This window comes from Paenibacillus sp. IHB B 3415 (assembly GCF_000802655.2).
GTDB classification, from domain to species: Bacteria; Bacillota; Bacilli; order Paenibacillales; family Paenibacillaceae; genus Paenibacillus_AQ; species Paenibacillus_AQ phytohabitans.
The window spans coordinates 1-44108 of record NZ_JUEI01000028.1; the positions used below are offsets into that span (position 1 = coordinate 1).

The window sequence follows — 44108 nt, forward strand, 5'->3', positions numbered from 1 at the left end:
CTCGCTGGGGACGGCCCGCTGCACGGCGGTGCGGAACTCCGCCGCCGTGCAGAGCGAATTCGTGACGAGCAGCCACAGCTTGCCGGACTGGTCGTAGACCAGCCCGGAGCGCAGGCGCCGCTCGCCCTCAAAGGGAAGATGCTCTGCGGCCGCCGCAGCTGCCCACAGCTCTTCATGCTGCAGGTTCATGCTGATCCCGCCCTGCGCCCAGTAATTGCCGCGGTCACTCACCGCCAGGTCGCCGCCGGAGGCAACGACCTGTACGCTGAACGCTCCCGCGGCTCCATCCCACACCAGAGTTCCACGCTCGTACTTCGCGTTGAACCAGCCGGAGCCGTAGCCCTGCGGTGCGCCGTTCACCGGCACGTCGTTCATGATGGCGATGGACAGCAGGTCATCGCCATAGAAGAAGCCGCCATTGATCCCGTAGGCGGCAATCTGTCGCAGCGGCTGCCCTGCGCGCCGCAGCACAACATCCTCCGGGTTCAGCGACATCATATGCAGCTGAATCTCGCCTGAACTCTCGGCATAGATGTAACTATGAGGGAGGCCGTCAAAGACCTCATGCTCATCATCATCCGTCAGCCTAAGCGCAGCCAGGATGACCGCAAACAACACCAGTAGGACAACTGTGGTAACCACAATCCACCACCTGCGATGCCCCCGCAAACTCTGCAGCCATCCCCCAAACTCAAATCGCGCCGACACAAGCATCCCCCCGCAAACTCCGCAGCATGGCATTAGTCTTCATAGTCTCTATGATTCAGTCCACACAGCCTAAGCTCTCCGCAAACCCCGCAGCATGGCATTAGCCTTCATAGTCTCCATGATTCAGTCCGCACAGCCTAAGCTCTCCGCAAACTCCGCAGCCATTTCTCTAGTTCAGTGCGCCCCAACATAAGCGGCAAGCAGCTTAGCAGTATTCAGCACGGCCTGCTTGTGAGTGCGCTCCATGGAGTGGGAGGCATGCACGCCCGGACCGATCAGCGCGGCCCGGATGTTGTTCCCGCCACGCAGCGCCGCTGAAGCATCGGAGCCATACTGCGGATAGATATCTACCGCAAAAGGAATCGCCAGCCCGTTAGCGAGCTCAATCAGCTTGCTGGTCATGGCATAGTCATAAGGTCCGGAGGAGTCTTTGGCACAGATGGAGACATCGGTCTCCTTGCAGCTCAGATCATCACCCATAGCGCCCATATCCACAGCGATCATCTCGTTAATCCCGCCCGGAATCCAGGCTGCGCCGTGTCCGACCTCTTCGTAATTGGAGATCAATAGGGACAGGTTATGGAGCGGCTTCCAGCCTTCGCGCCGGATGCACTCCAGGAGGCCGAAGATGGCCGCTACGCTGGCTTTGTCGTCGAGATGACGGGACTTAACATAACCGCTCGGCGTCAATACCGCACGGGCGTCAAAAGAAATAAAATCACCAACAGCAATGCCCAGCTTCAGCACATCATCTTTGGTCGAGACCATTTCATCAATACGGATTTCCATGTTCTCTTCCGCACGTTTGAAATCGCGCGCATCCGCATACACATGCACGGAAGGGTGGCTGGTCAGAATGGTGCCGGTATAGGTCAGCCCGCTGCGTGTATGGATCATGCAATATTCGTTCTCGATACTGTTCATGGTGAACCCGCCGACAGAGGTCAGGCGCAGGGTACCGTTTGGTTTAATGGAGCGGACCATGGCGCCCAGCGTATCTACATGGGCACTGATGCCGATGGTACGCGAAGGATCAAGTCCGGGAACAGTCAGGATCGCGCCGCCCTTCTCATTCCAGCTCAGCGGAATATTCAGTGCAGCCGCTTCTTCGGCCACAAGAGTCATCACCTGGGCGGTGAAGCCGCTGGGACTGGGGGTGTCGAGCAGTTTTTTGAGCAGGGTAAGGATATATTCTTCATTAGGCTGAATGTTAAGCAAGGGGTGTTCCTCCTATTCGGTGTATGGTTATACCTGGGCTGATCCTTCTGAAGAGAGGACATCATTAGGGACAGTCAGAGAATCCATGGCATTGCCTGCATCACGGAGCTTGGTCAGCTCTGCGTTCAAGCTTTTAATCTGCTTCTGCAGCTTATATTGGCGGAAAATCCCGTAGGAACCTACAACAACGCCGCCGATCAGCGCGCAGCCAAGAATGACAAGAATAAGCGGGATGCTGACAACGTCGAAGCCGAAATTAACCGGTACCGTATCCACGTTCATGACTGCGAAAACAGCGGTCAGCAGTGCAAAGAATAAACCTAATATAAGTGACCATTGAAATTTCATAGTAGTTCCTCCTCGGGTCTGGATGACAATACAAATCCCCTGCCCGCAGAGGGCAAGGGATTACTGTAATACTAAGCTTTCTGCCTTACTTGGTCAACTGTTCCATCTGTTCAATCACACTTTCAAAGACGCTCATTGCTTCGCGGATCGGTTCAGGTGAAGACATATCGACGCCGGCTTTGGTCAGGATATTAATGGAATAATCACTGCCGCCGCTCTTCAGGAAGCCCAGGTAACGCTCTACCGCCGGTTTGCCTTCCTCCAGAATCTGTTTGGCGAAGCTGGTCGCCGCCGAGAATCCGGTAGCATATTTGTAGACGTAGAAGCTGTTATAGAAATGCGGAATCCGCGCCCATTCCATCTCGATATCCTTATCCACGACCATATCCTTACCGTAATACTTCACATTCAGGTCGTAATAGATAGCAGAGAGGTCCTGAGGAGTAAGCGATTCGCCTTCTTCAGCACGCTGGTGAATAATCTTCTCGAATTCGGCGAACATCGTTTGGCGGAACACGGTAGTGCGGAACTGGTCGGCATAATAGGTGAGCAGGTACATTTTTTCCTTCGGATCGGTCGACTTGTTCAGCAGATAATCCATCAGCAGGGCTTCATTGGTGGTCGAAGCTACCTCTGCCAGGAAAATGGTGTACTGGGCATCCCGGTATTTCAGCGTCGTGTCTGAATAGTAGGAATGCAGGGCGTGGCCCATTTCATGCGCCAGTGTGAACATGCTGTTGAGGTTGTCATTATGATTCAGCAGCACGTAAGGGTGGGTGCCGTAAGCTCCCCAGCTGTATGCGCCCGTGCGTTTGTTCTCATTCTCATAAACGTCAATCCAGCTTTTGTCGTAGCCTTCCTGCAACACGCTTAGGTAATCCTCGCCGAGCGGCTTAAGGCCTTCCTTAGTGATCTTCTTGGCTTCCTCAAAAGTAATATTCAGCTTGTATTCGTCCACGAGCGGAGCGAACAAATCGTACATATGTAACTCATCTACTCCAAGCAGCTTCTGGCGCAGCTTCATATAACGGTGCATCAGCGGCAGGCTTTCATGGATGGTGTCGATCAGATTAGTGTAGACTTCCTTCGGAATATTGTCACCGTAGAGGGACATTTCCAGCACAGAAGGGTATTTGCGCACACGCGAGTAGAATACATTCTTGTTCACATTTGCGCTCAGCGTAGCGGCGATGGTGTTCTTTTGCTTGCCGTAGGTCTCATAGACCGCTTTGAAGGCATTCTTGCGCACTTCACGGTCCGGGCTTTCCAGGAACTGAATGTAGCTTCCGTGGGTGAGCTCAACTTCCTCGCCATCTTCATTCTTGACCTTCGGGAATTTCAGATCCGCATTGTTCAGCATGCCGAACACAGTCTGCGGAGCCTGGGCAAGAGTGCCCACCTGAGCGAGCAATGCTTCTTCCGCTTTGGAGAGGACATGCGCTTTCTCACGCTTCATTTCCGTTAAGGTGAAGGTATAGTCAGAGAGAGAAGGATCGGCAATGAACTGGTCCAGGGTTTCGTTTGGCAGGGCCAGAATTTCCGGTGTGACAAAAGAAAGAGCTTCCCCGGCTTCAACGCCCAGCTTCTTGGCCTTTGAGGAGAGTGCCTGATACTTAGGAGCCGCCGTATCTTCATCCTGGCGCATGTGCGCATAGACATAGAGGCGTTCGGTCAGCAGAGACAGCTTATCGTCCAGTTCGAAGCATTTCTTGAGGGCTTGAGGAGAATCAAGCTTGCCCTGGAAGTCAGAGGCGCTTGTGATTAGCTCCTTCACTTCCTTGTATTCGGCATCCCATTGTTCCTCTGAAGCAAACATATCTTCAAGCTTCCAGCGGTTCTCGGCGGGCACTTCACTTCTCTTGGGTAATTGTTCCATAGAAATAATCCTCCTCGGTTGATGGGATGCAGCAGACATAGTCTCGGCTTGCGGCACTGCTGCGGACACATTCCCCGGCAGCAGGCCGAGAACAAGCAGCAGCGGGAGGGATTTGGAAGTAAACGACATGACAGCAGCCTCCTGAATCTTAAAGTAGGCTTAGTATGTCCTGCCAAATCCTGATTATTAATTCTTAAAGTTACATGCGGTGAAATTATGCGAGCATGCTGTAAATAATGAAGACAAAAGCGAGTGCAATCATGATGACTGCAGTTAAGGCCATGCCGCGTTTCAAACGCGGCGGCATCTTGTCCTTGCTCATAATGAGCACGGCACCGAGACACAGAACGACAATTACATAGATTACAAGGCTCTCATTGTTCATTCCCGCTTATACCTGTTTGAAGGCAGCAATGATATTCTTGTACTCTTCTTCATTGTCTTTGTAGGACTCTTTGTTGAAGCGGTTGTTGACCCACTGCATCATGGCCGGACGGCTCATGAAGGTATGTGTTTCTTCTCCCCATTGATCGGAAATTTCACGGAGGATAATATAACGTCCCTGAACTTCCACTGTCATCATATTCCATTTGTCTGTTTTGTATATTTCATGTTTTTTGATCATTATCATTACCACCCTGGCGATTTTTGGCTTTTGGCTCAATGATAACGCACCGGAGAAGGGAAAAGCAAATTAAATCACGAATACAGGGAAAAGATGGATTGCTTTACAAGTATAGATGGAGTATAATGTAAGCATACGCCATATATGGCGGTATTTTTAGGAGGTTGTTCATTTGAAAGGTACAGTAAAATGGTTTAACGCAGAAAAGGGTTATGGTTTCCTTCAAGTAGAAGGCGGCGAAGATGTATTCGTTCACTTCTCAGCTATTCAAGGCGACGGTTTCAAGACTTTGGATGAAGGCCAAGCGGTTGAATTCGATGTTACTGACGGTAACCGTGGTCCACAAGCAGCGAACGTAGTTAAATTATAAGATACGGTTAGGCAGAGCTTCTGCCAGCCGCAATATATATATTTGATGCAACACGCATTTGCATGAGTAGCAACAAGCAACTTAAGCAGCACACAGTTCTCCCGGGAACTGTGTTTTTTTATTTCTTCTATAGAATGATGAATCTAAACAGTCATGCCGCTCCCGGCTCCGGGATGGCATGGCTGTTTGGATAATTCCTACAATACAATACTCAGAGCGGTGTCCTGGCTTTTCTCCGGAACGGCCGGTCGGGGCCTCCCCCCACATCCATCAAATGCTTGGACAGGAAGCCGATAAAAGCAAGGATCGAGAATCCGGTAGCCACCATATAAAATACAATCCGTCCGGCATCCTGATAGATCAGGCCGCCGAAGGTACCGCTGAGCAGACCGGCACCGCTGGACCATACAACCGTGAACAGTGCCATTCCCGTTGCCCGGAGATGATCCGGGATAATCCGCGTGATATAACGGACGGCGGTTACATAATAGATGCCGAAGGAGACGCTGTGCATAGCCTGAATGGCAACTACAGCTCCCGGCTCCTGAGCCAGTGACATGAACAGGAACCGCAAGGCAAACATCAGGCTTGCGAAAGCAAGCAGCGGCAGTTCCTTGAACTTGTCGCCATATTTGCTCAGCAGGAAGAAGATCGGGATCTCACTAAGAGCAGAAGCCAGCAATGCCCAGCCGACAATCTCATCCCCGGCATTCATTCCCTTGAGGCTGATGGTCAGAAAGGCTTCATTCATGCGGTAACCGATAGCGAGCAGGAAGACACAGCTGAAGAACCACAGCACTTCTTTTTGAAATAGAATTTCTTTGAGTCCGCCGCCTTTAAGCGGTTTGCCTGAAGCTTCCCCGCTTACGGGTGCGGGAACTGGCTCGCTGCGTTTCACATCCTTCAGTCCGAAGGTAATAAGCAGTGCGGTCACGACAATCACGATACAAATGCCAACACTATATTCAGGACCAAGTGCTCTCAGCACATAACCGATCGTTAGGGCGAAGAACGAATACCCGAGCGAGCCGAATACACGGATTGCAATGAAGTTCCGGCCGTGACGCTGGGCAATTTTGATGGCCATGGTGTCCGCAAGCGGAAATACAGGGTAATAGAAGAAATAGAAAACGGACAAAATAAACATAACACTCGAGAAATCTGCGGCTCTGGCCAGAATGATAGCGGTTACCAGCTGGCCTCCGAGCAGGAGGGCCATGATCTTCCGGACAGTGCCCAGACGGTCACTCATCATGCTCCAGAACAGATTGGAGAGGATGGAGATCAGCGGGCCGACAGAGTAGAGCAGACCCATCTGCGGGCTGCTGAAGCCCAAATGTGAATAGAATAAAGGGAAATAGGATACAACCAGCACACTGGTGCCGTATAGGGTGAACATAAAAGATCGCAGCCAGTTTTGATCGCTATACTGGCCGCCGCTCCGTCCTGCATACATGAACCTGCACTCCTCCGGATATGAAATAAGCCTAATCTCATACATTTAATGTCGAACGGGTAATAGTATAGCATAAAGCTGGTGAGGCAGGGGTTACGTGGAAAAACGTTTTTCTGAATCTTTCAAGGTTTTGCGAAAGTGATTTTGTTGTTTGTACAAATACGCTCTGCATATTATAATAATGATGATTTGGATAAGGAGACAACAATGTGGAGGCACTGTCATTGAATGAATTTGAGCAAGGCCGTTACCTTAGTCCGCGCGGTCCCATTGGACTGATGAACAGGGTCTACAAGTACGTGCTGCCGGAAGTGCGGGCATGCCTCGATTTCTGGCGCCAGGATGCAGAAGGGATTCCCGATCCCGAGCTCCGCAAGCAAGCGCTTGCCAGCATTGAAACGAAGCAGTTTCATTGCGAAGGCGGCGGTATTTATGCCGCCGGCAATTTGTCGATGAGACATATACTGATTCCGCTAATTGTTGCTTATCAGACGATCAGTGATTATTTGGACAACCTATGTGATCGCAGTACTTCGCTTGACCCTGCCGATTTCCGGCTGCTGCATCAATCCATGCTTGATGCTATTAACCCAGAGGCAGAGCCGGTGAATTACTACGCGCTGCGCAATGAACAGAATGACGGCGGATATTTGTACAGGCTGGTCCGCAAATGCCAGGAGATGACCTCTCAGCTTCCCGGATATGCCGCCGCCGCCGCTGAGATTCATGATCTGGCCGTATTGTACACCGATCTTCAGGTCTATAAGCACATTCGTCCGGAGCTCAGGGAAGCTGCCCTGAAGGAATGGTGGGAGAGAGAGGGCCATCGTGCACCTCATCTCGGGTGGAATGAGTTTGCAGCCGCAACCGGTTCAACCCTTGGTGTCTTTATGCTTTTTTTGGCCTCATGTGATCCCAAGCTGAGCCTAAACGCATCGGCTTCGATTCGTGCTGCTTACTTTCCGCATGTGTGCGGACTGCACATTATGCTGGATTATCTGATAGACCAGGACGAAGACCGGGCAGGCGGTGACCTCAATTTCTGCAATTATTATGACGACACTGATACCATGCTGAATCGGATCGCTTCCATCGTGGAGTGGGCCCGCAAGGATGTCCGGACTCTTCCCGAGACCTCAATGCATCGTATGGTCATCGAGGGGCTCTTGGCACTTTATTTATCCGATCCGAAAGTCAGCGAACAGCGGGAGGTTCGCTCTGTATCCAAACGGCTGATGAGAAAAAGCCCGCTGACCCGGCTATTCTTTTTCGTTAACAGCCGCTGGATACGCAAACACATGTATTAGTCGCACTAGATGCTGCCGGGGCTCTTTCTGACACGGAGGACATCCGGCGCAATTTTAAGGAGGAACAAACAGAATGGCAAACGTAAAAAAAATCGCAGTACTAACCAGTGGAGGAGATTCACAGGGCATGAACGCCGCTGTACGTGCGGTTGTCCGCAGCGCGATCTACTTCGGAATTGAAGTGTTCGGCATTCAGCGCGGATATCAGGGACTGCTCAACCGTGATATTTTCCCGATGGATCTGCGCAGTGTAGGTGACATTATTCAACGCGGAGGTACCATTCTGCAATCTGCGCGCTGTCTGGAGTTCCTGAAGCCGGAAGGCCAGCAGAGAGGTGCTGACATTCTTAATGAAATGGGCATCGACGGCCTGGTAGTCATTGGCGGCGACGGTTCTTACAAAGGAGCCAACAAACTCAGCAAGCTGGGGATTAACACCATGGCTTTGCCGGGAACAATTGATAATGATATTTCATTCACAGATTACACCATTGGCTTCGATACAGCCGTTGGCGTTGTAGTGGATGCGATCAATAAGCTGCGTGACACTATGTCTTCCCATGAACGTTCTTCGATCGTGGAAGTTATGGGACGCCACTGCGGAGACATCGCGCTGCATGCGGGTCTTGCCTCCGGTGCGGAAACGATTCTTGTACCTGAAATGCCGTATGACCTGAATGAAGTAGCGGACCGGATGAAGGACAATTTTGCCCGCGGCAAACGCCACAGTATTGTAATTGTTGCTGAAGGCGTAGGCAAAGGCGAAGATGTGGCACAGGCGCTCAAGGACCGCCATGCTTCTTTGGATGCCCGTGTAACGGTTCTAGGACATATCCAGCGCGGTGGAACACCTACTCCGGGTGACCGCAACCTGGCCAGCCGTCTGGGTGATTTCGCGGTCCGCAAGCTGATTGAGGGCGAATCGGACAAAGCATGCGGAATTATCAAGGGTGAACTGACTCTTACTGATATCGATAAAGTAGTGAACACTAAGAAAGACTTCGACACGGATCTGTATGAATTGGCTTCCCGTTTGTCCCAATAGGAACAGGGAACTATTAATTAATATGTTTAAACCCGCCTGGAGACAGGCGGGTTTGTTGCGTCTTAGGGACCCAGGACTTTCACCATTTCTGAATTCCTGCACTAAATACAACAATCCCCGCAATAAATCGACTATATCAATGAATTGTTGTATAAAATGCAGCTTTTCTCTTCCTCCAAACAGATTATCGAAACAATTCTTGTATTTCATACAACAATCCTTCCTAAATCCCAGAAATGTATGGACCCAAGTTGTAAAACCTGCAACATTTCACCTATTCAGAATGGCCTTAAGAAAATTACTTTGCTGCTGCGCGGGAGTTCTAAGTATCAACGTGCTGGACTTCTGGGCTAAAAAAGAACATCCCTCCGCCAACTGGCAGCAAGGGATGTTCTTCGTCTGAGCTAACTAAACGCTGTTAAACGGCAACTATTCCAGGCAGGCAGTCACTGGTAACCCTTTCTGTTAGGTTCAAGCCTTCTCAAGAGCGAATCTTCGTTGCACCCGAATGAGCCGCGACAGCAGCAGAATAGCTCCTATAGCCAGACCAGTGATCAGCCCGATCCAGTAGCCGTAAGCGCCCAAATCAGTATAAGTCGCGAGCAGGTATCCGACTGGAAGACCAATCACCCAGTAAGCAATGAAACAAATGATGAAGGCAGGGTTGACATCCTTATACCCCCGCAGAACACCTTGAATTGGAGTTGCGATGGCATCGGAAATTTGGAAAAAGATTGCATAGATCAGGAAATGCTGAATTAGCGATATCACTTCAGGTTCATCCGAATACAGCCCGGCGACATGGCTGCCGGCAAACAGCAGCACCAGCGCGGTAAGCAGGGAGAGGACCGCTGCCGTACCAATGCCCATGATTCCGTACTGGCGGGCATCCTTAAGCCGGCCGGAGCCACTCTCGAAGCCGACAAGTATCGTCAGACTCATACAGATGCTCAGCGGAATCATATACAGGGTAGACGCGAAGTTGATCGCTGCCTGGTGGGCTGCAATAGTAACTGTATCAAAACGGCTCATAAGCAGCGTTACGGCTGAGAAAACCGCAGTTTCAAAAAAAATTGAGAAGCCGATAGGTACACCGATCTTCAGCAGTTCCTTAAAGCTGCTCAGCGACATGGCATGGAATTTGCGGAAAAGCTGCAGGCCTCTAAAAGGCTCGGCTCGATAGATAAAAACCAGAGCAATCAGGAAGATTACCCAGTATGTAATGGCTGAGGCTACACCGGCGCCTACTCCGCCAAGGCGGGGGAAGCCGAAGTTACCGAAGATCAGCAGGTAATTGAGTCCCACGTTAACCGGAAGAGCAATCAGTGTGATGAACATCGAGACGCGGGTCTGACCCAGTGCATCAATGCAGCTGCGGACTACGGTATAACCGAACAACGGAATGATGCCAAAAGAAATCGCCCGCAGGAACCGGAAGGCGATATCGCGTACCTCTGGCTCCAGGTTCATGAAATTGAGTACCGGCGATAAGGCCAATCCGCCAAGAATGAGCACCAGCACCGATACGAGCAAGGAGAGCCACATGCCTTGCATGACCTGATGGGCAACATCTTTATTGCGGCGGCTGCCGATCAGATGGGAGACAATCGGTGTAATTCCCATTAGAATCCCGCTGAGCCCGGTCTGAATCGGAATCCACAAGCTTGTGCCGATAGCAACACCGGCGAGATCGTTCGTGCCGAATTTACCGGACATGTTCGTATCGAAGAAAGTAATGGCTGACAAGGCGATCTGTGTAATAAGGATCGGAAGCAGGATATGCAGAAACTGTCCGGCTTTTTGTTTAATGGAAGATGTCTGTTTCATAATGGTGAGTGCCCCGTTATCTTAATAGTAGTTGTAGGATGTACATGCTTAATTCTCAGTAAAAAACCCGGCAGTTGCCGGGTTCCGGTTCTTCTTATGGTGATTGGATACATCAGATAATTGCTGTAAGCTTATTGTTCGTAATCCACTTCCGAGGTATAACGGTTATTGGCGTTCCAGAGCAGGAATTCATCCACCTTCTCGTCCTTCAAGGCGCGGATCTGGTCTTCAACCTGCTTCTTGCCGTATTTGACATAATGGCCGCTGCCGAGCCAGCTGGCGGTGAAATCCTGAATCCATGGACGAATTACCGGCTTGTAGCTGCCGAGCGGATCAAGCTTCTTGTGCGTATCGACCATAGAGCCTTTGATTGTAGCATAAGGGTCCTTATCCGGATCTTTGACATCAAACCAGCCGGTAGAGTAATGGCTTGGATAGACCATCGGACTGATGACATCCACATTCTTCGATATTTTGACGAAATCCTGACCAATGCCCTCTGCTGCAGGAACTGAGGCTGCATAGCCGAAGATATCAACAGATATACGTACGCCGAGTGGCGCGAGCTCTGCTTTGGCATATTTGACAAAGTCGGCAATGATTTCTACACGCGGTCTGTCACTCTTGGTGTATTTCAGTGTATCTGCACGTTTCTCGAAGCCTTCAGGGAAGCGTACATAGTCAAATTGAATTTCCTTGAATCCAAGCTTCGCGGCTTCTTTGGCAATATCTACATTGTATTTCCACACCGCTTCATTATAAGGATTCACAAAGCTGTCTCCGCCTTTGTTAGCCCAGACTGAGCCGTCGGTATTTACAAAGGATAATTCCTTGTTCTTCTTGGCCAATACAGAGTCCTTGAAAACAACAATCCGGGCAATCGGATATACGTCATGCTCCTTCAGACGTGTCATCAGCTTGTTGATATCTCCAATGAACGGCTGGGGATGTCCCATTTGCTGGAGCTCCGTGTTATCCGTTTTGTATGTGATGTATCCGGCGTCATCCTTGATATCGATGACCATGGAATTCAGTTCCGTCTTGTCGAGCAGGGCGAGCAGGGTTTCCATGCGTTCACCCCCGGCGCTGTAGGCTGTTACATAAATCCCCTTAACCTTAGGTGCATCCGGCTGCGGATCGGTATAAAGTGCTGCGTCTGGTGTTGCACTTGGTGAAGGTTCCGGTGCTGCCGTGCCTCCAGCTCCACCCGGTGTAATCGCTGTTGCCTCTGGATTCGTAGTGTGTTCTGCGACGATGGGGGGATTCATGGCGCTCTGCAGTGCTGCTGCCACATCAGCGTCGTGGCCGTTATTCGGCACACCAACGCCTCCCAGGGCCATCATCAGTAATGCCCAGGTGATGTTCATTCGTTATTCGCTCCCTTTATGTACATTCCCTTAAAGTATAAAGTAACGGATGCACTCAAAAAGAACAGACTTGTAACAATACCCGTAATTTTTGGTGTCATAAAAAACCGCTCTTGTTGTTTATAAACGGGATGTACAGATTTTGAACCGCTGAATTAAAAAGTAAATGCCGCTCGGATCCGGCACGATGGCCGAATCTGAAGCGGCAACTATAAAAACTTGCTCTTAGGGCAGCTTGCTCAATGAAGATACGCAGAATTCTGATGCTCGCAAATGCTGTAATGGATGATATCCATGGCATCTGCCGGTTCCAGAATACTCAGACCGTCACGCAGAACGATTACAGAATTGAGTTCGTCCTGCTTCAGAAACGGTATCATATCGGGATACCACCTCATGACGATTGCTGACAGTTTTACCGTTTCCATTTCCACAAAAATCACCCTTTCCTTTTTCGAATCGAACTGAATTTGAATTCAGGGTCCACCCGGAAAAACGAAGTGCCTGGAAAAAAGAGGGGTAAATCACAATCTTCATGAAATTAGGGTCCTGCGTGGTACTAATATATCACAATTTTAAAATATGCGCATTTTTTTCGGAGCCTATCTTTTGCGGAAAGACCCCATAACCCCGACTGTTTCAACGATGTTCACAAAAGCCTGCGGGTCGCTTGTTTTGATGATCCGTTTGAGCTCAGCGAGTTCGTAACGTGTGGTCACTGTCATTAGCATGTCCCGTTCCACATGAGAATAAGCGCCTTCCGTCTTAATCTTTGTAACACCGCGCTGAAGCCCCAGCAATTGCTGCAGAAGCTCATCCGTCCGGGTTGTTACTATATAGACGGTGACTTTGATGTGGCTGACATGAATCAGATCGACGACCTTACCGCTCACATAAATGGAGACCATGGAAGCAAGGGCCAGGTTCCAGTTGTTATCGAAATAAGCTGCGGCCAGAATAACGAGCCCGTTAAGGCCGACCAGGACATTGCCAATCGGGAAATCGCGGTAACGTGTAATAATCGAGCCCAGAATATCGAAACCGCCGGACGAGCCGCCCACACGGAAAGACACTCCGGCCCCGACACCTACAAGCACCCCTCCGAAGACGGAAGCCAGCAGCATATCCGAGGATACCTGATGCACCGGTACCAGGGTCATCAGCCAGGTTGTGGCTCCGACAGAGAGGATACTGAGGATAATGAACCTCCGTCCGAGCTGGAACCAGCCGGCGGCAAGCAGCGGCACATTGAAGAGTAAATACAGCAGGCTGATATTAAATGGAGTGAAGTAACCGACCAGCATGGCAAGGCCCGATACTCCTCCACTGAGCAGTCTGTGCGGGATCAGGAACAGATTAAAGCCGCAGGCAATCATCGCAGAACCGAAGATTACGGCCAGATAACTCCCGAATAGTCTGAGTTTCAACAAACAAATTCACCTCTATGTTTAATGTAAGTAATGAAAGAAAGGAATGTACTGGTATTCCTGATCCGGTTTGTGATATAATGTATAGGATATTCTTGAGTAGGACGTTACAATGGTATTTTTGCATTGCTTAGAATGCGAAGTTACAGTTGTCAGGTATATGTAGTGGCCTGATCATAGGACATTTTTTTTGTCCCAATACGCGCTAAACCATGCAGGAAATACGGCATGATTGGACAGCCTATAAATGTGTTTACCGCTACTTAAGAATACAGACAAGCATGTGGAATGTCCACTGTATAGAAGGAGCATGAATAATTTGAAAACATTCGCAGAATTCGGCTTGGAGCCAAAAGTGCTACAAGCAATCACTGAACTAGGATTTGAGGAAGCAACACCCATTCAGGAGCAAGCTATTCCGCTTGCAATGGCCGGATCGGATCTGATCGGCCAGGCACAGACGGGTACAGGTAAGACCGCTGCTTTCGGGATTCCCCTCATTTCCAAGATCGTCCGGGAAGAAGAGAAGATCGTTGCACTGATTATGACGCCTACACGCGAGCTTGCTATCCAAGTAGCGGAAGAAATCGGCAAATTGACCCGCTTCAAGGGACTTCGTTCACTGGCTATCTACGGCGGGCAGGATATCGGCCGTCAAATCCGCGGACTCAAGAAGAAACCACAGATCATTATTGGTACACCGGGACGTCTCCTGGATCATATCAACCGCAAAACCATCCGTCTTGATGATGTACAGACCATTGTACTTGATGAAGCTGATGAAATGTTGGATATGGGATTCATGGAGGATATCCAGACGATCCTCAAGCTCGTACCGGAAGAACGTCAGACGATGCTCTTCTCGGCTACTATGCCTCCTAACATTCAACGTCTTGCCCAGCAGTTCCTGAAGAATCCACAGCATGTATCCGTAATTCCTAAGCAAATCAGCGCACCGCTAATCGATCAGGCTTATATTGAAGTTCCTGAACGCCAGAAGTTCGAAGCGCTCAGCCGTTTGATCGATATGGAGTCCCCTGATCTGGCTATCGTCTTCGGCCGTACCAAACGCCGTGTAGACGAGCTTGCTGAAGGATTGCAGAAACGCGGATATTCCGCTGATGGCCTTCATGGTGACTTGTCGCAGAACCAGCGCGATGCTGTAATGCGCAAATTCCGCGACGGCAGTATTGATGTACTGGTTGCTACAGACGTTGCAGCACGCGGTCTGGACGTTTCCGGTGTAACTCATGTAATCAACTTCGACCTTCCGCAGGATCCGGAAAGCTATGTACACCGTATCGGCCGTACCGGCCGTGCCGGTAAAGAAGGTACAGCATGGTCCTTCGTGACTCCGCGCGAAATGGATCACCTGCACCTGATTGAACGTGTTACCCGTCACCGTATTACCCGCAAACCGCTTCCTACAATGGCTGAGGCTATTGAAGGCAAACAGCGCATTACGGCTGAACGTCTGCTGGCAATGGTTGAGGACGGCGGCGAACTGAACGAATACAAAGGTATTGCCATTCAATTGCTGGAGCAATATGATTCTGTACAGCTGCTATCCGCAGCTATGAAGCTTCTTACCGGCGATAACAAGGATGCGCAAATCGAGCTGACTCCTGAAGATCCGATCCGCGCAAAACGCCGCGGAGGCAAGAACGATATCCGCAGCGGACGCAAGCCTAACGGCGGCGGCTATGGCGGCAACCGTACGGGCTCCGGAACTGGAAGCAGCAGCGGCGGCTATCGCGGCAACCGTGATAATGCCAGCGGCGGCGGAAGCACGCGTGGCGGCTACAGCAGCGGCTATGGCAGCAACAGCGGCAGCAGCTACGGCGGCGGCTACAAAGGCACCCGTGATGCGGGAGCAGGACGCGATGGCGGTGCAAGCCGCAGCGCAGACCGTAAACCGTCGGCACGCCCAAGCAGCACAAGCACCCGTCCGGCTAAACAGGATTACGAAGTTTAAGCATTACGTATGACATAAGAAGAAGACGAGCGACCGCGAGCGGTTCTCGTCTTCTTTTTTTGCAGAGATAAGAATGATATGCTTCGAGTAATACCTTATTCCTTATCATGCACATTTAGATGAAAGTGCGGGTAATAATGACGAGCAGAATGAACAGGACGAGAATGGTACCGGTGGAAGTCCAAGGATTGCAGCAACCGGGTGCGGACATGGGGTTAACCTCCTTTAAACAGTGGTTGTTGTGGTTACGATTCTAATATATGGACGGATCACAGAGCTTGCGTAGACACTTACCTATAACTTGTAAACTTGGGCGCTGGAAAAGTCCGGGTCAAATAGGGTATAGTTAAGATACGCAGTATGCGCTAGATAGACAGGAGGAAGGGAATTGGAGTTTAAGGGAGCAATGGGCGGTTTATACCGCATCACAGAATGGATATCACGTATTGCCTTCAGTAATATTTTGTGGGCACTGTGTTCGATTCCATTTCTGTTCGCAGGAGTTATGAAGATGATTATGCTGGGTTCGGAAGCAGGCGGACCGAATGAGCAGATCACGCTCAACTGGGTACTTGGCGTACTCGCGCCATTCACTGTATTTCCCGCTACGGCGGCGTTATTCACAGTGGTACGCAAATGGGTGATGGGCAACACAGATGTAAGCACATTCCGCACTTTTTTTCAGGGGTACAAAGAGAATTATTTCAAAAGCATGCTTGGAGGCATTATCTACACCCTGCTGTTCGTGATTATGTACGTTGATGTTACCGTATACATGACACAAATGGCCAATCTCAAAATCGTCGGTATTCTGATGCTCGTGCTGATGATTATTTTGTTCGTTTCCATGTTCAATTTCTTCTCGATAGTGGTTCATTACCAGATGACCTTCAAGGAAGTGGTGACCAACTCCATTCTGTTGACCATCGCCCGGCCGATCCGTGTATTCTCTACACTAATTGGTTCAGCGGTTCTTCTCTATATAGGTCTGCGGTATCCGGTGCTCTACGCTCTTTGTATTCCTACTTTCATTGCTATGCTTGCTTTCTTTAACTTCTATGCAACGTACAATAAGCTGCAGCTGCAGGTGGAGAAGAAGAAGCTGGCTGAAGAGCAGGCGGCGCTGGAAGCAGCCGAGAATGATGGCATGCCTTCGGACGAGGATGAAGAGGAAGCGGAAGAAGGGGTTAACCTCAAGAAGAGTTAACATTCCGTTAACCGAAAGATCAATAATTTTGACGGAAATTTATTCCAGTGTTAATTAAAGCGCATACAGGTTTACTTTTTCGTTAAAACGCAATATAATATTAATAAATCCTGCGATGTACGTTATGGTTGCTCGTTGTTTTGAACCAATGATAATGTCTTGGGAGATCTACATGAAGCGCGGCTGAACAGCCCTGTCTATACGACTTGGGGAATTCAAAAACGACTTCTGCGGTCACCCACCTGCTATAGCAGGTTCAGAAGACACTGCAGCCGGACGGCATAGGCGGGTTTTCTACTGTTTTTGACAAGGCACCCTGTTACCTGCTCACCTGCAGGAGTAGGGTGCCTTTTATGGTGTGTGTTTCGGGGGTATTTTGTTAGCAGTACTTGTAAGTGCATTGCTGTTCCCGCCAGCTAATGGAAGCGGGATGTTAGGAATGCCCTGCCTGGCTGGGCTATTTACCCGGACAAAGTGCGCTATGCTCTTTTGTTCCGGGGATAAGAGTGTTACACTTAGAGTAATGAACTTGGGATTTGAAGAGGGGGAAGAATTTTGTCGTTGAAAAGAACCTTGGTCGGTTTATTTCGCAGTCATGACGGAACAAGCGACCGTGCAAAAGATCCGACACTCAAAACACGTTATTACACTCTTTCAAGAGACAAGGCGTGGGATGAAGTATCCGCAACGCTGAAGAAGATTCCTGGATTCAAAGTGCTTCACGAAGTACAGTCTGTAGGGGAGATCACCCTGGAGAAGAGAACGGCGTTCGGCCGCACATTGGATATCACCGTATCTGTGCTGAGTACCTCGCCGGTACGCTGTGCCGTAGATATGTATTCCGCATCCAGAGGATCGCTTGGCGATTTGGGTGCCAATTACCGTGTCATTCAGCGTTTGTACCAGTCACTGGATAAGAAGCTGGGCAAATATAAGGCTGATTAAGGGCAAACTGCACTTTTCTGTCCAGAGATTGTATGCGGTTTCTAAGCGCGGTACAGGCCGTGCCGGGCATTAATAAATAGGGCTCATCATACGCAAAAAGCGGGAGAAGGATGACCTTCTGCCGCTTTTTTTCACAAAGTAAGACTGAAAATGTATAAGGATGATGCGCTTGCGGTTACAGCAGTGCCCGAACAGCAGAGATGGCAGCTTCATAGTCCGGATGCTCCGCCATTTCGCCGAGATATTCAACATAAGTCAGCTTGTCATTCTTGTCCACGACGAAGATGGAACGCATATCCAGACGGAATTCCTTGATCAGTACGCCGTAGGCTTGTCCGAAGGATGTTTCCTTGTGGTCAGAGAGTGTAATTACACTGTCAATGCCTGCAGCGCCGCACCAGCGTGCCTGAGCAAAAGGCAGGTCTGTGCTGATAGTGAGGATAACCACGTCATCGCCGAGACCGGCAGCCTCGCTGTTGAAGCGGCGGGTCTGTGCATCGCACACACCGGTGTCGAGGGAAGGCACAACGCTGATCAGCTTTATTTTGCCGGCATAATCACCGAGTGAAGCATCTTCCAGCAGATTTTTGCTTACAACGAATGCTGGTGCGGAATCTCCTGCCTTCAGTTCAGGTCCTACGAGAGTAATGGGATTGCCTTTAAAAGTAGCTACGCCTGTTCTTTCTTGCGTCATGTCCTTGTTTCCTCCTTGGATTGCAATATTGGATTGTTACTGCCACAATAAATTATAATCTTTTTAGAAGCTGAATGTCGAGCCGGACAAACATACATAAAAGGATGGGTGCTATGATTTTCATACGATACGAGAAGTGGAAAAGTTATCTCCGGTATTATCCGGTAACCTGTGTGCTGATTCTGGCCAATGTTCTGATGTTCATTGTACTGTCGCTGAATGGCGGCTCAACGAATCTGCAGACTCTCGTGAAGTTCGGGGCAACGGTAAATGTCGGACCAGAGAAAGAGGAGCTGTGGCGCTACGCTGCGGCCATGTTCCTGCATAACGGGTTTGCCCATCTGTTCTTTAACAGTTTCGCCCTGCTGGTATTTGCGCCTCCCCTGGAGCGGCTGATGGGCTGGTGGCGGTATGCGCTGCTGTATCTGGCCGGCGGGTTCCTTGCGAACCTTCTGGGGGTTGCCGTCAGCGGCCGCGGAGTAGTTGAGATCGGGATTGTCTCTGTAGGCGCCTCCGGTGCCATCTACGCCGTTTATGGCGCATTCCTCTACATTGCGTTGCTGCAAAGAACGATGATGGACGAGGGCTCGCGCAAGACGCTGTACGGCCTCCTGGTGATGGGGATTATTATGTCGTTTGCCACACCGCATGTAGATTATATGGCCCATATCGGCGGTCTGGTAGCCGGATTCTTCATTTACGGACTAATGATCCGCGTGTTCAAACGAAACCGACGATAAGAGAGGGTGTAGACGTGGAGCTTAGACAGCTGCAGTATTTTTTAAAGGTTGCCCAAAAGGAACATGTCACCAGAGCGGCGGAGGAGCTGCATGTCGCACAATCTGCAGTAAGCCGCCAGATCCATCAGCTTGAGCAGGAGCTTGGTGTAGATCTGTTCATGCAGAAAGGGAGGAACCTGCAGCTTACTCCCGTCGGACAGCTCTTTTGCAAAAGAGTAGAGTCTCTCCTTAATGAACTGGACCGTTCGGTGGCGGAGGTTCATGAATTCCTTGATCCGGAGCGCGGGGAGATCCGCATCGGCTTCCCGCATAGCCTCGGGACCCATCTCATTCCTTCCATTGTTGCGGAATTCCGCCGTCATTATCCGCATGTTAAATTCCGCTTTAAGCAGGGGGCATATCCGTCGTTAATTAAGGATGTGATTTCGGGTGAGGTGGACCTGGCCTTCATTTCTCCATTTCCGGAGAATGACGGGCATGTGGCCGGAGATATTGTAATGACTGAAGAGCTGTTCGCCATTCTGCCGCAGAATCATCCGCTGGCCGGAGAGGAAGTGATCCGGCTGGAACAGCTGCGGGAAGAGAAATTCGTCTTGTTCAGCCAAGGCTACTCGCTGCGGCCGATTGTATGGCAGGCTTGTCTGCAGGCGGGCTTCAAGCCGCAGATTGCTTTTGAAGGCGGGGAGACAGATACGATCCGCGGTCTGGTAGCTGCCGGGATGGGAGTAAGTCTGCTGCCGGAGATGGCGTTCTACCAGACCAATCCGATGCAGCCGGCGCAGGTCCGGGTCGTTGAACCCTCGGTTACAAGAACGGTGGGGCTGATTCACAGGGCGGACGGCAAGCTGCCGCTGGTGGCCCGTTCATTTCGTACCTTCCTGCTAACCTATTTCAAAGACAGACAGCAAAACAATACCCCGGTCGGCTCATAGCCTACCGGGGTATTGTTTGTAATTATCTAATGGTTCGCTCTTAGTCGCGGTTGCCCAGGAACATGAGGATCAGTCGGATAAGCTCGAGCAGCGATACCAATGCTGCTGCTACGTACGTGAGTGCTGCGGCATTCAGGACCTTGGCGACACCGCGTTCCTCTTCATTGCGGATGAAGCCTTGCTGGACCATGATCTGGCGTGCCCGGCTGCTGGCATTGAACTCAACGGGCAGCGTGACAAGCTGGAAAGCTACTGCGGCCGAGAAGAAAATGATCCCCAGACCAATAAGATTCAATGAGCTGAAAATAAAACCGGCCAGCAGCATAAAGGGTGCAACACCTGATGCGAAGTTAACGACCGGGAACATCCGGTGGCGGAGCGTCAGCATTGGATAATGTTCCTTATGCTGAATTGCATGGCCAATCTCGTGACAGGCGACGGAAACCGCTGCGATGGAGCTTTCATAATATACGGGCTCAGACAGCCGGACAACACGGTTGATCGGGTCGTAGTGGTCGGAGAGGGTACCCCGTACCGGTTCAATGGGTACATCGTACAGTCCGTTGGCGTCGAGCATACGGCGGGCGGCCTCATATCCGGTCAATCCATTCATGTTGGGCACCTTAGCCCATTTCTTGAAATTACCCTTGACCCTGAACTGCGCCCACACGGAGAAGATAAAAGCGATAATTAATAATAGATACATTAGGGGCATCATATGTCTCATTCCTCCACTTTAAGTTACAAGCTGTTACATTGGCGGCCCCTGCGTCAGCAGAAGCCGGATCGCTTCCATGCAGGCAACGCCTTGCGGAATTAATGCTGCTAATGCCCGGTTGGCCTGTCCGGGCTTCAAACCGCTGATTACCGGTTCAAGAGCCTTGACTTCGCGCTCAAGCTGCTGCATCTGAATCTCAAGCTGAACCAGTTTGCTCGAGACCTCGGCTTCCGGTGTAGCTGCATTCCATTTGCCCATCAGGGATTTGATTTCTTCCAATGTATATTTCTCCTGCTTTAGCTGATTAATACGTTGTAAATTGATCAAGGTTTCATGACTGTACAGCCGGTAGTTCTTCATGCTTCTTGATTCGGGTGTAATAAGTCCGAGCTTCGTATAATAATCAATGGTACGTTCACTCGTGCCGGCCGCCTTGGCCAGCTCACCAATCCGGTAAAGGGTCATATCTCCAAGTCATCTCACCTCGCTCGAAGCGGCAGGCTGTAATACAGCGATGTGCTCTGCTTCATTTATTATTCTTATAATTAATGATACCAAATCGCAAACCATACAGTCAAACGTCACACTTACTTAAAGTATATGCATTTAATTTCTGAAAGATTCGCTGTTTATTTATATGAGGTGATACCTTCTTTGCGGAGCGCGGGAGCAAAGATGTCCATAATGGTGGGGGTTCAGACAGGGCAGTGCGAGTTATATGTAACATGACATGTGATGTATTGACTTAAGAACCCTGAATATCATAGATATTATAATGAACTGCTTAGGAAAAGCGGTTAAACTTATTTTATATTGAAGATAAACAAGGCTGATGTCAGGAAAAATCCGGCGTGAAAAGGTATGTTTACTAACAGACATTAATAAAAATACATAATGAATAGTCTTAAATCTTACACGCAGTGTATACGCTTGCAACCTTGTCTGGTATAGAAGCTGGCGGTTTCTGCGGATTATCTGCGATATGGCGGGAGAATTGTCATACGGTGAATAAATCGTGAGCTTCCAATAATAAATTAAAACATTCAAAAAAATAGTCTTGTCAATTTCCCTGACTTCTGATTATAATGACATTAAGAGTTTCACGCTTTGTTAGAAAATATAACATTGGGGAGTGGGGTAAAGTATGAAAAAAAAGATGTTGATGATGTTCCTGGCCATGGTTACACTGATGATCTATCCGGTCAGCGCATTTGCAGCTGAGGGTCCGGCAACACCGGATCTGCAAATCGGACTTGACACTGCGTTTACGTTCCTGGCATTTATCCTTGTATTCTTTATGCAAGCCGGTTTTGCAATGCTTGAAGCAGGTTCAGTCCGGATGAAGAATGCAGGCCACGTTGCCGGTAAGACGGTATTGACACTGGCCATTGCAAGCTTGTGTTTCTGGGCTCTGGGCTTTGGTCTTGGCTTCGGTAACGGCAATAGCTTCTTCGGTACAACAGGCTTCTTCTACGGTGGAGATACAACGGCTTCCTCGTTCGAATCCCTGGCATTCTCCGATGTCACTCTAAATGTTAAGTTCCTGTTCCAAATGGCTTTCGCAGCGGTTTCTCTGGCGATCGTATCCGGTGGTATGGCGGAACGTGCGAAGCTGAGCGTATACATCATCTTCGGAATTCTCTTCTCAGTAGTGATCTATCCGGTTGTAGCACACTGGGTATGGGGCGGCGGCTGGCTGGCTGAGCTGGGCATGCAGGACTATGCAGGTTCCACGGTTGTCCATCTTACAGGTGCAACTGCAGCTGTTGTGGCAACAATCCTTCTTAAACCCCGTCTGGGCAAGTTCAATAAAGAAGGCAAACCGGTTATCATTCCTGGTCACAACCAGGTATTCACAGTACTCGGTGTTATCATTCTCTGGTTCGGCTGGTTTGGCTTCAACCCGGGTAGTGCATTGTCCCCGATGGGCGGATTCTTCGGCCACGTGGCACTGACAACGAACCTGGCTGCTGCGGCAGGCGGTCTGGCAGCACTGATTGCTTCCTGGCTGTACTTCGGTAAGTCGGATATTCCGGCAATGCTGAATGGTGTTCTGGCTGCACTCGTTGCGATCACTGGTGCCTGTGCATTTGTAGAACCTTGGGCAGCAATTCTTATCGGCTTTATCGCTGGTGCATTCACATTCATGACATCACAGTGGCTGGAACGTGCAGGACTTGACGATCCAATCTACGCTTTCTCTGTTCACGGTATTGCAGGAATGTGGGGAGCGATTTCTACAGGCTTGTTCGCAACACCTGAGCTTGTTGAAACTGTTGGTGTCGGTAAACCCGGTTTGTTCTACGGCGGCGGTGTACATCAGCTCGGAGTACAGGCGCTTGGTGTGATCGGAACCTTTGCTTTCGTAGCGGTGATGTCCTTCATTATCCTCTACGTGATGAAGATGGTTATCGGACTTCGTGTAACGGAAGAGGAAGAATTGATGGGTCTGGATATCAGTGAGCATGGTACTTACGGTTATCCTGAACAAATGAAACTGATTACAGAATCGGAATCCAAACCCTTGAAATAATTATATCTTCTACTCAATAGGGAGGCGGACCGAGTGGCTTCGATGGAGACAGCAGACTGGAACGAAGAAAGATACTTGTCCATCGTAACGGCCGGTTCGCCGCTGGAGCTTAAAACCAGGCGTACCGCTTGTCAAAAAGTACTTCTGGAGCAATTAAACGTTATTCCGGTTGAGGAATGGATGTGCCGGGTGAATGCAATGCATGATCAGATTGCACGAACGGCGGTACACATATGTGAGGCGCAGATGAAGGAGGCGGGCTATGGCCTGCCTCCCTGCGCCTATTCCTTTATTGTATTCGGCAGTGCAGGCAGACAGGAAGCTACACTGTGGAGTGATCAGGATAATGGCTTGATTGTAGAAGGAGAGCTGGATGGGCTCAAGAAAAGCTATTTCGAAGCCTTTGGAGCCATGTTGTCCGATGTGCTTGAAACTACAGGTTATGAGAAATGCGACGGCAAGGTGATGTGCTCCGAGCCTTTGTGGCGTAAAACACTGCCTGAATGGGAGCATCAGCTGGCGGGATGGATGGAGCAGCTGGAATGGGAACCTGTCCGTTACCTGATCATAGCTTCTGATATGCGCCATGTGGCCGGGAGCGTAGAATTGTCCGCGAAGTGGAAGGAAGCTTTTCATGCCGGTTTTGCAGACAATCACAAACTTACTATGGCTGTGCTGCGCAATACCGTGCGCCATAAGGCAACGCTTAATCTGTTAGGACAGGTACTCACGGAGCGGTTTGGCGATTATGCAGGCGGTTTTGATGTCAAATACGGTCTTTATATCCCGCTTGTCAATATTGTCAGGCATTTGTCGCTGCTGCACGGGATAAAGGATTCTTCGACGCTGAAGAGGCTTGAGCATTTGGCTGAACTGGACAAATACCAGCATCTTGAAGAAATCCGGCGGGCATTTCTGACAGCCTTGAAGATGCGTGTGAATACGCCTTATACGGTGGAGGACGGCTTGCTTGCAAGCAGTGATTACTATGCCGAGAATGATTTGAAGAATAAGCAGCTCAGAGCTGAGCTGCGGGAAAGTCTGCTGCTGGTCAGGCGTCTGCACAAGGCCCTGCAGCGTCAGCTCCGGTCCGCGGAAAGGAGACAGCCATGAAGGAGCCGAACAAAGGCGGAGGGTTCTGGAACAACCTGAGACAAGGCGGAATGCCATCCGCCATCGCTTCCATGAGAGGCGGAGAATCGGCGCAGCAAACCGCACAGCAGATGGCTTTTATCCGTTCTCTTATGCGTGAAAAACGGCGTCCGGAAGTGCTGCACACTCCGCTCTCTGAGCTGGAAACCGTTATATTTGATCTTGAGACTACCGGCTTCTCCCATCAGGGAGGGGATGAAATTATGTCCTTCGGGGCGATCCGTGTGGTAGGGGAAGAGATTAAGGAAGACGAATGTTTCTATACGCTGGTGAATTGCGGGACGGCTATTCCTGATAATATTACCAGGCTTACCGGGATTTCAGAGGAAATGACATCCAGTGCCCCGTCTTTGATTGACGGACTGCACAATTTCATGTCCTTTGTCGGCCAGAGAGTACTGGTAGCACATGGAAGTGCACATGATAAATCTTTTCTGAATGCCGCCTTATGGAAAACCTCCAAGGTGCAGCTGACCCACCGGGTACTGGATACGATGATGCTGGCCCGCTGGCTGGAGCCGCACCGCAGTAATTACACGCTGGATGAACTGCTGGCCATCCACGAGATCCCGATTGAAGGCCGTCATCATGCGCTGGAGGATGCCAAAATGACGGCGAAATTATGGGTAGCTTATCTCCGGCAGATTTCCCAGAAGAACCAGGTGGAGACACTGGGCGATCTGTACGCTTATCTAAGCAGGACTTAAGGGCACATGCTGTAAGGTAGGTGTCTGTGCAGTGCCGTTGCTGTCCGTACGCTGTATTAGGAAGCCGTTCAACAGCGGAGTACCGGTATGGGCGGTTCCCGGAGAGCCGATCAGGTATACCTTGAACTCAGGCCCCAGCGAAGTCAGGCCGTTAAGATCGGCAAGAGAAGGCCAAGGCGCAGCATGCGGATGGGAGTGGAAGAATCCGACAGGTGCGGGTTCACGGTATGCGGCTCTGATCCACTCTCCGGGATCAGGTACAAAAGAATGCAGCGGGTCAGGCGCTACGTTGCGTATCGGCACATAGTTGTCGATACACATGCCACCCGCTGCGGCAGCTCCCAGCAGGATTCCGCAGGCTTCCTGCGGATAACAGGACAGCAGATGCTTCCCCAGCATATGCTGTACGGAAGAGCTCAGTCTGATCGACTGGGGGATTCCCTGGCTAGCTGTCATATCTTCACCCCTCTCTCTTCATGGGATTTCGTCTTTGACGGAATCCTCTTTTTTTATTGCAAATAACGTTTGAAACTGCAGCAGGTGGGGGTACAATAGAGGAAAATCCTCTAAGCAAAGGAACTGACTCCTATGAAAGCAGTCCATAAACGGAATTTGACTGTTCTGGCCCTGATTGTTTTTCTGGCCGTTCTTGCCATAGAGCATAGAAGCAAGGCTGAACCGAATGCGGTCGCGGTCCTTCAACAGCAGGCGGAGCCGGAGACTGGTGCTTCCGCAGGCTTGAGAGCCCCTTCATTCATGCTGCAGGAAGGCGACAAACGGTATGAAGTCGGGGGAGCAAGGGAGAAAGCGGTAATGCTGAATTTCTGGGCCTCCTGGTGTGATCCCTGCCAGCAGGAAGCTCCGGAGCTGAACAAGCTGGCAATGAAATACAGCGATGTGCTGGATATTTACGGCATCAATGTTACCAGCCAGGATTATAAACCCAACGCAGAACGGTTCGTCAAAAAGTACATGCTGGCTTTTCCGGTAATGTATGATCTGAAAGGCCAGATTTTCGATAAATATAATGGAGCCGTATTCCCGACCAATGTACTAATTGACAAGAATGGTGTAATTAGCGAGATCATTCTGGGTGTCCTGACCGCTGAGGAATTGGAGCAGAAGATTATTGCCTTAACCGGCTCCTAAGCGGGGCCGGCAGCAAGGTGCTGCAAAGCCCCCCGGTGCGGATGTACTTCCGCACCGGAGGGCTTTTGCTTTTGAACAACCTATGGATAAAGGCAGTTAGTGATTGACTAAGCCTCTCGGTTCACTGCTGGCCTGGGTGCCATGATCCAGCGAAATCTGTCCGAGCAGGGCATAGCGCATAGAATCGACCAGTGCCTCCCAGCTCGCTTCAATCACGTTGCTGGAGACGCCTACTGTGCTCCAGGTGTCTCCGTAGTCTTTGGATTCAATGAGTACGCGAACCTTCGCTGCTGTCTGGTCCTGCTCGTCAAGCACCCGGACCTTATAGTCGGAGAGGTGCATATCCTTAAGCTGCGGGAAATACGTCTGCAGCGCCTTGCGCAGCGCGTTATCCAGCGCATTGACCGGACCATTGCCTTCCGCTGCAGTGTACAGGTTCTCGCCGCCGACCTTCAGTTTGACGAAGGCTTCAGAGACGACGGGGCGGCCGGCAGTTTTCTCTACCAGCATCTTGAACGACTCGAAGGTGAACAGCTCGTTCATCTCCCCGGTAGCTTCCCGGAGCAGCAGTTCAAGCGAGGCATCCGCCCCTTCGAACTGATATCCCTGATGCTCCAGGTCCTTGATCTTATCAATAACCTTGCGGGCCTGTTCGCTGCTTGGATCGAGACTGAGCCCCATCTCCTGGGCTTTGGACAGCACATTGCTCTGTCCTGCGAGTTCAGAGACAAGCACACGCTGTTTGTTGCCGACCAGCTCGGGAGCGATATGCTCATAGGTGCGCGAATCGCGCAGAATGGCCGAGACATGAATGCCGCCCTTATGGGCAAAAGCAGCGGTTCCGACATAAGGCTGGTTTACCGGCATGTTCACGTTGGCGACTTCGCTGATGAACCGGGCGGTGTTGGTTAATTGGGGTAACGAATCTCCCGGGATACAGTGATACCCCATCTTCAACTGCAGGGTTGGAATGATGGAGCACAGATTGGCGTTGCCGCAGCGTTCGCCGTAGCCGTTGATGGTTCCCTGGACCTGACGTACACCCGCACCGATTGCGCTTAAAGTGTTGGCTACCGCAAGCTCGCAATCGTTGTGTGTATGAATGCCCAGAGCAGCACCCGGAAGCTGGATGCCCATGCCGGAGACGATCTCCTGAATTTCATGCGGCAGGGTTCCGCCGTTAGTATCGCACATTACAAGCCAGTCGGCTCCGGCTTCGCGGGCACGGGCGAGTACGGCAGAAGCATATTCGGGGTTGTTCTTATACCCGTCGAAGAAATGCTCCGCATCGAAAATGACCTCCAGTCCCTGACGTTTCAGGTAGGAGATGGAGTCGCCGATCATAGCCAGGTTCTCTTCCAGTGTAGTCTGCAGCGCAGTATGGACATGGAAGTCCCATGACTTTCCGACCAGGGTCGCTGCCGGAACACCGGCATCAATCATTCTTTGCAGCCCGTCGTCGTGCTCCGCTACCGAATTCTTGCGGCGGGTGCTGCCGAAGGCTGTGATTTTGGCATTCAGATGGAGTTCCTGGACTCTTTTGAAAAATTCGATGTCTTTGCTGTTGCTTCCCGGATTGCCGCCTTCAATATAATGGACACCCAGATCGTCGAGTTTCCGGGCAATCTTCAGCTTGTCATCCGCCGACAGACTGATCCCTTCGCCTTGAGTGCCGTCGCGCAGGGTAGTATCGAAGATGGAGATAGACTTAGACATGAGTGTCCTCCTAAAAGTGTTGTTTGGCATAACTTCCTTGAAACCGCTTCGTGCAAAACTGGCCTCGGAAGCATTAGCTTAAGTTGTAGTTGTAGTTAGCATACACATATATGAAATTAATTTTTATATTATAGCATTTTTACGCGGGAAAGTAACAAAGAACTTTTCACTTAAACGCCACAAGAGGCTCTTCTGCAAGTTGACCTTCCGCAAGGTGAAGAGGTATGCTGAAAATAACAATGGAACCCTGAAGATAAGAAGGTAGATACCATGCAGAATGTGGATCAATATTATCCGGCAAGCGGCAGGGTTATTCTACATGTGGATATGAATGCCTTTTACTGCTCGGTGCATGAGGCGGAGGATCCGGAGCAGTATAAAGGTAAAGCGACGGCCGTTGCCGGGAGCGTGGAGTCCAGACGGGGGATCATCGTCACTTGCTCCTACGCCGCACGCAGGCTGGGCATCTCAACCGGCATGCAGGTGCAGAAGGCGCTGCGTATCTGTCCATCCTTAATCCTTATTAAGCCGGACTTTCATTTATACCGCAAGTACTCGAATGCATTTATGCAGATTGCTTACAGCTATACTCCGCTGCTTGAAGCGGTATCGATAGACGAATGTTATCTGGATATTACCGGTTCGCGCCAATTCGGCACCCCTCCGCAGATTGCCGAGACGCTGCAGCGGCGTATTATGGAAGAGCTGGGTCTGCCCTGCTCCATCGGGATTGCCCCCAATAAGCTGCTGGCGAAGATTGCCTCTGATCTCAAAAAGCCGAATGGCATATCCGTGCTGCGGCTGCGCGATGTGCCGTCCATTCTATGGAACAAACCCTGCAACGAGATGTTCGGAATCGGCAGCAAGACGGCCGAGAAGCTGAAGAAGCTGGGTATTTACAGCATTGGACAGCTGGCGGCAGCGGATGAGGCGATGCTGGTCGGACATTTTGGCGTGATGGGCTCATGGCTGAAGCGGGCCGGCAACGGGATCGATCACGGGGTAGTGAACCCTGAGCGGGAACAGAGCAAGTCCATCGGCCACACGACTACACTGCCGCGGGATGTGGTGGGGCTGGCGGAGGCGCGTCCAATCCTGCTGAATCTCAGCGATCAGGTGGCGCGGCGGCTGCGGAAGCAGGGTCTGGTCGCTGCGGGAGTGCAGCTTACGATCCGTACACCGGATATGAAGACGATTACCCGTTCGCGCCAGCTTGAGGCACCTACAGAGAGCGCTGAAGACATCTATAAGGCTGCCCTGGACCAGTTCGCGCGCCACTGGAAGGCCGACAAGCCGGTGAGGCTTCTGGGGGTGACCCTTCAGGGGCTGACGCTCAAGGAGGATTCCGCAATTCAGCTGGATCTGTTCGATTACGAACGGCAGCCGAAGAAGGAATCGCTGAATAAGGCGATGGATATGCTGCGCAACAAGTTCGGTGAGAATGCGGTGCTGACAGCAGGGATGCTCACCGACAGCCACTCGGCGCGGCTGCGCAATCACAAGGAGCGGGGGACTTCACTGCAGAAGGACAATCTTAGCGGCGCGGACCGGGATACCGACTGAAATCTTCGTGATCCGGTGCAGCCCAGCGGCAGCTGGATTATGGGGCAATAATGTAAACACATTGAAAATTCATTGAAATTGTATTCTATTTATATTAATATGAGAAAAATAACAGACTGCTACTGCAGGCTGTATTGTTTAATCGGGAGGCAGAGATAAAATGGCTAAGTACACTTGGGTCGAAAAAGATACATGCATCGCTTGTGGTGCTTGTGGCGCGACGGCCCCTGATATTTTTGATTACGATGACGAAGGTTTGGCAGAAGTGATCTACGAGAATGACGGTAACCACGGGAATGTAGTGATTCCGGACGACTTGTTCGATGACCTGCAGGATTCAGCGGATGGATGCCCTACAGACTCCATCAAGATCGCGGATGCGCCGTTCAACAAAGAAGGCTAAGTCCGGACTTCAATTCATCAGTACCTAATGTAAGGATCGGATATAGGGTGAAACTTATATTTGATCCTTACATTAACATAAAGGCATCTCCTGACCGTGATAAATGCGGCTTGAGATGTCTTTTTTTAATGTCCTGACCGATATAAAATATAAATAAAACTAAGATTGAATCATAGATCCCCGGAGGCCAATGTGAAAAATTCGCAGCATCTTAAAGCATATGTGCAGATGCATCCTGATAACAAGATGGCATGGTACTTGCTCGGTAAGGAATACTATAAGAACGGTCAGCAGGGAAAAGCCAATTACTGCTTCAACCAGGCCGGCGAAGTGTATGAAGCTTTTGAGCACAGCAAGGTGCCGGCCGATATGCTGAAGCAATATGAGGATGGGCTGCTGCAATCAGCCCGGGAACGCCAGGCAGGCAAACTGCGGAAACGCCGTGTGCTACTGGCCTTCATGCTGCTGCTGCTGTTGCTGATTCCGGCTGCAGTGGCACCGGGGGCCAGCCAGGAAAGCTCTGACGCACCGGACGAGGAGAATGCGGCTGTTGCCCTGACTGAGCTGCCGGCGTCAGATGAAGAAGAGACTCCGGCAGTTCAGCCAAGCCTGTCCTTCACCGCTGTCGGGGCAGATGCCGTCTCCGGCGGCCAGGGACTGGCGGGTATCCTGCAGAAGGCACAAACGCCTTCCGCCACGGCGATGCTGAGCATGAAGCAGGCGGGTAAGTGGCTGGTGTGGAACAAGAAGCTTCCGCTGGCGGCTACGCTTGCCAAGAGTGAGGACGGACGCGTAGTGTACCAGTCCTATAACCCGGCTGCATGTGTCTGCCAGCCGCCTGATCCGGCGGATATCAAGAAGCAGGCGGGACTGTGGCAGGAGAAGCAGGAGGAGCTTGCCGTGCTCTGGAGTGCCATGAGGGCCTATAAGACGAGCAAAGGAGCCCTTCCCGGTTCACTGCAGGAGCTGGTGAAGCCTTTTCCGGCCAATTGGCTGGGCGGCACGACACCGCTCATGAAGGAAGAGTTCAGTCCGCTCCGCGGGGCAGCAGCGGGACTTGCTGCAGTGCCAAGCCCTTCTCCGCAGCCTGCCGTAACACCGGCCGCCGGTTCACCGGGGCAAGGTCAGACAAGCGGGGGCGGTCCTGAGGCGGGCAGCGGAGCCGGCGGGGCAGGAAGCCCCTTTTTTACAGAACCGCTCATGATTATTGTTGATAAACAAAAACACCGTCTGGCAGTAACCAGCGGCAGTATTATTCTGCGGAACTATGCAGTCGGATTGGGCGGGGAGAAGACGCCTGAGGGTAGCTTCGTAATCCGGGATAAAGTGGTCAATCCGAATGGACATGATAACGGTGAATTCGGCAGCCGGGGCATGCAGCTCTCGGACAGTAATTATGCGATACACGGTACGAATGAACCGGAAAGCATCGGGAAGGATGAATCACTGGGCTGTATCCGGATGAGCCGGAAGGATGTGGAGGAGCTGTTCGCGATGGTGCCGATGGGCACGAAAGTGCAGATTAGTAAAGGGGTCCTGCCTGAGGAGCTAGTCGTGCCGGAGGACCGGTTCCCTTCGGATGCGCCCCCAAATCAGACCAACCCCCATAAGGTCTACCATTGGTTGAATTAGTTCCCTGCTACGATAAACAAAACAACAATGAGAAGAACCAGCAGTACCAGACTTGCACTGATCCATAGGATTGCCTTGCGGTTAACTTCTTCTTTCTTCTGCTGCAGTGTAGGAGGTTTGCGTTTAGTTGACATATTGTCATCCTTCTTTCTCTCTTTATCTGTGATTACCCTTACATTGTAATGCGTTTACAAGAAAATTACTATACTCTGAGGGACACGCTGGAACAATCGCTGCGGCAAAAAACTTTTCTTTTCACCCGGAAACGGATAAAATTAAGAAGAAACCTATAGATACGGGAGTCGCCCTGCGATTTGTGGTTCCCTTGAAGGAGCGAGAACGGTGCTGTATCGACATTTTGGTAAACCAATTTTCTTTAAAATGGACCCGGAGAAGGCGCACCATCTCGTCATAGGCGGACTAAATAAAGCGAATTTAGTTCCCGGCGGAAGTGCGGCGATGCGCCTCATGTACGGTGTTCCTGAGACTGCTGATCTGGCAGTGGATCTGTTTGGGGTGCATTTCCCGACACCGGTAGGCTTAGCTGCAGGACTGGATAAGAATGCTGAAGCGGTAGGAGGCTTCTCTTCAATCGGCTTCGGATTTATGGAAGTGGGCACAGTGACGCCGCTGGGCCAGCCGGGCAATGACAGCCCGCGGTTATTCCGCCTATTGCCTGACAAGGCGCTGATTAACCGGATGGGCTTCAACAATGAAGGCGCAGCGGCCATGGCTGAGCGCCTGAAGGGGATGAAGAAGCGCAGGATTCCGGTTGCGGTCAATATCGGGCGCAACAAGACCACCCCGAATGAATTGGCGCATGAGGATTACCGCCAGTGTATCCGTACGCTATATCCGTACGGTGATTTTTTTGTGGTCAATATCAGCTCGCCGAATACGCCGGATCTCCGGAGTCTACAGCACGGCAGTGAGCTCTCGAACCTGCTTAGCCAGGTGAAGGAAGAGATGGAGCTGCAGCGGGTGAAGACCGGAGAAGCCAAAGGGCTGCTGGTGAAGATCGCTCCCGATGTCAGCGACGCCGAGCTGGAATATATGGTACATACAATCACAGAGGCTGGAATGGACGGCGTGATTGCCACCAATACGACACTCGTCCGTGAAGGGCTGAAGAGTGACAAAGCCGGTGAAACGGGAGGACTCAGCGGCCAGCCGCTGCGTGACCGCTCCACAGAGATTATCCGCAGAATCTACAGCCAGACCGGCGGCAAGCTGCCGATTATCGGCTCGGGCGGGATTTTTACAGCCCAGGATGCTTATGACAAAATCCGGGCAGGCGCAAGCCTGGTCGAAATTTATACAGCACTCATCTATGAAGGACCGGAGGTTAACCGCAAAGTGCATGCCGGATTACGGCAGCTGCTGCGGCGGGACGGTTTCCGGGGGCTCCTAGAAGCGGTGGGCGCTGATCATCACTGAAGGATGAATGGACAGGAGGACAAGGCGATGGACGTCAGGGACTGGGGAACTTTTCTACTTCCATATGAACAGACTGTGGAGGAATTGAAGGTTAAATTTAAAACAATGCGTTCGGAACTCAAGAAAAGAGAAGAATATACACCGATTGAGTTCGTAACCGGACGTGTAAAACGGCTGTCGAGCATACTCGAAAAGGCTAAGCGGTTAAACGTGAAGATGGAGGATCTGGAAACGGGCATTGAGGATATCGCCGGCATTCGCATTATGTGCCAATTCGTCGAGGATATCCGCAGAGTGGCGGAGTACATCCGCGCCCGCAAGGACCTTGAAGTGTTATATGAGAAGGATTACATCACCAATTACAAGGAAAGCGGGTACCGCAGCTTCCATATGATTATCAGATACCCGGTACAGACTGCGCTCGGGCAAAAAATTGTACTGGCCGAAATTCAGATCCGCACGCTGGCGATGAACTTCTGGGCGACCATTGAGCATTCGCTGAATTATAAATACCGGGAGAGCCTGCCGGATGAAATGCGCGTCCGCCTGAAGACAGCAGCGGAAGCGGCATCGATCCTGGACAGCGAGATGTCCAGTATCCGTGAAGAGATTCTGGAAGCCCAGAAGACCTTCGAGGAGAACTCGAATACAACGACTCAGCTGCTCAAAGCCATCCATCAGCTGTATTTCTATCACCTCGTGAATGAAGCGATTGAGTGCCAGGAGCGGTTCAATGCCATCTGGCAGGTGCAGGATATGGATGCTATGCGGGAGCTGCTGGATCATGTGCGGGAGCTGCTCTCGAATGCCAAGAAGGGCAGCCAGCCGGATGGCCTATGAGCCGCTGTACCTGGAGTATCTGATCTATTTCAACCGGGACAGGGATTACTTCGAATGTCATGAGGTGCTTGAGGAGCTATGGCTGGAACAGCAGCGCGACCCGCTCTACAAAGCATTGCTGCAGGTAGCGGTCGGGCTGTATCATTTCCGTAACGCCAATGTCCGCGGCGGACGGATCATGCTGAGGCAGTCCTATGAAGCGCTGCGCAATTACCCTGCGGTAACGCTGGGAATTGATCTGGCGAAGCTGGTTCAGGAAGTGGGAGAGTATGCCGCCCGGCTTGAAGCTTATGAAGAGCAGCCGTTTCCCTATTATGATCTGACGATCCGTATTGTTGACCCTGTGCTGGAAGAAGCGACGGGAATGACTGCGCAGTCTCTTAAGCCGCAGCTTCCCCAGCGCCGGGGGCCGCAGCGGCCGGATAGACCCAGGCATAGAGCAGAATGACTATAGCAAGGCAACATTAGGAGCACCCGCAGGGGTGTTCCTTGATTATTTGAGCAGGAGGACGGCATCATGGCGGCACAACTGCCCGGGCTTTTCATGGAGCGCATGAAAGAATTGCTGGGAACTGAATACGATCAATTTGTGGATACATATAAGCAGTCCCCCTACGGAGGAATCCGCGTAAATACGCTGAAAATTACTGTGGACGAGCTGCGCGGACGATCCCCTTTCGGGCTAGAGCCTATTCCCTGGTGCCCTACCGGTTTCTATACCGGAGAGGGAGCCAGACCCGGCAAACACCCGTATTATCATGCCGGGTTATACTATATCCAGGAGCCCAGTGCCATGGCACCCGTCGAATTGCTTGGCGTTCAGCCGGGTGACCGGGTACTGGATCTGTGTGCCGCGCCCGGCGGCAAATCCACGCAGATTGCCGCCAAGCTGCAAGGCGAAGGTCTGCTGGTTACCAACGACCTGCATCCGGAACGGACGAAGGCACTTGCCAAGAATCTGGAGCTGTACGGAGTGCGTAACGGAATTGTACTGAATGAGAGCCCGGAGCGGATTGCAGCCGCATTCCCCGGGTTCTTCGACCGGATACTGATTGACGCGCCTTGCTCCGGTGAAGGCATGTTCCGCAAGGACGAGGATATGGTCAAGCAGTGGGAACCGGAAACTCCGGCCAAATATGCCGGTATGCAGCGGGAGATCCTTGCGGCGGCAGCGGCAGCGCTGAAGCCGGGCGGAACGGTCGTGTACTCGACATGTACCTTCGCCTTGGAGGAGAATGAAGAGATGATTGACGGCTTCTTATCCGGTCATCCGCAGTTCTCGCTGGTACCGGTGGGTGGCAGCGGTTCTTTTGCTGCCGGATTAGGTCCATTGCCGGGAGCTGCGCGGCTGTGGCCGCATAAGGTAATGGGCGAAGGACACTTCATGGCTGTGCTGCGGCATGACGGAAGTCCTGATATAGCCGGAGAGGCAGATATAGAGGCAAGAGCAGACCTCATAGAAGCAAAGGCAGACCTCATAGAAGCAGAGGCAGACTTCAAAGAGGCGACCGTATCCGTTTCTCCGCGTAACCAGGATACCAGGTTCGCTTCCCCTGCCAAAGCTTCGGCAGGCAAAGCTGAGAACGGGCGTGGAGGTAAGGGCGGACGGGGGCCTGGCAAAACTGGAGCTGCTGCCGGACGGCAGGTCCAGGGAACCGGGGAAGAAGCATCGCTTGTGGTGTATGCTGATTTTATTCAGGAGCTGCTCGGGACGATGCCCGCCGGATATCCGGTATGGTTCGGAGATCACTTGTATATCTCGCCGTTGCCGCGCAAAGCGCTGGACGGACTGAAGACGATCCGCCCGGGCTGGTATGTCGGACATATGAAGAGCAGCCGATTTATCCCCGGGCATCCGCTGGCAACAGCCTTGCATCCTGCGGAGAGCAGCCGAAGTGTGTCGCTGTCCAGTGCAAGCGGTGAAGCTGTCTCCTACCTGAAGGGAGAGACCTTGTCGATTCCGGAGGAACGTCTGTCCATTAAGGCCGGTCATGCCTCCAAGGGTTACATGCTCGTCTGTATTGACGGCTTCAGCGCAGGCTGGGGCAAGTGGCAGGACGGTATGCTGAAGAACGAATATCCCGCAGGCTGGAGGTGGACATAGATTATGAGTGGAGCAGGAAATACGAATAAGAAGCAGCGGATCGATAAAGTATTGTCCCATATGGGCATTGGCTCACGCAGCGATATCCGCAAGCAGGCGAAGCAGGGGCTGATTACGGTGAATGGCGCTGTCGTCAAAGACAGCGGATTTCATGTAGACCCCTATCTTGACAGGGTAGTGGTCAATGGTGAGCCGGTTCTCTACCGTGAATACATCTATCTGATGATGAATAAACCGCCGGGCGTCCTGTCCGCGACTGAGGACAAACGCGACCGGACGGTTCTGGATCTGCTTAAAGCTGAGCATGCGCTGTTCGAGCCGTTCCCGGTGGGACGGCTGGATAAGGATACTGTGGGCCTCTTGCTGCTTACGAACGACGGCAAGCTGGCTCATGAGCTGCTGTCCCCGCGCAAGCATGTACCCAAAACCTATGAAGCTACGGTCGAAGGTGAGGTCGATGCGGCGGATGTGGCCGCTTTTGCAGCCGGGGTGGAGCTGGAGGATGGGTATGTGACACTTCCGGCAAGCCTGAGGATTCTGAGCAGAGAAAGAGGCAGCAAGGTGCTGTCGTATATCTCGCTCACGATCACGGAAGGCAAATTCCATCAGGTGAAGCGGATGTTCGTGGCGGTGGGGAAGAAGGTTGTCTTCCTGAAGCGCGTATCGATGGGGGAGCTGAAGCTGGATGAGAGCCTGCCGCTTGGCGCCTGCCGGGAGCTGACTGCTGGAGAGCTGGAGCTGCTGCGCGGGGGCGGAGCGGAGGAATAAGCTGGCGGGAATAAGTGATGGAGCGGCGCATCCAGCACATGAAGAGCGGACCTGGCAGATTGCCAGATCCTAAATGGTGGAAGGCTAATACAACTTCGGCGGACCGCCAGGGCTTGCATGCAGTAAAGTTGAAACGACTGTACGCCAGACCGTAGCGGATATTAGCTAGCTAGTACAACATCAGAACTGAAAAAGTGAGTGTATTCAACAACGCTGCTTTTGATGTGCTCCGTCCAAATGAAAATTCAGAGATAGTTGTATAATGTACAATTAAAAACAGCGAAAAGGGATGCTTACGTCTTATAACTGTATTCTGTACAACTAAATCTGCCCAAATGGGTGAAAACCAAGGCGCAATGGCAGTTTAATTGTACGAAATACAACTAAACAGAGAAATGGTTGTAAATCAGACGTTTTAGTTGTACAAAGTACAATTAAGCATACTGCATACCGTATTCGGATCACTGCAATGGCTCGCTTACCGTACCTCCGAGACTCACGCACTATTCAGCCGATTTTGGGCAGCTGTGCGGGTGAAGGATTTACACAACCTTTGATATAAACGGAATCGTAGCTGATGGGGTACAGGTAAGCTTTTGATATAAAGTATGTGCAGCAGATTATACAGAGAAATAAGGATGGTGGAGTATGAAATACAAGCTGATAGCACTTGATGTGGATGGAACGCTGCTGAACGATGATCATCACTTAAGTGACGAGAATAAAGCGGCCATTGCCGAGGTTACCCGCCAGGGCGGCCAGATCGTATTGTGTACAGGACGCAGCCCGCAGAATTCGATTCCGTTCATGGAAGAGATGGGCTTGTCGGGGTATGTGCTGGGGCATAACGGAGCGGTGACGGTGAGTGTGAAGGACCGCAAAGTACTGCACCAATATGGAATGGATGCCAGGGGGCTCGATCCGTATATCGCGTATTGCCGCGAACATGATATCCATTTCGACGTTAACACTGCATTCGATATGTATGTCGACAATGTCGAGAACTTGACCAAGGAAGCTAACTTCATGTACGAGCATTTCCGGATTATGCCTGCATCTCTGCCGGCCTGGGAGGATTTCCGCGAACCGATTGTGAAATTCACCGTGTTCACGCAATCTGATATTCTGGATGAAGCACAACGGGAGTGGTCTACCTGGGGAGAGCAGTACAATATTCTGCGCAGCGGAGAGTTCTTCGTGGACTTCATGCACCCGGAAGCCTCCAAAGGCAATGCCCTGAAGAACCTGGCCACAGAGCTGGGCATTCCCCAGGAGCAGGTCCTGTCGATTGGCAATTATTATAATGATATCTCTATGCTGACGTACGCCGGTCTGGGTGTTGCTATGGACAACTCACCGCTTGAGGTCAAAGCAGCAGCAGATGCGGTTACCGGAACGAATAATGAAAATGGTGTGCGCGATGCGCTGGTGAAATATTGCCTGTCTTCCTGACTTCTGTCTTGATTGGCCCCGGCGGTGTACTAAGTGGAAATACGTCATCTAATTATGCGGAAATCTCCGGACACAGGGCAGCAGTTGGAAAAAAGACACTTAATTCCACTCCCTCTGGAGAATATCGGGAATATGGGCGGAATTAGTGACGATAATCCACTTATTATTGGCAAAGCAGCAGAGACGGAATAGTTAAGTGTTGAAAATCCAACTATTCCCACAGCCCGGGCTGCTTCACAGCATTTGGGATCAGTGAAGCTTGCAGAAGACGAAGACTCACATAAAGCATGGTTCAGTGCCTTGGCGGCTCTGTGCTGTGCTTTTTTTGTGGAGTTCCGTTCAGATAAAAATGCAGATAAAAATGCAAATAAAAAGTGAAAATAAAAAGTGTAAATAAAAAGCGCAAAAAAGCAGCCTTGCCGATCCTGAAAGGAACGGCCGGGCCGCTTGTGTCTATACGCTATGCTGCTTAAGCGGAATTAGACAAACAACGAACGGGAAATGATAACGAGCAATATGAAGAGCACCAAAATCGCACCGGTCGATGTGAAGCCTGGAACTGCACCCATGTCTGATTCCTCCCTTGACTCATGTCTGTTCCCATTGCCGCGTTAGTAGTTCAGCGGAGCTCCATGGGATAATGACATCATATGCGTAAGGAGGTTTCCTGAACTGGTCAGCAGCCTAAACCTCATCAATATGGGCTTTCAGAATCCGCAGGCCCTTGGGCAGATGATTCTTCAACTGGCCGGAGCTGGCTTTGCCCCAGCCTACGGACAAGCCATCCACGCTAACCAGCGTCCAGCCATGCAGGCTGGCCGGAACGGGCAGACTCTCTCCGCGCAGCCAGGCCTGAATTTCCGGACCCCCGGCAGGCATATCATAGCTCCGCGCCGCCTGATCCGGTCTCAGCGCCATGGCCAGAGCGTGGGCGGGTTCAATCCGGTTTTTCTTCAAGTGGGCAATATGCAGTCCGGCACGCGGAACCTTAAGGCCGTCGAGCAGGCCGGTGTGCAGCCGGTCATTGAATGCTTCGGGCAGCAGATACAGGGATTCACCGAAGAGAAGCGGTACGCCGCTTCCGGCAAACCCGGGCAGTTCTACCGACGACCAGCTCATAAACTGCTGGTAGGCATCCCGGAGCGAGGAGCTTACTTTCGGACTGGTCTTGCCGCGGTCTCCGCGTTTGCTGCGGCCCTGACGCTGTGCAGGTTCGGTATCTTCCTCTGCAGCTGCCTTGCGCAGCAGGGCTACGAAATGCCCTTCTCCTTTTTCCAAATGAGGCCACAGCCGTTTCGTAACGATCAGCTCCATATCGGGATAGCTCTGTATGAAGTGTTCGATCGTCTCTTCGTTTTCTTTGCGGTTAAAGGTGCAGGTCGAGTAAGCCATACTGCCGCCCGGCTTCAGCATCAGGTAGGCATCCTGCAATATATCCCACTGTCTGGCAACACACATCTCCACATGCTTCGGTGACCATTCGCTTACGGCAGCAGGATCTTTGCGGAACATTCCTTCACCGGAGCAAGGCGCATCAAGCATAATCCGGTCAAAGACTTCAGGGAACCGCTTGGAGAGTTCCCCCGGGGTTGCCGAGGTGACAAGCGCGTTAGCTATCCCAAGCCGCTCTACATTTTCTGCGAGTATTTTGGCCCGTTCCGGATGTATTTCATTGGATATAAGCAAGCCCTGTCCTTGCATCAGCGCGGCAATATGGGTAGTTTTGCCTCCCGGTGCGGCAGCCAGATCGAGTACAGTCTCCCCGGGAAGCGGTCCAAGCAGCTCAGCTGCGGACATTGCCGAGGGCTCCTGAATATAATATAGTCCGGCGGTATGATAAGGATGTCTTCCCGGCCGTGCAGGCTCTTCATAATAAAATCCTGCCGGACACCAAGGTACCGGCGACAGGCTAAATTGGGATATTGCTTGTTCCGCTGCGGCGCGGCCCGGATCTGAAATGCCTTTTAAACCATTGAACCGCAGACCCTGGGTCCGCCGTGCATGATAGCTCTCCAGAAAAGCGTCTGCCGTATCCCCCAGCATCTCTCTAATGTCAGCGGTGTAAGCGGCAGGCAGCCGTTCTTCATTCATACTTCATTCTCCTCTAGTCAAAATCCAAGATAAGTAAAGCTGTCATCTTAGTTGCTGTTTCAGGTAGTTACCGATAAAATCAAAGTATGGACCTTAGCGTACCTGTAATTGTACTTCTACATATACACAACTATATCATAATTGCCGGGTCTCACCGTAATCAGGGCAATTGTAAAGGGAGATGTACCTTATGAACTTGCTGCAAGCGCTATTCTTCCCGCCGGAGCAGCCCGGTGGTGTATCTTCTATGATCCCTTATCTGCAGGAACGCTTCCGGTCCAGCCGCTGGGAGATGGATTTGTTCTGGCTGCCCAAACGGATCCGGGGCAAGGGACGCGAAGAAATTGTCTTTGAAACCTTTGACTGGACGCAATATGGCGAAAGTCCGGTTGTGCAAAAATATATCCAAACCTACCGCGATTATATTTGGTGGACGAAGCTGCGGATGAGCAAAAGCTATGATCTGATCCATGCCCATCACCCGATTGCCGGGCTGGCGATGAAAAGAATATATCCGGAAATTCCTTTAATTCAAACGCTGCACTCCAGCTATGAACGCGAGCTGATTCTGAATGGAGCCATCCAGGAGGGCGGCCTGGAGCATCAGTTTCTGGTCTCAATTTACCGGGAGCTGGAGCATGTCAGCGACAGGCTGATGACGGTTTCGCGCGCTTTTGCCGAATATTTAACTCCTTATATAGATCATCCTGCGAGCATCGGTGTTATTCCCAACGGGTTCGACGAGAAGAGATTCAAGCCTGTGCCGCATGACAATGATATTCCGCAGCTGGTCACTGTTACCCGTCTGGTACCGGCCAAAGGGATAGATACACTGTTCAAGGCTTGTGCCGAGCTCAAAAAGCGGGGTCATGAATATGTGCTGCATATTATCGGGGATGGACCGAGCCGGGCGGAGCTGGAGCAGCTGGCGCAGGACCTGGGAATTTATAATGAAACGATCTTTTACGGCTATACGCTGCATCCGGAGGAATTCATGCCGTTCTTTGATATTTTTGTCCTCCCTTCGCGGGCGGAAGCGTTCGGGTCAGTCTTTGCGGAAGCTGCACTCAGCTGCCTTGCACTTGTCGGAACGAATGTCGGCGGGATTCCCGAGCAGATTGAAGATGGCGTCAACGGGCTGCTGGTGAATCCGGATGATGAGCTGGGCCTGGCGGATGCCCTTGAGAAAGTGATCAGTGATCCCGGCTACCGTTATGAGCTGTCCCGTTCGGCCTGGGATAAGGCCAAGAGCCTCTATTCCCTGACCCGGGTAGCCAATGAACTGAAGAAGACTTACCTGCAGTTTCAGCCGGGAATGAAAGGGTGAGGTTATGATTCCTTTTCGATTCCTGCATGCTGCGGATCTGCATCTGGATAGCCGCTTTGCTGGTCTTGCCCATCTTCCGCAGGCCATACGCTCCTATCTCCGGGAGTCCACCTTCGCCGCCCTCGGGCGGCTTGTTGGCGTAGCTATAGAGCAAAAGGTAGATTTCATTGTCATCAGCGGCGATGTCTATGATGTCTCCGATGCCTCTCTCCAGGGTCAGCTCCGGTTCCGGGAAGCGCTGGAGGAACTCGGGCGGCACGGGATTCAGGTGTTCCTGATTCACGGAAATCATGATCCGCTGGACGGGCCGCGTCTGGCAGCGGCACCGCCTGATCACGTTACAGTGTTCGGCGGCAGCGAACCGGAACAGGCTATCGCCCGCCGCAGAGAGGACGGCAGGGAGGTAGCCGTGATCAGCGGGATCTCCTATCCGACTGCCAAAGTGACTGAGAATACGGCGCTGCGGTTTAACCGTCAACCGGGCAGCAGCCTGTTCCACATTGCGCTGCTGCACGGCAATGTGGACGGGAATCTCCAGCATGAGACGTACTCTCCCTGCAGCCGCAAGGATCTGATCGGGAGAGGCTACGACTATTGGGCGCTGGGGCATATTCATAAACGCAGTATTCTGCATGATCGTCCGCCGATTGTCTATCCGGGAAATATACAGGGGCGGAGCATCAAGGAAACCGGCCCTAAAGGCTGCTATACCGTCCACGTGGATGCAGAAGGTGCTGCGTCGCTGACCTTCCATGAACTGGACAGTGTGCGCTGGCAGGTCCGTGAGATCCCGGTGGAGGGTCTGGCAGATGAGGCTGAGTGGACGAGGGCCGTTGAGAATGCGGTTGAAGACATCCGGGCAGAAACACCGCAGCTGATGTCTGTCGTAAGGTTCCGTCTGACCGGGCGGGGTGCTATACATAAAGTGCTGACGGAGAAGGGGGCTGCGGAGGATCTGCTCGCTGAGCTGCAGCGGAGGGAAACGGTCCGTGCGGAACGTAAGGAGTATGCAGGTCTCGTATGGACCGAAGGCTTCGCTATTGAAACGGGACTGGCGATTGACCGGACCCGTCTGCTGCTGGAGGACAGCTTCCTCGGCGAAATGCTGCGGCTTGCCGGACGGAGCGGCGGGAACGAGCAGGAGCTGGAGGAACTGATCTCTACCGCGCTAAGGCCGCTAATGGAGAATCAGGAGCTGCGCAAGCTGCTCATGTCAACAGGGAGCGAAGAGAAGCGGGACTGGCTAAGCAGTGCTGCGGAGCTGGGCATTGTGCTGCTGAGCGGAGTGGAGGAGCAAGCCGGTGTGCCGCAGAGTCCTGCGGCAGGAGAAGAGGTTCTGTCTGCCCGGGCCAGCGGGCCCTTGGAAAGAGACGGAGCCGGCGGATCAGCGGTGAGTAAGGCGATGCCGGAGGAAGAGGGCAGTGACGGGGAAGCGGCGGACCTGACTGTATGGCGAGAGCGGGGGGATGCTGAATGAAAATTGAGTCTTTGCGGATTGACGGCTATGGCCGTCTGGCCCGGCGGGAGATGAAGCTGAATGAGGGGGTCACTGTGCTCTTCGGGCGTAATGAAGCCGGCAAAAGCACTACCCTGCAGTTTATCCGCGCGATGCTATACGGCATCCCGGGCCGGGCGTATCCTGCCGAGCGGTATGAGCCGCTGCAAGGAGGAACACATGGCGGGGTGCTGAATGCGCGTGACGATACAGGCGCTCTCTGGACGATCCGCCGGTTTGCTTCCGGCGGTGAAGGTCCGGGAAGAGGTGAGAAGCTGCAGGTTACGCTTAGCCATCCGGATGGAACCACAGAGGAGCTGCAGCAGGCTGAGCTGGAGCGCCGCCTGCTGGGCGGCATCTCGCGGAGTATGTTCCGCCAGCTGTTCGCCGTCTCGCTGGACGAGCTGCAGGAGCTTGGCGCGCTGCAGTCCGGTGAGATGAGCAGCTACCTGTTCCATGCCGGGATGGGCGGCGGCGGTGAGATTATGCGGGCGGAGAAACGCCTGGTCCAGGATGCCGAGAAGCTCTATAAGCCACGGGGCAAGGTGCAGGATGCCGCCAAGATTCTGCAGTCTATTGAGAAGCTGGAACGGGAGGTAGCGGAGAGCCGTTCCTATCTGCCCAGATATAATGAGAATACCCTGGCTCTGGAAGCGGTAGAGCAGAAGCTGTTACAGATGAAAGATAGCCGGGAAACCGCTTCAGACCAGCTGCTTAAGCTGCGGAAGGCGCAGGAAATCCGCGAGCTGTGGCTGAAATGGTCTGAAGCCCGGCTTGAGCTGGCAGAGCTTCCGCAGATCGATGCGTTCCCTGAAGCTGGAGTGGACCGCTGGAAGGCATTGGAGGGTGATCTGCGGGGGTTGCAGGGCGCGGCGTTCCGCCTGGAACGGCTGCAGGCAGAGCTTGCGGCTGAGCTTGCCGCGAATCCGCCTGATCCCCTGCTGGAGCAGCAGG

44 protein-coding genes and 1 other RNA gene are annotated in these 44108 nt (G+C 51.9%); 25 read left to right on the plus strand and 20 right to left on the minus strand.

The features are described 5' to 3' along the window. From QW71_RS15080 to QW71_RS15105, 6 genes are all read right to left on the minus strand, one after another. Positions 1 to 642 (minus strand): hypothetical protein (locus QW71_RS15080; protein WP_052770043.1); only part of this gene is annotated, 642 nt, incomplete at its 3' end. A gap of 240 nt (positions 643 to 882) precedes the next feature. Further along, the gene (locus QW71_RS15085) at positions 883 to 1926 is read right to left on the minus strand and encodes a M42 family metallopeptidase (RefSeq protein ID WP_039299677.1); all 1044 of its coding nucleotides are present in this window, start codon (positions 1924 to 1926) and stop codon (positions 883 to 885) included. A gap of 27 nt (positions 1927 to 1953) precedes the next feature. Beyond that, entirely contained in the window at positions 1954 to 2274 is a 321-nt protein-coding gene (locus tag QW71_RS15090) for a lipopolysaccharide assembly LapA domain-containing protein (RefSeq protein ID WP_039299679.1), read from the minus strand. Positions 2275 to 2359: 85 nt separating this feature from the next. Next, complete coding sequence (gene pepF, locus QW71_RS15095; RefSeq protein ID WP_039299800.1) at positions 2360 to 4150, minus strand: oligoendopeptidase F; 1791 nt, start codon at positions 4148 to 4150, stop codon at positions 2360 to 2362. Between the two features lie 214 nt (positions 4151 to 4364). Then, positions 4365 to 4535 (minus strand): hypothetical protein, encoded by a 171-nt coding sequence (locus tag QW71_RS40945; protein WP_039299681.1) that lies wholly within the window; start codon positions 4533 to 4535, stop codon positions 4365 to 4367. A gap of 6 nt (positions 4536 to 4541) precedes the next feature. Next, positions 4542 to 4775 carry a hypothetical protein gene (locus tag QW71_RS15105; RefSeq protein WP_036702226.1) on the minus strand — a complete coding sequence of 78 codons (234 nt, stop codon included), beginning with the start codon at positions 4773 to 4775 and terminating at the stop codon, positions 4542 to 4544. A 172-nt stretch (positions 4776 to 4947) separates the two neighbouring features. On the opposite strand from QW71_RS15105, the gene QW71_RS15110 reads away from it, so the two are divergent. Then, on the plus strand, positions 4948 to 5145 hold the full coding sequence (locus QW71_RS15110) for a cold shock domain-containing protein (protein ID WP_036725228.1): 198 nt from the start codon (positions 4948 to 4950) through the stop codon (positions 5143 to 5145). Between the two features lie 211 nt (positions 5146 to 5356). On the opposite strand, the gene QW71_RS15115 is transcribed toward QW71_RS15110, so the two are convergent. Next, entirely contained in the window at positions 5357 to 6601 is a 1245-nt protein-coding gene (locus QW71_RS15115; protein WP_039299696.1) for an MFS transporter, read from the minus strand. 224 nt (positions 6602 to 6825) lie between these two features. Here QW71_RS15115 and QW71_RS15120 point away from each other — a divergent pair, with 224 nt between their 5' ends. Next, entirely contained in the window at positions 6826 to 7908 is a 1083-nt protein-coding gene (locus QW71_RS15120; protein WP_039299802.1) for a tetraprenyl-beta-curcumene synthase family protein, read from the plus strand. A 73-nt stretch (positions 7909 to 7981) separates the two neighbouring features. Continuing rightward, the gene (gene pfkA / locus QW71_RS15125; protein ID WP_039299701.1) at positions 7982 to 8953 is read left to right on the plus strand and encodes a 6-phosphofructokinase; all 972 of its coding nucleotides are present in this window, start codon (positions 7982 to 7984) and stop codon (positions 8951 to 8953) included. 471 nt (positions 8954 to 9424) lie between these two features. Here pfkA and QW71_RS15130 read toward each other — a convergent pair whose 3' ends face one another. The 4 genes from QW71_RS15130 to QW71_RS15145 form a co-directional block, all read right to left on the minus strand. Then, positions 9425 to 10780, minus strand: coding sequence for an MATE family efflux transporter (locus tag QW71_RS15130; RefSeq protein ID WP_039299703.1), 1356 nt, complete (start codon positions 10778 to 10780; stop codon positions 9425 to 9427). Between the two features lie 131 nt (positions 10781 to 10911). Then, complete coding sequence (locus QW71_RS15135) at positions 10912 to 12147, minus strand: putative glycoside hydrolase (RefSeq protein ID WP_039299707.1); 1236 nt, start codon at positions 12145 to 12147, stop codon at positions 10912 to 10914. A 239-nt stretch (positions 12148 to 12386) separates the two neighbouring features. After that, complete coding sequence (locus QW71_RS15140; RefSeq protein WP_171718441.1) at positions 12387 to 12575, minus strand: hypothetical protein; 189 nt, start codon at positions 12573 to 12575, stop codon at positions 12387 to 12389. Between the two features lie 174 nt (positions 12576 to 12749). Then, a complete protein-coding gene (locus tag QW71_RS15145) occupies positions 12750 to 13574 on the minus strand; it encodes a YitT family protein (protein ID WP_039299805.1) in 825 nt (274 codons plus the stop codon). A gap of 319 nt (positions 13575 to 13893) precedes the next feature. On the opposite strand from QW71_RS15145, the gene QW71_RS15150 reads away from it, so the two are divergent. Then, complete coding sequence (locus QW71_RS15150; protein WP_039299710.1) at positions 13894 to 15549, plus strand: DEAD/DEAH box helicase; 1656 nt, start codon at positions 13894 to 13896, stop codon at positions 15547 to 15549. Positions 15550 to 15664: 115 nt separating this feature from the next. On the opposite strand, the gene QW71_RS15155 is transcribed toward QW71_RS15150, so the two are convergent. Then, positions 15665 to 15760 (minus strand): hypothetical protein, encoded by a 96-nt coding sequence (locus tag QW71_RS15155; protein ID WP_039299719.1) that lies wholly within the window; start codon positions 15758 to 15760, stop codon positions 15665 to 15667. Positions 15761 to 15937: 177 nt separating this feature from the next. Between QW71_RS15155 and QW71_RS15160 the strand changes: the two genes are divergently transcribed. The 3 genes from QW71_RS15160 to QW71_RS15165 all read left to right on the plus strand — a co-directional run bounded on the left by QW71_RS15160 (position 15938) and on the right by QW71_RS15165 (position 17701). Then, the gene (locus QW71_RS15160) at positions 15938 to 16756 is read left to right on the plus strand and encodes a YesL family protein (protein ID WP_039299721.1); all 819 of its coding nucleotides are present in this window, start codon (positions 15938 to 15940) and stop codon (positions 16754 to 16756) included. Between the two features lie 104 nt (positions 16757 to 16860). Beyond that, a non-coding RNA gene (ssrS, locus tag QW71_RS38525) (6S RNA) lies at positions 16861 to 17052 on the plus strand. Positions 17053 to 17311: 259 nt separating this feature from the next. Continuing rightward, positions 17312 to 17701: a DUF1499 domain-containing protein gene (locus tag QW71_RS15165; protein ID WP_039299722.1), complete on the plus strand. Its 390-nt coding sequence runs from the start codon at positions 17312 to 17314 to the stop codon at positions 17699 to 17701. A gap of 175 nt (positions 17702 to 17876) precedes the next feature. On the opposite strand, the gene tpx is transcribed toward QW71_RS15165, so the two are convergent. Further along, positions 17877 to 18395 (minus strand): thiol peroxidase, encoded by a 519-nt coding sequence (gene tpx / locus QW71_RS15170; protein ID WP_039299724.1) that lies wholly within the window; start codon positions 18393 to 18395, stop codon positions 17877 to 17879. Positions 18396 to 18508: 113 nt separating this feature from the next. Here tpx and QW71_RS15175 point away from each other — a divergent pair, with 113 nt between their 5' ends. Both QW71_RS15175 and QW71_RS15180 read left to right on the plus strand, forming a co-directional pair. Next, positions 18509 to 19135 (plus strand): rhomboid family intramembrane serine protease, encoded by a 627-nt coding sequence (locus QW71_RS15175; RefSeq protein WP_039299735.1) that lies wholly within the window; start codon positions 18509 to 18511, stop codon positions 19133 to 19135. Positions 19136 to 19149: 14 nt separating this feature from the next. Next, positions 19150 to 20067, plus strand: coding sequence for a LysR family transcriptional regulator (locus QW71_RS15180; RefSeq protein WP_039299738.1), 918 nt, complete (start codon positions 19150 to 19152; stop codon positions 20065 to 20067). 40 nt (positions 20068 to 20107) lie between these two features. Here the strand turns inward: QW71_RS15180 and QW71_RS15185 are convergent, their stop codons facing one another. Both QW71_RS15185 and QW71_RS15190 read right to left on the minus strand, forming a co-directional pair. Then, a complete protein-coding gene (locus QW71_RS15185; protein ID WP_371916272.1) occupies positions 20108 to 20785 on the minus strand; it encodes a zinc metallopeptidase in 678 nt (225 codons plus the stop codon). Between the two features lie 33 nt (positions 20786 to 20818). Then, a complete protein-coding gene (locus tag QW71_RS15190; RefSeq protein ID WP_039299741.1) occupies positions 20819 to 21250 on the minus strand; it encodes a MerR family transcriptional regulator in 432 nt (143 codons plus the stop codon). A 679-nt stretch (positions 21251 to 21929) separates the two neighbouring features. Here QW71_RS15190 and QW71_RS15195 point away from each other — a divergent pair. Genes QW71_RS15195 through QW71_RS15205 form a run of 3 tightly spaced genes read left to right on the plus strand, consistent with a single transcriptional unit; the run spans position 21930 to position 25177 of the window. After that, the gene (locus tag QW71_RS15195; RefSeq protein WP_039299744.1) at positions 21930 to 23318 is read left to right on the plus strand and encodes an ammonium transporter; all 1389 of its coding nucleotides are present in this window, start codon (positions 21930 to 21932) and stop codon (positions 23316 to 23318) included. A 42-nt stretch (positions 23319 to 23360) separates the two neighbouring features. Then, positions 23361 to 24431, plus strand: a complete 1071-nt coding sequence (locus QW71_RS15200) for a DUF294 nucleotidyltransferase-like domain-containing protein (protein ID WP_039299811.1) — start codon at positions 23361 to 23363, stop codon at positions 24429 to 24431. Continuing rightward, a complete protein-coding gene (locus QW71_RS15205) occupies positions 24428 to 25177 on the plus strand; it encodes an exonuclease domain-containing protein (RefSeq protein WP_039299746.1) in 750 nt (249 codons plus the stop codon). The genes QW71_RS15200 and QW71_RS15205 overlap by 4 nt, the downstream gene beginning before the upstream one ends. Here the strand turns inward: QW71_RS15205 and QW71_RS38035 are convergent. Next, positions 25163 to 25633: a Mov34/MPN/PAD-1 family protein gene (locus QW71_RS38035; RefSeq protein WP_052770044.1), complete on the minus strand. Its 471-nt coding sequence runs from the start codon at positions 25631 to 25633 to the stop codon at positions 25163 to 25165. The two genes, QW71_RS15205 and QW71_RS38035, sit on opposite strands and share 15 nt — an antisense overlap. A gap of 132 nt (positions 25634 to 25765) precedes the next feature. Here QW71_RS38035 and QW71_RS15215 point away from each other — a divergent pair, with 132 nt between their 5' ends. After that, positions 25766 to 26326 (plus strand): TlpA disulfide reductase family protein, encoded by a 561-nt coding sequence (locus tag QW71_RS15215; RefSeq protein WP_039299755.1) that lies wholly within the window; start codon positions 25766 to 25768, stop codon positions 26324 to 26326. A 96-nt stretch (positions 26327 to 26422) separates the two neighbouring features. On the opposite strand, the gene cimA is transcribed toward QW71_RS15215, so the two are convergent. After that, positions 26423 to 28042 (minus strand): citramalate synthase, encoded by a 1620-nt coding sequence (gene cimA / locus QW71_RS15220; protein WP_039299757.1) that lies wholly within the window; start codon positions 28040 to 28042, stop codon positions 26423 to 26425. Between the two features lie 270 nt (positions 28043 to 28312). Between cimA and QW71_RS15225 the strand changes: the two genes are divergently transcribed. The 3 genes from QW71_RS15225 to QW71_RS15235 all read left to right on the plus strand — a co-directional run bounded on the left by QW71_RS15225 (position 28313) and on the right by QW71_RS15235 (position 31640). Next, positions 28313 to 29605, plus strand: coding sequence for a DNA polymerase IV (locus tag QW71_RS15225; RefSeq protein ID WP_039299758.1), 1293 nt, complete (start codon positions 28313 to 28315; stop codon positions 29603 to 29605). A 160-nt stretch (positions 29606 to 29765) separates the two neighbouring features. Next, on the plus strand, positions 29766 to 30008 hold the full coding sequence (locus QW71_RS15230) for a ferredoxin (protein WP_036702186.1): 243 nt from the start codon (positions 29766 to 29768) through the stop codon (positions 30006 to 30008). A gap of 192 nt (positions 30009 to 30200) precedes the next feature. Beyond that, positions 30201 to 31640: a L,D-transpeptidase gene (locus QW71_RS15235; RefSeq protein ID WP_039299768.1), complete on the plus strand. Its 1440-nt coding sequence runs from the start codon at positions 30201 to 30203 to the stop codon at positions 31638 to 31640. Here QW71_RS15235 and QW71_RS40950 read toward each other — a convergent pair. Then, positions 31637 to 31774 carry a hypothetical protein gene (locus QW71_RS40950; RefSeq protein ID WP_167549535.1) on the minus strand — a complete coding sequence of 46 codons (138 nt, stop codon included), beginning with the start codon at positions 31772 to 31774 and terminating at the stop codon, positions 31637 to 31639. The genes QW71_RS15235 and QW71_RS40950 overlap by 4 nt on opposite strands. 208 nt (positions 31775 to 31982) lie before the next feature. Here QW71_RS40950 and QW71_RS15240 point away from each other — a divergent pair, with 208 nt between their 5' ends. The 6 genes from QW71_RS15240 (at position 31983) to QW71_RS15265 (ending at position 38241) form a co-directional block, all read left to right on the plus strand. Further along, complete coding sequence (locus QW71_RS15240; RefSeq protein ID WP_039299773.1) at positions 31983 to 33077, plus strand: quinone-dependent dihydroorotate dehydrogenase; 1095 nt, start codon at positions 31983 to 31985, stop codon at positions 33075 to 33077. Positions 33078 to 33104: 27 nt separating this feature from the next. Beyond that, positions 33105 to 33917 carry a GTP pyrophosphokinase family protein gene (locus tag QW71_RS15245; protein ID WP_039299775.1) on the plus strand — a complete coding sequence of 271 codons (813 nt, stop codon included), beginning with the start codon at positions 33105 to 33107 and terminating at the stop codon, positions 33915 to 33917. Then, positions 33883 to 34365: a DUF309 domain-containing protein gene (locus QW71_RS15250; protein WP_306766043.1), complete on the plus strand. Its 483-nt coding sequence runs from the start codon at positions 33883 to 33885 to the stop codon at positions 34363 to 34365. Before QW71_RS15245 ends, QW71_RS15250 begins: the two co-directional genes overlap by 35 nt. A 69-nt stretch (positions 34366 to 34434) precedes the next feature. Then, positions 34435 to 36021, plus strand: coding sequence for an RsmB/NOP family class I SAM-dependent RNA methyltransferase (locus tag QW71_RS15255; protein WP_039299781.1), 1587 nt, complete (start codon positions 34435 to 34437; stop codon positions 36019 to 36021). A 3-nt stretch (positions 36022 to 36024) separates the two neighbouring features. Beyond that, a complete protein-coding gene (locus QW71_RS15260) occupies positions 36025 to 36789 on the plus strand; it encodes a pseudouridine synthase (protein ID WP_039299784.1) in 765 nt (254 codons plus the stop codon). 648 nt (positions 36790 to 37437) lie between these two features. Then, positions 37438 to 38241: a Cof-type HAD-IIB family hydrolase gene (locus tag QW71_RS15265; protein ID WP_039299787.1), complete on the plus strand. Its 804-nt coding sequence runs from the start codon at positions 37438 to 37440 to the stop codon at positions 38239 to 38241. Between the two features lie 479 nt (positions 38242 to 38720). Here QW71_RS15265 and QW71_RS40955 read toward each other — a convergent pair whose 3' ends face one another. After that, positions 38721 to 38810, minus strand: coding sequence for a sporulation protein YjcZ (locus tag QW71_RS40955; RefSeq protein ID WP_197073075.1), 90 nt, complete (start codon positions 38808 to 38810; stop codon positions 38721 to 38723). A 115-nt stretch (positions 38811 to 38925) separates the two neighbouring features. Beyond that, positions 38926 to 40332 carry an RsmB/NOP family class I SAM-dependent RNA methyltransferase gene (locus QW71_RS15270; RefSeq protein WP_039299790.1) on the minus strand — a complete coding sequence of 469 codons (1407 nt, stop codon included), beginning with the start codon at positions 40330 to 40332 and terminating at the stop codon, positions 38926 to 38928. Positions 40333 to 40522: 190 nt separating this feature from the next. Here QW71_RS15270 and QW71_RS15275 point away from each other — a divergent pair, with 190 nt between their 5' ends. The 3 genes from QW71_RS15275 to QW71_RS15285 all read left to right on the plus strand — a co-directional run. Continuing rightward, a complete protein-coding gene (locus QW71_RS15275; protein ID WP_039299792.1) occupies positions 40523 to 41659 on the plus strand; it encodes a glycosyltransferase family 4 protein in 1137 nt (378 codons plus the stop codon). A gap of 4 nt (positions 41660 to 41663) precedes the next feature. Then, entirely contained in the window at positions 41664 to 43136 is a 1473-nt protein-coding gene (locus tag QW71_RS15280; RefSeq protein ID WP_083442560.1) for a DNA repair exonuclease, read from the plus strand. Then, the coding region (locus QW71_RS15285; protein ID WP_039299794.1) for an AAA family ATPase at positions 43133 to 44108 on the plus strand (976 nt) is incomplete at its 3' end. The genes QW71_RS15280 and QW71_RS15285, both read left to right, overlap by 4 nt.

Bases quoted from the DNA above. Each gene is read 5' to 3' on its own strand.
- QW71_RS15265 (WP_039299787.1), top strand. From the start codon at position 37,438: ATGAAATACAAGCTGATAGCACTTGATGTGGATGGAACGCTGCTGAAC.
- QW71_RS15215 (WP_039299755.1), top strand. From the start codon at position 25,766: ATGAAAGCAGTCCATAAACGGAATTTGACTGTTCTGGCCCTGATTGTT.
- QW71_RS15280 (WP_083442560.1), top strand. From the start codon at position 41,664: ATGATTCCTTTTCGATTCCTGCATGCTGCGGATCTGCATCTGGATAGC.
- QW71_RS15200 (WP_039299811.1), top strand. From the start codon at position 23,361: ATGGAGACAGCAGACTGGAACGAAGAAAGATACTTGTCCATCGTAACG.
- QW71_RS15190 (WP_039299741.1), bottom strand. From the start codon at position 21,250: ATGACCCTTTACCGGATTGGTGAGCTGGCCAAGGCGGCCGGCACGAGT.
- QW71_RS15090 (WP_039299679.1), bottom strand. From the start codon at position 2,274: ATGAAATTTCAATGGTCACTTATATTAGGTTTATTCTTTGCACTGCTG.
- QW71_RS15245 (WP_039299775.1), top strand. From the start codon at position 33,105: ATGGACGTCAGGGACTGGGGAACTTTTCTACTTCCATATGAACAGACT.
- QW71_RS15225 (WP_039299758.1), top strand. From the start codon at position 28,313: ATGCAGAATGTGGATCAATATTATCCGGCAAGCGGCAGGGTTATTCTA.
- QW71_RS15155 (WP_039299719.1), bottom strand. From the start codon at position 15,760: ATGTCCGCACCCGGTTGCTGCAATCCTTGGACTTCCACCGGTACCATT.
- QW71_RS40950 (WP_167549535.1), bottom strand. From the start codon at position 31,774: ATGTCAACTAAACGCAAACCTCCTACACTGCAGCAGAAGAAAGAAGAA.
- QW71_RS15185 (WP_371916272.1), bottom strand. From the start codon at position 20,785: ATGATGCCCCTAATGTATCTATTATTAATTATCGCTTTTATCTTCTCC.
- QW71_RS15115 (WP_039299696.1), bottom strand. From the start codon at position 6,601: ATGTATGCAGGACGGAGCGGCGGCCAGTATAGCGATCAAAACTGGCTG.
- QW71_RS15205 (WP_039299746.1), top strand. From the start codon at position 24,428: ATGAAGGAGCCGAACAAAGGCGGAGGGTTCTGGAACAACCTGAGACAA.
- QW71_RS15140 (WP_171718441.1), bottom strand. From the start codon at position 12,575: ATGGAAACGGTAAAACTGTCAGCAATCGTCATGAGGTGGTATCCCGAT.
- QW71_RS38035 (WP_052770044.1), bottom strand. From the start codon at position 25,633: ATGACAGCTAGCCAGGGAATCCCCCAGTCGATCAGACTGAGCTCTTCC.
- QW71_RS15275 (WP_039299792.1), top strand. From the start codon at position 40,523: ATGAACTTGCTGCAAGCGCTATTCTTCCCGCCGGAGCAGCCCGGTGGT.
- QW71_RS40945 (WP_039299681.1), bottom strand. From the start codon at position 4,535: ATGAACAATGAGAGCCTTGTAATCTATGTAATTGTCGTTCTGTGTCTC.
- QW71_RS15175 (WP_039299735.1), top strand. From the start codon at position 18,509: ATGATTTTCATACGATACGAGAAGTGGAAAAGTTATCTCCGGTATTAT.
- QW71_RS15105 (WP_036702226.1), bottom strand. From the start codon at position 4,775: ATGATCAAAAAACATGAAATATACAAAACAGACAAATGGAATATGATG.
- pfkA (WP_039299701.1), top strand. From the start codon at position 7,982: ATGGCAAACGTAAAAAAAATCGCAGTACTAACCAGTGGAGGAGATTCA.
- QW71_RS15260 (WP_039299784.1), top strand. From the start codon at position 36,025: ATGAGTGGAGCAGGAAATACGAATAAGAAGCAGCGGATCGATAAAGTA.
- QW71_RS15270 (WP_039299790.1), bottom strand. From the start codon at position 40,332: ATGAATGAAGAACGGCTGCCTGCCGCTTACACCGCTGACATTAGAGAG.
- pepF (WP_039299800.1), bottom strand. From the start codon at position 4,150: ATGGAACAATTACCCAAGAGAAGTGAAGTGCCCGCCGAGAACCGCTGG.
- QW71_RS40955 (WP_197073075.1), bottom strand. From the start codon at position 38,810: ATGGGTGCAGTTCCAGGCTTCACATCGACCGGTGCGATTTTGGTGCTC.
- QW71_RS15250 (WP_306766043.1), top strand. From the start codon at position 33,883: ATGCCAAGAAGGGCAGCCAGCCGGATGGCCTATGAGCCGCTGTACCTG.
- QW71_RS15230 (WP_036702186.1), top strand. From the start codon at position 29,766: ATGGCTAAGTACACTTGGGTCGAAAAAGATACATGCATCGCTTGTGGT.
- QW71_RS15135 (WP_039299707.1), bottom strand. From the start codon at position 12,147: ATGAACATCACCTGGGCATTACTGATGATGGCCCTGGGAGGCGTTGGT.
- tpx (WP_039299724.1), bottom strand. From the start codon at position 18,395: ATGACGCAAGAAAGAACAGGCGTAGCTACTTTTAAAGGCAATCCCATT.
- cimA (WP_039299757.1), bottom strand. From the start codon at position 28,042: ATGTCTAAGTCTATCTCCATCTTCGATACTACCCTGCGCGACGGCACT.
- QW71_RS15130 (WP_039299703.1), bottom strand. From the start codon at position 10,780: ATGAAACAGACATCTTCCATTAAACAAAAAGCCGGACAGTTTCTGCAT.
- QW71_RS15255 (WP_039299781.1), top strand. From the start codon at position 34,435: ATGGCGGCACAACTGCCCGGGCTTTTCATGGAGCGCATGAAAGAATTG.
- QW71_RS15195 (WP_039299744.1), top strand. From the start codon at position 21,930: ATGAAAAAAAAGATGTTGATGATGTTCCTGGCCATGGTTACACTGATG.